Annotated in this window: 60 protein-coding genes and 1 riboswitch (2 of these 61 only partly in view); of the genes, 28 read left to right on the forward strand and 32 right to left on the reverse strand. The window is 60.7% G+C overall.

All coding sequences use genetic code 11. The features are described 5' to 3' along the window. The 6 genes from KCX70_RS18610 to KCX70_RS18630 form a co-directional block, all read left to right on the forward strand. Positions 1 to 20, forward strand: the end of a protein-coding gene (locus KCX70_RS18610) for a sulfite exporter TauE/SafE family protein (protein WP_212618408.1). The gene continues 751 nt to the left of window position 1, outside the view; only the last 20 of its 771 coding nucleotides appear in the window; its start codon lies off the left edge, out of view; it ends in the stop codon at positions 18 to 20. 92 nt (positions 21 to 112) lie between these two features. Next, positions 113 to 355 (forward strand): exodeoxyribonuclease VII small subunit, encoded by a 243-nt coding sequence (locus KCX70_RS18615; protein WP_021206714.1) that lies wholly within the window; start codon positions 113 to 115, stop codon positions 353 to 355. Continuing rightward, positions 352 to 1239 carry a polyprenyl synthetase family protein gene (locus KCX70_RS18620; protein ID WP_212618409.1) on the forward strand — a complete coding sequence of 296 codons (888 nt, stop codon included), beginning with the start codon at positions 352 to 354 and terminating at the stop codon, positions 1237 to 1239. The genes KCX70_RS18615 and KCX70_RS18620 overlap by 4 nt, the downstream gene beginning before the upstream one ends. 122 nt (positions 1240 to 1361) lie before the next feature. Continuing rightward, positions 1362 to 3266 (forward strand): 1-deoxy-D-xylulose-5-phosphate synthase, encoded by a 1905-nt coding sequence (dxs, locus tag KCX70_RS18625; RefSeq protein ID WP_212618410.1) that lies wholly within the window; start codon positions 1362 to 1364, stop codon positions 3264 to 3266. A 216-nt stretch (positions 3267 to 3482) separates the two neighbouring features. After that, a riboswitch (cobalamin riboswitch) is annotated at positions 3483 to 3698 on the forward strand. Then, a complete protein-coding gene (locus KCX70_RS23535) occupies positions 3654 to 3785 on the forward strand; it encodes a hypothetical protein (RefSeq protein WP_423836254.1) in 132 nt (43 codons plus the stop codon). It overlaps the preceding riboswitch by 45 nt. 12 nt (positions 3786 to 3797) lie before the next feature. Then, positions 3798 to 5672, forward strand: a complete 1875-nt coding sequence (locus KCX70_RS18630; protein WP_212618411.1) for a TonB-dependent receptor domain-containing protein — start codon at positions 3798 to 3800, stop codon at positions 5670 to 5672. A gap of 15 nt (positions 5673 to 5687) precedes the next feature. Here KCX70_RS18630 and KCX70_RS18635 read toward each other — a convergent pair whose 3' ends face one another. From KCX70_RS18635 to KCX70_RS18680, 10 genes are all read right to left on the reverse strand, one after another. Beyond that, positions 5688 to 6488 (reverse strand): cobalamin-binding protein, encoded by an 801-nt coding sequence (locus KCX70_RS18635; RefSeq protein ID WP_212618412.1) that lies wholly within the window; start codon positions 6486 to 6488, stop codon positions 5688 to 5690. Then, positions 6488 to 6907 carry a hypothetical protein gene (locus tag KCX70_RS18640; protein ID WP_212618413.1) on the reverse strand — a complete coding sequence of 140 codons (420 nt, stop codon included), beginning with the start codon at positions 6905 to 6907 and terminating at the stop codon, positions 6488 to 6490. The genes KCX70_RS18635 and KCX70_RS18640 overlap by 1 nt, the downstream gene beginning before the upstream one ends. Beyond that, a complete protein-coding gene (ribA, locus tag KCX70_RS18645; RefSeq protein ID WP_102853287.1) occupies positions 6904 to 7521 on the reverse strand; it encodes a GTP cyclohydrolase II in 618 nt (205 codons plus the stop codon). The genes KCX70_RS18640 and ribA overlap by 4 nt, the downstream gene beginning before the upstream one ends. Positions 7522 to 7631: 110 nt before the next feature. Then, positions 7632 to 8279, reverse strand: a complete 648-nt coding sequence (locus tag KCX70_RS18650) for a retropepsin-like aspartic protease family protein (protein ID WP_212618414.1) — start codon at positions 8277 to 8279, stop codon at positions 7632 to 7634. Positions 8280 to 8374: 95 nt separating this feature from the next. Beyond that, positions 8375 to 8875 (reverse strand): phosphatidylglycerophosphatase A family protein, encoded by a 501-nt coding sequence (locus tag KCX70_RS18655; protein ID WP_165788521.1) that lies wholly within the window; start codon positions 8873 to 8875, stop codon positions 8375 to 8377. A 39-nt stretch (positions 8876 to 8914) separates the two neighbouring features. Beyond that, complete coding sequence (thiL, locus tag KCX70_RS18660; protein WP_212618415.1) at positions 8915 to 9871, reverse strand: thiamine-phosphate kinase; 957 nt, start codon at positions 9869 to 9871, stop codon at positions 8915 to 8917. A 14-nt stretch (positions 9872 to 9885) separates the two neighbouring features. Continuing rightward, the gene (nusB, locus tag KCX70_RS18665; RefSeq protein ID WP_021206704.1) at positions 9886 to 10371 is read right to left on the reverse strand and encodes a transcription antitermination factor NusB; all 486 of its coding nucleotides are present in this window, start codon (positions 10369 to 10371) and stop codon (positions 9886 to 9888) included. After that, positions 10368 to 10844 (reverse strand): 6,7-dimethyl-8-ribityllumazine synthase, encoded by a 477-nt coding sequence (gene ribE / locus KCX70_RS18670; RefSeq protein ID WP_019340068.1) that lies wholly within the window; start codon positions 10842 to 10844, stop codon positions 10368 to 10370. Before ribE ends, nusB begins: the two co-directional genes overlap by 4 nt. Before the next feature lie 182 nt (positions 10845 to 11026). Further along, entirely contained in the window at positions 11027 to 12106 is a 1080-nt protein-coding gene (gene ribBA / locus KCX70_RS18675; RefSeq protein WP_212618416.1) for a bifunctional 3,4-dihydroxy-2-butanone-4-phosphate synthase/GTP cyclohydrolase II, read from the reverse strand. Positions 12107 to 12116: 10 nt separating this feature from the next. Further along, a complete protein-coding gene (locus KCX70_RS18680) occupies positions 12117 to 12779 on the reverse strand; it encodes a riboflavin synthase (RefSeq protein WP_212618417.1) in 663 nt (220 codons plus the stop codon). Between the two features lie 739 nt (positions 12780 to 13518). Between KCX70_RS18680 and KCX70_RS18685 the strand changes: the two genes are divergently transcribed. Then, positions 13519 to 14268 carry a hypothetical protein gene (locus tag KCX70_RS18685; RefSeq protein ID WP_212618418.1) on the forward strand — a complete coding sequence of 250 codons (750 nt, stop codon included), beginning with the start codon at positions 13519 to 13521 and terminating at the stop codon, positions 14266 to 14268. 11 nt (positions 14269 to 14279) lie between these two features. Here KCX70_RS18685 and ribD read toward each other — a convergent pair whose 3' ends face one another. Further along, positions 14280 to 15389: a bifunctional diaminohydroxyphosphoribosylaminopyrimidine deaminase/5-amino-6-(5-phosphoribosylamino)uracil reductase RibD gene (ribD, locus tag KCX70_RS18690; protein WP_212618419.1), complete on the reverse strand. Its 1110-nt coding sequence runs from the start codon at positions 15387 to 15389 to the stop codon at positions 14280 to 14282. Then, positions 15386 to 15853 carry a transcriptional regulator NrdR gene (nrdR, locus tag KCX70_RS18695; protein WP_021206698.1) on the reverse strand — a complete coding sequence of 156 codons (468 nt, stop codon included), beginning with the start codon at positions 15851 to 15853 and terminating at the stop codon, positions 15386 to 15388. The genes ribD and nrdR overlap by 4 nt, the downstream gene beginning before the upstream one ends. 114 nt (positions 15854 to 15967) lie before the next feature. Here nrdR and KCX70_RS18700 point away from each other — a divergent pair, with 114 nt between their 5' ends. From KCX70_RS18700 to thpR, 3 genes are read left to right on the forward strand one after another with little or no spacing between them, the layout of a single operon-like run. After that, complete coding sequence (locus KCX70_RS18700; protein ID WP_212618420.1) at positions 15968 to 16396, forward strand: YbaY family lipoprotein; 429 nt, start codon at positions 15968 to 15970, stop codon at positions 16394 to 16396. Beyond that, complete coding sequence (locus tag KCX70_RS18705; RefSeq protein ID WP_212618421.1) at positions 16393 to 17049, forward strand: class I SAM-dependent methyltransferase; 657 nt, start codon at positions 16393 to 16395, stop codon at positions 17047 to 17049. Before KCX70_RS18700 ends, KCX70_RS18705 begins: the two co-directional genes overlap by 4 nt. Before the next feature lie 23 nt (positions 17050 to 17072). Beyond that, positions 17073 to 17612, forward strand: a complete 540-nt coding sequence (gene thpR / locus KCX70_RS18710; RefSeq protein WP_212618422.1) for an RNA 2',3'-cyclic phosphodiesterase — start codon at positions 17073 to 17075, stop codon at positions 17610 to 17612. A 19-nt stretch (positions 17613 to 17631) separates the two neighbouring features. On the opposite strand, the gene yedF is transcribed toward thpR, so the two are convergent. Both yedF and yedE read right to left on the reverse strand, forming a co-directional pair. Next, entirely contained in the window at positions 17632 to 17868 is a 237-nt protein-coding gene (yedF, locus tag KCX70_RS18715; protein ID WP_102853278.1) for a sulfurtransferase-like selenium metabolism protein YedF, read from the reverse strand. Then, complete coding sequence (gene yedE, locus KCX70_RS18720) at positions 17837 to 19078, reverse strand: selenium metabolism membrane protein YedE/FdhT (RefSeq protein ID WP_212618423.1); 1242 nt, start codon at positions 19076 to 19078, stop codon at positions 17837 to 17839. Before yedE ends, yedF begins: the two co-directional genes overlap by 32 nt. Positions 19079 to 19279: 201 nt before the next feature. Between yedE and trxA the strand changes: the two genes are divergently transcribed. Then, complete coding sequence (gene trxA, locus KCX70_RS18725; RefSeq protein WP_212618424.1) at positions 19280 to 20149, forward strand: thioredoxin; 870 nt, start codon at positions 19280 to 19282, stop codon at positions 20147 to 20149. A gap of 630 nt (positions 20150 to 20779) precedes the next feature. Here trxA and KCX70_RS18730 read toward each other — a convergent pair. The 3 genes from KCX70_RS18730 to KCX70_RS18740 form a co-directional block, all read right to left on the reverse strand. After that, on the reverse strand, positions 20780 to 21337 hold the full coding sequence (locus tag KCX70_RS18730) for an HAD family hydrolase (protein WP_392604254.1): 558 nt from the start codon (positions 21335 to 21337) through the stop codon (positions 20780 to 20782). Between the two features lie 32 nt (positions 21338 to 21369). Next, positions 21370 to 22239: an acyl-CoA thioesterase II gene (gene tesB, locus KCX70_RS18735; protein WP_212618426.1), complete on the reverse strand. Its 870-nt coding sequence runs from the start codon at positions 22237 to 22239 to the stop codon at positions 21370 to 21372. A gap of 81 nt (positions 22240 to 22320) precedes the next feature. Then, entirely contained in the window at positions 22321 to 22884 is a 564-nt protein-coding gene (locus KCX70_RS18740; RefSeq protein ID WP_212618427.1) for a GNAT family N-acetyltransferase, read from the reverse strand. 78 nt (positions 22885 to 22962) lie between these two features. Here KCX70_RS18740 and KCX70_RS18745 point away from each other — a divergent pair, with 78 nt between their 5' ends. Together KCX70_RS18745 and KCX70_RS18750 are read left to right on the forward strand one after the other, a co-directional pair. Continuing rightward, complete coding sequence (locus KCX70_RS18745) at positions 22963 to 23883, forward strand: histone deacetylase family protein (protein ID WP_212618428.1); 921 nt, start codon at positions 22963 to 22965, stop codon at positions 23881 to 23883. A 154-nt stretch (positions 23884 to 24037) separates the two neighbouring features. After that, entirely contained in the window at positions 24038 to 25282 is a 1245-nt protein-coding gene (locus KCX70_RS18750) for a TIGR03862 family flavoprotein (RefSeq protein ID WP_212618429.1), read from the forward strand. Between the two features lie 24 nt (positions 25283 to 25306). On the opposite strand, the gene KCX70_RS18755 is transcribed toward KCX70_RS18750, so the two are convergent. The 4 genes from KCX70_RS18755 to KCX70_RS18770 form a co-directional block, all read right to left on the reverse strand. After that, positions 25307 to 25615, reverse strand: a complete 309-nt coding sequence (locus KCX70_RS18755) for an AzlD family protein (protein ID WP_212618430.1) — start codon at positions 25613 to 25615, stop codon at positions 25307 to 25309. Continuing rightward, a complete protein-coding gene (locus KCX70_RS18760; protein ID WP_212618431.1) occupies positions 25612 to 26322 on the reverse strand; it encodes an AzlC family ABC transporter permease in 711 nt (236 codons plus the stop codon). Before KCX70_RS18760 ends, KCX70_RS18755 begins: the two co-directional genes overlap by 4 nt. Positions 26323 to 26424: 102 nt before the next feature. Further along, complete coding sequence (locus KCX70_RS18765; RefSeq protein ID WP_212618432.1) at positions 26425 to 27750, reverse strand: DEAD/DEAH box helicase; 1326 nt, start codon at positions 27748 to 27750, stop codon at positions 26425 to 26427. A 183-nt stretch (positions 27751 to 27933) separates the two neighbouring features. Further along, a complete protein-coding gene (locus KCX70_RS18770) occupies positions 27934 to 28407 on the reverse strand; it encodes an NYN domain-containing protein (RefSeq protein ID WP_212618433.1) in 474 nt (157 codons plus the stop codon). A 116-nt stretch (positions 28408 to 28523) separates the two neighbouring features. On the opposite strand from KCX70_RS18770, the gene KCX70_RS18775 reads away from it, so the two are divergent. Both KCX70_RS18775 and KCX70_RS18780 read left to right on the forward strand, forming a co-directional pair. Further along, the gene (locus tag KCX70_RS18775; protein WP_212618434.1) at positions 28524 to 29204 is read left to right on the forward strand and encodes a YciC family protein; all 681 of its coding nucleotides are present in this window, start codon (positions 28524 to 28526) and stop codon (positions 29202 to 29204) included. A gap of 69 nt (positions 29205 to 29273) precedes the next feature. Beyond that, the gene (locus KCX70_RS18780; protein WP_212618435.1) at positions 29274 to 29708 is read left to right on the forward strand and encodes a VOC family protein; all 435 of its coding nucleotides are present in this window, start codon (positions 29274 to 29276) and stop codon (positions 29706 to 29708) included. Here KCX70_RS18780 and KCX70_RS18785 read toward each other — a convergent pair. Next, positions 29705 to 30547 (reverse strand): SDR family oxidoreductase, encoded by an 843-nt coding sequence (locus KCX70_RS18785; protein ID WP_212618436.1) that lies wholly within the window; start codon positions 30545 to 30547, stop codon positions 29705 to 29707. The two genes, KCX70_RS18780 and KCX70_RS18785, sit on opposite strands and share 4 nt — an antisense overlap. Before the next feature lie 201 nt (positions 30548 to 30748). Between KCX70_RS18785 and KCX70_RS18790 the strand changes: the two genes are divergently transcribed. The 6 genes from KCX70_RS18790 to KCX70_RS18810 all read left to right on the forward strand — a co-directional run bounded on the left by KCX70_RS18790 (position 30749) and on the right by KCX70_RS18810 (position 38218). Then, positions 30749 to 31465, forward strand: coding sequence for a substrate-binding periplasmic protein (locus KCX70_RS18790; RefSeq protein WP_021210279.1), 717 nt, complete (start codon positions 30749 to 30751; stop codon positions 31463 to 31465). A gap of 518 nt (positions 31466 to 31983) precedes the next feature. Further along, positions 31984 to 32910, forward strand: a complete 927-nt coding sequence (pycTIR, locus tag KCX70_RS18795; RefSeq protein WP_010562503.1) for a Pycsar phage resistance system effector protein PycTIR — start codon at positions 31984 to 31986, stop codon at positions 32908 to 32910. An 80-nt stretch (positions 32911 to 32990) separates the two neighbouring features. Continuing rightward, positions 32991 to 34535, forward strand: a complete 1545-nt coding sequence (gene pycC / locus KCX70_RS18800; RefSeq protein WP_003127475.1) for a Pycsar phage resistance system uridylate cyclase PycC — start codon at positions 32991 to 32993, stop codon at positions 34533 to 34535. A gap of 101 nt (positions 34536 to 34636) precedes the next feature. Next, positions 34637 to 35305 (forward strand): E2 domain-associated cysteine-rich protein, encoded by a 669-nt coding sequence (locus KCX70_RS23540; RefSeq protein WP_423836256.1) that lies wholly within the window; start codon positions 34637 to 34639, stop codon positions 35303 to 35305. A gap of 319 nt (positions 35306 to 35624) precedes the next feature. Then, entirely contained in the window at positions 35625 to 35798 is a 174-nt protein-coding gene (locus tag KCX70_RS18805) for a hypothetical protein (protein WP_212618437.1), read from the forward strand. A 23-nt stretch (positions 35799 to 35821) separates the two neighbouring features. Beyond that, positions 35822 to 38218 (forward strand): DUF499 domain-containing protein, encoded by a 2397-nt coding sequence (locus KCX70_RS18810; protein WP_249121665.1) that lies wholly within the window; start codon positions 35822 to 35824, stop codon positions 38216 to 38218. On the opposite strand, the gene KCX70_RS18815 is transcribed toward KCX70_RS18810, so the two are convergent. Continuing rightward, positions 38166 to 38846: a heavy metal response regulator transcription factor gene (locus tag KCX70_RS18815; RefSeq protein WP_003292635.1), complete on the reverse strand. Its 681-nt coding sequence runs from the start codon at positions 38844 to 38846 to the stop codon at positions 38166 to 38168. The two genes, KCX70_RS18810 and KCX70_RS18815, sit on opposite strands and share 53 nt — an antisense overlap. A 424-nt stretch (positions 38847 to 39270) precedes the next feature. On the opposite strand from KCX70_RS18815, the gene KCX70_RS18820 reads away from it, so the two are divergent. From KCX70_RS18820 to KCX70_RS18850, 7 genes are all read left to right on the forward strand, one after another. Next, positions 39271 to 39480, forward strand: coding sequence for a co-regulatory protein PtrA N-terminal domain-containing protein (locus tag KCX70_RS18820; protein ID WP_015275566.1), 210 nt, complete (start codon positions 39271 to 39273; stop codon positions 39478 to 39480). A gap of 548 nt (positions 39481 to 40028) precedes the next feature. Next, a complete protein-coding gene (locus KCX70_RS18825; protein ID WP_200629238.1) occupies positions 40029 to 41870 on the forward strand; it encodes a copper resistance system multicopper oxidase in 1842 nt (613 codons plus the stop codon). Positions 41871 to 41894: 24 nt separating this feature from the next. Further along, positions 41895 to 42185 (forward strand): hypothetical protein, encoded by a 291-nt coding sequence (locus KCX70_RS18830; protein ID WP_170934340.1) that lies wholly within the window; start codon positions 41895 to 41897, stop codon positions 42183 to 42185. Then, positions 42175 to 43173 (forward strand): copper resistance protein B, encoded by a 999-nt coding sequence (locus tag KCX70_RS18835; protein ID WP_212618438.1) that lies wholly within the window; start codon positions 42175 to 42177, stop codon positions 43171 to 43173. Before KCX70_RS18830 ends, KCX70_RS18835 begins: the two co-directional genes overlap by 11 nt. 9 nt (positions 43174 to 43182) lie before the next feature. Beyond that, positions 43183 to 43992, forward strand: a complete 810-nt coding sequence (locus tag KCX70_RS18840; protein WP_212618439.1) for a c-type cytochrome — start codon at positions 43183 to 43185, stop codon at positions 43990 to 43992. A 478-nt stretch (positions 43993 to 44470) separates the two neighbouring features. Then, on the forward strand, positions 44471 to 44800 hold the full coding sequence (locus tag KCX70_RS18845; protein WP_041754615.1) for a four-helix bundle copper-binding protein: 330 nt from the start codon (positions 44471 to 44473) through the stop codon (positions 44798 to 44800). A 414-nt stretch (positions 44801 to 45214) separates the two neighbouring features. Beyond that, on the forward strand, positions 45215 to 45904 hold the full coding sequence (locus tag KCX70_RS18850; RefSeq protein ID WP_231600321.1) for an SDR family NAD(P)-dependent oxidoreductase: 690 nt from the start codon (positions 45215 to 45217) through the stop codon (positions 45902 to 45904). Here KCX70_RS18850 and KCX70_RS18855 read toward each other — a convergent pair. The 9 genes from KCX70_RS18855 to KCX70_RS18895 all read right to left on the reverse strand — a co-directional run. Further along, a complete protein-coding gene (locus tag KCX70_RS18855; protein WP_003292642.1) occupies positions 45879 to 46334 on the reverse strand; it encodes a DUF305 domain-containing protein in 456 nt (151 codons plus the stop codon). The two genes, KCX70_RS18850 and KCX70_RS18855, sit on opposite strands and share 26 nt — an antisense overlap. Before the next feature lie 544 nt (positions 46335 to 46878). After that, on the reverse strand, positions 46879 to 48546 hold the full coding sequence (locus KCX70_RS18860; RefSeq protein WP_212618440.1) for a hypothetical protein: 1668 nt from the start codon (positions 48544 to 48546) through the stop codon (positions 46879 to 46881). A 105-nt stretch (positions 48547 to 48651) separates the two neighbouring features. Continuing rightward, positions 48652 to 50025, reverse strand: a complete 1374-nt coding sequence (locus KCX70_RS18865) for a heavy metal sensor histidine kinase (protein WP_003292645.1) — start codon at positions 50023 to 50025, stop codon at positions 48652 to 48654. 90 nt (positions 50026 to 50115) lie between these two features. Next, complete coding sequence (locus KCX70_RS18870) at positions 50116 to 50346, reverse strand: hypothetical protein (RefSeq protein WP_003292646.1); 231 nt, start codon at positions 50344 to 50346, stop codon at positions 50116 to 50118. A 23-nt stretch (positions 50347 to 50369) separates the two neighbouring features. Continuing rightward, positions 50370 to 50627, reverse strand: coding sequence for a DUF2933 domain-containing protein (locus tag KCX70_RS18875; RefSeq protein WP_003292647.1), 258 nt, complete (start codon positions 50625 to 50627; stop codon positions 50370 to 50372). A 32-nt stretch (positions 50628 to 50659) separates the two neighbouring features. Beyond that, positions 50660 to 50977 carry a co-regulatory protein PtrA N-terminal domain-containing protein gene (locus KCX70_RS18880; protein WP_003292648.1) on the reverse strand — a complete coding sequence of 106 codons (318 nt, stop codon included), beginning with the start codon at positions 50975 to 50977 and terminating at the stop codon, positions 50660 to 50662. A gap of 142 nt (positions 50978 to 51119) precedes the next feature. Then, the gene (locus tag KCX70_RS18885) at positions 51120 to 51476 is read right to left on the reverse strand and encodes a copper-binding protein (RefSeq protein WP_212618441.1); all 357 of its coding nucleotides are present in this window, start codon (positions 51474 to 51476) and stop codon (positions 51120 to 51122) included. After that, positions 51473 to 54631: an efflux RND transporter permease subunit gene (locus KCX70_RS18890; protein ID WP_212618442.1), complete on the reverse strand. Its 3159-nt coding sequence runs from the start codon at positions 54629 to 54631 to the stop codon at positions 51473 to 51475. Before KCX70_RS18890 ends, KCX70_RS18885 begins: the two co-directional genes overlap by 4 nt. Further along, positions 54628 to 55597 carry the 3' portion of an efflux RND transporter periplasmic adaptor subunit gene (locus KCX70_RS18895; RefSeq protein ID WP_014822247.1) on the reverse strand. Its footprint extends 482 nt past the window's final position, so 970 of the gene's 1452 nt are visible here — the last part of the coding sequence; its start codon lies off the right edge, out of view; the stop codon is at positions 54628 to 54630. The genes KCX70_RS18890 and KCX70_RS18895 overlap by 4 nt, the downstream gene beginning before the upstream one ends.

The raw sequence follows: 55597 nt of genomic DNA on the forward strand, positions 1-55597 counted from the left end.
AGCCCATATACTGGCGCTGAGCGGCGCTAGCCCGGACGGCTTATGGCTAATGCCTTCCAGCTCTGCTAGTGTCGCGCCCGTTTCAGAGCAGCCGCACAGAACAGGTTCCGCCATGGCCCGCAAGAAAGTCGCCCTCGATTTCGAACAATCCCTCGCCGAGTTGCAGCAACTGGTCGAGCGCCTGGAAAGTGGCGAGCTGTCGCTGGAGGATTCGCTGACCTGCTTCGAGCAGGGTATCGGCCTGACTCGCGACTGCCAGGCCGCACTCAGCCAGGCCGAACAGAAGGTGCAGATCCTGCTCGAGCGTGACGGCAAGCTGCAGGAAGCGCCCTTCGAGGTGGATCCCGACGCATGATTGGCGACTACCAGCAGCGTTGCCAGAAGCGCGTCGACCGCTGCCTCGATACGCTCTTCACCCCGCCCCGCCCGCAACTCGAACGCCTCTACCAGGCCATGCGCTACAGCGTCATGAATGGCGGCAAGCGCGTTCGCCCGCTGCTGGTCTACGCCGCCTGCGAGGCGCTCGAGGGCGACAGTGCTCAAGCCGATGGCGCGGCCTGCGCGGTCGAACTGATCCATGCCTATTCACTGGTGCACGACGATCTGCCGGCCATGGACGACGACGATCTGCGCCGCGGCCAGCCGACCACCCACAAGGCCTTCGACGAAGCCTGCGCGATCCTTGCCGGCGACGGCCTGCAAAGCCTCGCCTTCGAAGCGCTGGCCAGCGAGGCACTCAACCCTGCGGACCCGGCACTGCGCCTGGACATGCTTGTCAGTCTCGCGCGCGCCGCCGGTCCGGCCGGCATGGTTGGCGGGCAGGCCATCGACCTGGGCTCGGTAGGCGTGAAGCTCGACCGCAACGCGCTTGAGCTGATGCACCGGCACAAGACCGGCGCCCTGATCGAAGCCAGCGTGCGCCTCGGTGCCCTCGCCAGCGGGCGCGCCGAGGCCGACACGCTCGCCGCCCTGCAGTGCTATGCACAAGCCATCGGCCTGGCCTTCCAGGTACAGGACGACATCCTCGACGTGGAAAGCGACACCGCCACGCTGGGCAAGCATCAGGGTGCCGATATTGCCCGTGACAAGCCCACCTACCCGGCGTTGCTGGGCATGGACGCGGCCAAGGCCTACGCACTGGAGCTGCGCGATACGGCGCTTGAAGCCGTATCGCCCTTCGGCGAAGCCGCCCAACCGTTGCGCCAGTTGGCCCGCTTCATCGTCGAGCGCCGCAGCTGAATCCGGACCACCAGGTCAGCTCGCTTACCCGAACGAGGATGACCGTTGATGCCTGGATCATTCTTCTCGTAGTTACCATCAGGTAAACTGCGGCTCTTTTTTCAGCCAAAACGATTCGCCCGATGCCCAAGACGTTCCATGAGATTCCTCGGGTCCGCCCTGCGACGCCCGTTCTAGATCGCGCGGCCACTCCCGAGCAGCTGCGCCGGCTGGGCGAAGCGGAACTTGAAGAACTCGCCAACGAACTGCGGCAGGACCTGCTTTACAGCGTCGGCCGGACCGGTGGGCACTTCGGTGCCGGCCTCGGCGTGATCGAGCTGACCATCGCCCTGCATTACGTCTACGACACGCCGAAAGACCGGCTGGTGTGGGACGTGGGCCATCAGGCCTATCCGCACAAGATCCTCACCGGACGCCGCGAGCGCATGGCCAGCCTGCGCCAGAAGGACGGCCTCGCCGCCTTCCCGCGTCGCAGCGAGAGCGAATACGACACCTTTGGCGTCGGCCACTCCAGCACCTCGATCAGCGCTGCCCTGGGCATGGCCATCGCCGCGCGTCTGCAGGGCAAAAAGCGCAAATCCATCGCCGTGATCGGTGACGGCGCACTCACCGCCGGCATGGCGTTCGAGGCGCTGAACCACGCCCCCGAAGTCGGCGCCGACATGCTGGTGGTGCTCAACGATAACGACATGTCGATCTCGCGCAACGTCGGCGGCCTGTCCAACTACCTGGCCAAGATCCTTTCCAGTCGTACCTATTCGAGCATGCGCGAAGGCAGCAAGAAGGTCCTTTCGCGCCTGCCCGGCGCCTGGGAGATCGCCCGTCGCACCGAGGAATACGCCAAGGGCATGCTGGTTCCCGGCACCCTGTTCGAGGAGCTGGGCTGGAACTACATCGGCCCCATCGACGGCCACGACCTGCCGACCCTTATCGCCACGCTGCGCAACATGCGCGACCTGGCCGGCCCCCAATTCCTGCATGTGGTGACCAAGAAGGGCAAAGGCTTCGCCCCGGCTGAAGCCGACCCCATCACCTGGCATGCGATCAGCAAACTGGAGCCCGTCGGCGCGCCGGCCGCACCGAAGAAGCCCAGCGGCCCGAAGTACTCCAACGTGTTCGGCCAATGGCTGTGCGACATGGCCGCTGCCGACCCGCGCCTGACCGGCATCACGCCGGCGATGAAGGAAGGCTCTGACCTGATCGATTTCAGTGAGCGCTATCCGGACCGGTATTTCGACGTAGCCATCGCCGAGCAGCATGCGGTGACGCTGGCCGCCGGCATGGCCTGCGAAGGCGCCAAGCCGGTGGTGGCGATCTACTCGACATTCCTGCAACGTGCCTACGATCAACTGATCCATGACGTCGCGGTGCAGAACCTCGACGTGCTGTTCGCCATCGACCGTGCCGGCCTGGTCGGCGAAGACGGTCCGACCCATGCCGGCAGCTTCGACCTGTCTTATCTGCGCTGCATCCCCGGCATGCTGGTGATGACGCCAAGCGACGAGAACGAGATGCGCCGCATGCTCACCACCGGCTATCACTTCGAAGGCCCCGCGGCGGTGCGTTACCCGCGCGGCACGGGCCCGAATGCGACGCTCGAACCCGGGCTCGAGCCGCTGGAAATCGGCAAGGGCGTGGTGCGCCGCCAGGGCAGCGCCGCCGATGGTCAGCGGGTCGCCTTGCTGGTCTTCGGTGTGCAACTGGCCGAAGCGCTGCAAGTCGGTGAAGCGCTCGATGCCACCGTGGTCGACATGCGCTTCGTCAAGCCGCTGGATGAAGCACTGGTGCGCCAGATGGCAGACAGCCACGACCTGCTGGTGACCGTCGAGGAAAACAGCATCATGGGCGGGGCCGGCAGTGCCGTCGGCGAATTCCTCGCCGCTGAAAACCGCCAGGAGCCGATCCTTCACCTGGGCTTGCCGGATTACTACGTCGAGCACGCCAAGCCCGGCGAAATGCTGAAGGAGTGCGGCCTCGATGCCGCCGGTATCGAAGCGGCGATTCGCGCCAGACTGGCCCAGCTCTGACGGCGCTTGTCGCGGCGCAGATCTCCTTTCAGGCGCCGCGCTGGCATCCAAGCGTCGTACATAAGCGTCTCGATCAGTTGGCTGAGGTCGGGTGGCCCTCCTCGCCTCGCCAGCTCACACCCGACTGGACCACGGCGACCGTACTCCCGTCGCGCAGGCTGCGCTCGGCCATCAGTGCTTTGCTTGTAATTCTCAAGGGCAGCCCTTAAGGTTCCCGCGATTTCTTATCCGCCCGGTGTGCACGACCGCAAGGTCCGCATTAAACGGGAAGCCGGTGCGCTCGCAAGAGCAAGGCCGGCGCTGCCCCCGCAACGGTAATCTACCGTGATCCGCCGGATCACCGCCCCGCTCAACCGCCACTGTGCATCGCATGGGAAGGCGAGCCGGGTGCGCGTCGAAAGCCCGGAGACCGGCCTGGCGGATTCGACTGGTGTTGCGGAGGGCAGCACCGTCAAGCGCGGCTGGCTGTCTTTGTCCTCGCGCTTGTTCCTGCCCTCCTCAAAAGCGCTGTTCTTTTGAGGATTGATTCTGATGAAACTGACCCGTCTTGCCTTGGCTGTGGCGCTGCTGCCGGCCTCCCAGGCATTTGCCGATACGAACATGGATGACAGCTATCAGTTGCCGAACATGCTCGTCACCTCGGCGCGCCAAGCCGAACCGCGCGCGCAGGCCACTGCAGCCAACGCGGTATTCACCCGCGCCGACATTGAGCGTTTGCAGGCGCGGAGCCTGCCCGAGCTGCTTCGCCGAGTACCGGGCGTGCAGATCGGTAGCGCTGGTGGCCTGCCGTCACTGTCGCTGCGCGGTACCGGCACGGCGCAGACCTTGGTGTTGCTGGACGGCCAGCGAATCTCTTCGGCAACGAGTGGTTTCGCCCGCCTCGACTATCTGGCCATCGACAACATCGAGCGTGTCGAAGTCATTCGCGGCCCGCGCTCGTCGCTTTACGGCGCCGACGCCATTGGCGGCGTCATCCAGATTTTCACTCGCGGCGGTGAGCCGGGCCTGAACCCGGAAGTACGCCTGGCCGCGGGTAGCGACCACACCTACCAGCGCAGCCTGAATTTCTCTGGCGGTACCCAGCAAACCCGCTTCAACCTCGGAGCTAGCCTCGACGAGCGCGAGGGCTTCGATATCACCCGGGACGAGCGTGGCGCCGACCGCGACGACGACGGCCAGCGCACCAAAGCCCTGCACCTGAAGCTCGATCACCAGTTCGACGCCAGCTGGAAAGCTGGTCTGAGCCTTAACGATCAGCGCGGCGAGAACGAATACGACGACGCCAACGAATTCGCTCCGGGCCAACCCCAAGACGAGTTCCGGCTCAGCAGCTATAGCGGCTATCTGGACGGGCAGTTGAGCACAGTCTGGAACAGCCGGCTGGAGTTGGGGCGCAGTTTCGACCGAAACCGTGCGGTGGGCTCGGCCTTCAATGACGGCCTGCTGGAAACCACCCGTCACTCGGCCGCCTGGACCAACCGCCTGCGACTGAACGAAAACCATCAACTGAGCCTCGGCAGCGACTGGTACGAGGATCGCCTGGACGCCACCACGGCCTATCAGGAAGACAGCCGCAACAACCTGGCCTTCTTCGCCCAGCACAGCTATCAGGGCGACGACTTCGGCACGGAGCTGGGCCTGCGCCATGACGACAACGAGCAATTCGGCAGCCACAATAGCTGGAACGCAGCCTTCAGCCTGCCAACAGGCCAATCGCAGCGCTGGATACTCAGTTATGGTGAAGGCTTTCGCGCGCCGACGTTCACCGATCTCTACGCACCGCCGGCCTGGGGGCCCAATCCGGACCTGAAGCCGGAAACTTCGAAGACCTACGAGCTGCAATGGCGCGCCGATTTCAGCGGTACTCAACTCGAGGCGTCACTTTATCGCACCGATGTCGAAGACATGATCGCTTGGGGCGGTCGCCAGATGGAAAACGTAAACCACGCTCGCATCAACGGTTTCGAGACCAGCGTGGCCCGAGAGGTGCTGGGCTGGCAGACCCATCTCGGGCTGAGCATCATCGACCCTCGCGACCGGGACAGCGGTCGCGTGTTGCAACGCCGCGCCAAGCGCACGCTGAGCCTGGATCTGGATCGACAGTTCGGCGAATTTGGCGTTGGCGCGACCTGGCAGGCCTTTAGCCAACGCTTCGATGACGGCGGCTTCAATGCGAGCTTCCAATCCGAGCGAAGCACGATTCCGGGCTATGCGGTGCTCGACCTGCGCACCAACTGGCAAGCCAGTCCAGAACTACGTTGGGAAGCCAAGCTGGAAAACGTGCTAGACAAGGATTACCACCAGGCGCTGTACCAGCGCACCTTCGGCGACATGGATAGTGTCTACGGTTACCGCAATCAGGGCCGCACCGGACTGCTCGCGGTCATCTGGACGCCAGCGCTCTAACCGCGCGCAGCCATCTCAGGGAGTGGCCCGCCCCATCACCTCACAGAGCTTCCCGATCGCAGCCAGCATCTGGAAGCTCGGCCGCTCCAGCCCCTTGTCCGGCACTTCCCATAGCTGGCCCTTGTGCACCGCCGCCAGCTGCGGCCAGGCTTTCCATTCGGACAGCTGGGCGCCGCTGCCGGCGAGGATCACTTCGGGATTGCGCGACAGCACGGACTCGATGCTGACCTGAGGCGCGGGCAGTTGGAGATCCGCGAACACATTGCGACCGCCGCAGACTTCGATGGCCTCGCTGATGATCTGCCGACCGCCGAGGGTGTACAGCGGGCGATTCCAGATCTGATAGAACACCGTCAGCGGACGCTCGCGGTGGTAATGCCGACGCAGCCGATCCAGCCCCTGCTTGAACGCTCGTTCGAGCTCCCGCCCCTGCTCGCCCAGCCCAATCCGCTCGCCGATCAGCGCGAATTGCTCGGACAGCTGAGCCAGCGACCTCGGTTGTGCAACCAGCACCGGAATGCCGAACTGCGTCAGCTGTTCACGTTGCGCCTGGCTGATGCTGTCCGGCCAGAGCAATACCAGTGTCGGCTGCAACGCCAGAAGGCTTTCCATTTCCAGCTGACCGAGCCGTCCCACGGACGGCAAGCCAGCCAGCGCTTCCGGCCGCTCGCCGCCGTCGAGCACGCCGACCAGCAGATCGTCTGCATTCAGTTCCAGCATGATTTCGCTAAGCGAGGGCGCCAGGCTGACCACCCGCTCCGCCGCCGCCAGCAAAGGCGAGATCAATAGCGCGACGACCAGCAGCAGCGCACGCATCACTGCAGTTGGCGCGGAATGCGGTAGAGCAACAGCAGCACGAGGCTACCGGAGACCAGCAGCACCTGCGCGACAGGCTCGAGGCCCAGCGGCGCACCGAGTGCCGCAAGCCACGCCGGTAAAGCCGCGGTCCGCAAAGCCCGTAGCCGCACGGTGCGTAACGCCGCCCAAGAAGACGCTTCGGCAGCGGTGTCCAGGCCATTTTCAGTCGCGATCAACGCGTGCTTGTAGGCCGTGAAACGGGGCAGATTGAGAAACAGTGCGGCGAGCCCGACAAGGAATAACGGCAGGGCGAGCGGCTCACCGAAGCGGCCAGCCAGCTGGGGAAGCTGGCTGCTGACGAGCACGGGCGCGACGATGAACAGCAGGTAGTACCAGCCGTCGAGCTTCAACTGGCGACGGGCGGCCGTGCGGTTCACGACTGCTCGGCTTCACCCTGGTGAATTTCGCCGAGCATGTGGCCGAGCTTGCCGGCCTTTGTGGCGAGGTACTTGCGGTTGTGCGGGTTGTGCGCGATCTGCAGCGGCATGCGCTCGGCGACGCGGATACCGAAGCCTTGCAGGGCCTTCACCTTGCGCGGGTTGTTGGTCATCAGCTTGATCTCGGCGATGCCCAGGTGCTCTAGCATCGGCAGGCAGATCGCGTAGTCGCGCATATCCGGCGCGAAGCCGAGACGCTCGTTGGCCTCGACGGTATCGGCGCCGCCGTCCTGCAACTCATAGGCGCGGATCTTGTTCAGCAGACCGATACCGCGGCCTTCCTGGCGCAGATAGAGCAATGCGCCACGGCCTTCTTCGGCAATCGCGCGCAGTGCGGCCTCCAGCTGAAAACCGCAATCGCAGCGCAAGCTGAACAGGGCGTCACCGGTCAAGCACTCGGAATGCAGACGACCCAATACGGGCTTGCCGTCGGCAACATCGCCCAGCGTCAGTACGACATGTTCCTTGCCAGTGTCCTGATCGAGAAAACCATGCATGGTGAACACACCGAACGGCGTCGGCAGTTTGGAAGCGGCGACGAACACGACAGACACCGGAGAAACTCCAGAAGGCAGAAAAGCGGATATTGTAACAGCAGTCCCGCGACAAGCTGTATCGGAAGATGTCGCGCAGTGCCGCCAATCCATGCCGCGAACGGGCGGGTCTAGAACTTCGATTCCAGTTTCAGGACGCCCTGCTCCTCGCGCCAGCTGACGCGGCTGAGAAAGCTCATGCCAAGCAGCGCATCGGTAGGTGAGCCGCCTTCCACCACGACGGCTTCGACCCCGAGCACGTCGATCGCGCCGACTTTCACGCTATTGAGACTGACGCGCCAGGCCTTGGCTGTACCGCTTGCGGTGCTGACGACCATTTGCCGGCCATCGACCCGATAGTCGATGCCGAGGCGACGAGCCTGGATTTCGTTGATCGCGACCGACGTGGCGCCGGTATCGACAAGAAACTGCACAGGCTGCCCGTTGATGGAACCCGCTATCCAGTAGTGGCCGCCCTGCCCCTGGGCAATGCTTAGCTGCCGGCGCTCGGGCTCGGCAAAACCCGCGCTGAGCTCCCGGGAAAGCCCATAATTTCGCTCGACGCCATCCACCCGAAGCACCGCGCCTTTCGTGTCGGCACTGATCACTTCGACGCCTCCGGGGCCCGTCTGACCGACCCGTACCAGCTTGCGCTGACCATCGACATTCAACACGGCAGCACCGGGAAACAGGCCGACCACTTGCACACGCGGGGACGCCAGGGCGGTGAACGCCAGGATCGACAGGGTCGTGGCGAATAACAAGGCAACGGGGCGCATCAGCGGCGGCTCCTTAGCTCAGGGCGGATCGCATTTTTTCACGAGCCCCTGGATGTTGCAGCGATCCGGCGCACAGCACGAACCGACAAGACGGGTCAGCCGAGCAATCGCACCGCGATATGCATGACGCCGCAGGCGGCGACGCCGGCGAGGATGTCATCGAGCATGATGCCCAGGCCACCGTGAACATGCCGATCGACCCAGCTGATCGGCCACGGTTTGAGAATATCCAGCAGGCGGAACACGACGAATCCGAGCAGCAACCAATACCAGCCCGCCGGCACCAACCAGAAGGTGATCCAGATACCGGCGAACTCGTCCCAGACAATGCCCTCATGATCGTGCACGCCAAGATCCTGAGCGACCTTGCCGCACAGCCAGATGCCGAACAGCATGCTGGCGAGAATCAACGCGCCGTAGCCCCAGCCAGGCAGCAGCTGCCACAGCGGCACGAATGCCAGCGCCACCAGCGAGCCCCAGGTGCCGGGCGCCTTGGGCAATGTGCCGGAGCCGAAACCGAACGCAAGGTTGTGCCAGGGATTGCTCCAGACTGAATGCGGAATCGGTTCGGCGCCAGGCTGCAGGGAATCGGTCAAGCGGTGTTCCTCTTGTTCTTGGCGAGCGAAACGCGCCGCTCAGTTGCGGAAATGGTTATAACCCAGGTCACCGGTGGTCACGGCGTTGCCGCTCGCGTCGACCAGCTCGACCCCCTCGCCTGCGACGGCCCGGCCGATCACGTGAATCGGCCAGCCTTCTTCGAGCAGCTCTGACAGGTGCTCGGCAGGCAGCGTGAATGCCAGCAGATAGTCATCACCACCCGCCAGGGCGCACTGCAGCGCGCCTTCACCGGCGAAAGCCCGTAGCGCATCCGACAATGGCAGCCGAGCTTGCTCGATTTGCAGCGAGACGCCCGAGGCGCAGGCGATATGCCCGCAGTCAGCCAGCAGCCCATCGGATATATCCAGCGCCGCCGTGGCCCTGCCACGCAATGCCTGGCCGAGGGAGAGCTGCGGCTGTAGCGTCCAGTAGCGACGCAGCAGCGCCGCCCCTTCAGGCGAATCGCCCGGCCGCTCACCGAGCACAATCGGTAATGCACCGGCCGCATCGCCCAGCGCACCGCCCACACAAAGCAGGTCACCGGGTTGCGCGCCGCTGCGCAACAACGCCGCACCGGTCGGTACGTGGCCGAAGACCGTCAGCGTCATGCTCAACGGGCCGCGCGTGGTATCACCGCCGATCAGGCGCATGTCGCAGCCGGCCGCCATTGCATCGAGGCCACGAGCGAACTCGGCCAGCCAATCGGCGTCGACGCATGGAATGGTCAGCGCCAGGGTAAAACCGATGGGCGTCGCGCCCATCCCGGCGAGATCGCTGGTCGAGACGGCCAACGCACGCTGGCCAAGCAGATAGGGATCGCAAGGATCGGGGAAATGCACGCCGGCGACCAGCGTGTCTGTCGATATCGTCAGCTGCTCCCCGGCAGGAACGGATAGCAAGGCGCAATCATCGCCGATGCCCAACACGACTTCGCCGCCAGCCCTGGCACAAGCGGCGGCGGCGAAGTAGTGGCGGATCAGCTCGAACTCACCCATCAGGCAGACCAGGCTCAGCGCTTGTGCGCGCCGACCTCGGCACTGCGCAGGCTAGGTGCCAGCTTGTCGAGCACGCCGTTGACGAACTTGTGCCCGTCGGTGGCGCCGAACACCTTGGCCAGCTCGATACCTTCGTTGATCACCACCCGGTACGGTACGTCGATGCGGTGCATCAGCTCGTAGGTGGACAGGCGCAGCACGGCCAGTTCCACCGGGTCGAGTTCTTCGAGCGGACGATCGAGATGCGGCACGATGGCGCCGTCGACTTCGGTCTTGGCGCGAGCCACGCCGGTCAGCAGCTCATGGAAATAGCTGCCGTCGACCCCGGAAAAATCGTTGTCGACGCGAAACTGCGCCTCGATTTCGTTGAGGCTCTGGCCCGCCATGTGCCACTGATACAGCGCCTGCATCGCAAGGCTGCGCGCGACACGGCGCGTCGCGATCTTGCCCTTGGCCTTTGGCTGCGGGGCGTCCTGACTGTCGTCGTGATTAAGGCTCACTTGGCCTCCAGCTGCGCCAGCAGACTCACCATTTCCAGTGCGGAGAGTGCAGCTTCGGCGCCCTTGTTACCGGCTTTGGTGCCGGAGCGCTCGATGGCCTGTTCGATGGAGTCGACGGTCAATACGCCGAAGGCGACCGGTACGCCGAATTCCATGGATACCTGCGATAGGCCCTTGGTGCATTCGCCAGCTACGTATTCGAAATGCGGAGTGCCACCACGGATGACCGCGCCGAGGGCGATGATCGCGTCGTACTCGCCCTGCTGAGCGACTTTCTGCGCCACCAGCGGGATCTCGAAAGCACCCGGGGCACGGATGATGGTGATGGCGTCTTCCGCGATGCCGTGGCGCACCAGCGCATCGACGGCGCCGCTCACCAGGCTCTCGACAACGAAGCTGTTGAAGCGGCCAACGACAAGGGCGAACTTGCCCTGCGGGGCGATGAAGGTACCTTCGATGGTCTTCAGTGTCATGGAAACAATCTCATTTAGCGTTAAAGAGCTAGTGGGCTTTCAGGCAGCCCGGTGGAGCAGCGCGTAGCGAGCGCAGGACAGACAAGGCGAAAACAGGCGAGGCGGCGGAGTTTACTGTTGTAAATGAGCAAGCCGAGCCTGTTTTCAACGCAGTATGTCCAAGCGCAGTAGCGCGGCAGCCCTCACTCAGCGGGCAGGTATTCTACAACTTCCAGGTCAAAGCCGGATATCGCATTGAACTTCATCGGCGAACTCATCAGGCGCATCTTGCGCACACCGAGGTCGCGGAGAATCTGCGAACCGGCGCCTACCGTGCTGTAGGTCGCCGGGCTCGGCGAATGCTGGCGATTGAGCTGGGCCAGTAACTGCGGCCCGGTCAGCGGGTTGCCCAGCAGCAGCACCACGCCACTGCCGGCCTTGGCCACTTCGCTCATCGCCGCACGCAGGCTCCAGCGCCCCGGCACGGTGACCATCAGCAGGTCACGCAACGGCTCCATGTTGTGCACGCGCACCAGGGTCGGGTTTTCCGGCGATATCTCACCGCGAGTGAGCGCCATGTGCACGGTGTCTTCGACTTCGTCGCGGTAGGTCACCAGGGTGAACTGGCCCAGCTCGGTGTCCAGCGGCTGCTCGGAAACCCGCTCGACCGTGCGCTCGTGGATCATCCTGTAGTGGATCAGGTCGGCGATGGTGCCGATCTTCAACCCGTGCTGTTCGGCAAAGAGTTCGAGTTCGGGACGGCGCGCCATGGTGCCGTCATCGTTCATGATTTCGCAGATCACCCCGGACGGCTCGAAACCGGCCATGCGCGCCAGGTCGCAGGCCGCCTCGGTGTGACCGGCACGCGCCAGAACGCCGCCAGGCTGGGCCATCAGCGGGAAGATATGACCGGGGCTGACGATGTCTTCGGCTACTGCATTCCTGGCCACGGCAGCCTGCACGGTGCGCGCGCGGTCGGCCGCGGAGATGCCGGTGGTGACACCTTCGGCCGCCTCGATGGATACGGTGAACTTAGTGCCGAAGCCGGAGCCGTTGCGCGGCGCCATCAGTGGCAGCTGCAGGGTTTCGCAGCGCTCGCGGGTCATCGGCATGCAGATCAGGCCACGGGCGAAACGGGCCATGAAGTTGATGTGCTCGGCGGTCACGCATTCGGAGGCGACGATGATGTCGCCCTCGTTTTCGCGATCCTCGTCATCCATGAGGATGACCATCTTGCCGGCGCGGATGTCTTCGATCAGTTCTTCAGCGGTGTTCAGGGCCATGCTGGCAATCTCACTTGTTCAGGTAGCCGTGTTCGGCCAGGAAGCTTTCGGTCAGGCCCGAGGCATTGGGTTCGGCGGCCTTGTCACCCATCAGCAGGCGCTCGAGGTAACGCGCCAGCAGGTCCACTTCCAGATTTACCTGCCGCCCGGGGCGGTAGTCGACCATGATGGTTTCGGCCAGGGTGTGCGGAACGATGGTGAGTTCGAACTCGGCACCGTTGACCGAGTTGACCGTCAGGCTGGTGCCGTCGACGGTGATCGAGCCCTTGAGCGCGATGTACTTGGCCAGCTCGCGCGGGGCGCGGATACGGAACTGCACGGCGCGGGCGTTTTCCTCACGCGCCACCACATCGCCGATACCATCGACGTGACCACTGACCAGATGCCCGCCGAGGCGGCTGGTCGGCGTCAGCGCCTTCTCCAGATTGACCCGGCTGCCGGCCTTCAGGTCGACGAAGGCGGTGCGCGCCAGTGTCTCGCGGCTGACATCGGCCCAGAAGCCGTTGCCCGGCAGCTCGACAGCGGTCAGGCAAACGCCATTGACCGCGATGCTGTCGCCGAGCTTGACGTCTGACAGATCCAGCTTGCCGGTCTCGACCAGCACACGCACGTCGCCGCCTTTTGGCGTCATGGCGCGGATGGTACCGATGGACTCGATTATTCCTGTGAACATGCGGCCTCCCGTGGAAGGCTGTTGAAGCGGTGCATATGACGAACTCCTGTTTTGGATAAAACAGGGCGCTGCAGATCGATAGGGAGTGGACGCGCGCACGAAAGGCGCCCGTCGAGGCATCCCGCTCTCTCTCATCCGGACTATACCGTCGGCCCCGGAATCACACCGGGTCTGCTGACCTTGTCGAAGACAAGCGCTCGCGGGCTAGACGCGGTTGAAAGCGACTGTGCCCAGCGCAGGCTGCGTTGCGCGCCTCCTCGAAAGGCTCGTTTACCAGGGTAAACGTCGCTTTCTCGTCGTCACGCCTTGCCTGCACCGCGCTCGCTACGCTTTCAACATCAGCTGCGCCATTACCGCCGGTGGGGAATCGCACCCCGCCCTGAGAACGTGGGCCCTTTTCAGGCCCGGCGCAGTTTTTACCATAGATAAGGCCTTTCTGCAGCCTGGAAACGACCGCCTGGCTGCGCTTCGCGGCACAGAAACATTTTTTAACACTCACGCAACTCGCGTTGCGCTTGTTTGTCCATACCCATCGCATCGGCCTCCTTCGATGTTGGCCCGACGCAACGCAGGACGACCAGGAAGGAACGTCACTCCCGCATTTCTTCGTACCGACACGCCGAGCCAGGATCCACTCGTATTTGGCGATCCCCTCCCGCGCAGGCCTGGGCACGATCAGGACGAACGCTCCGAGCCTTCACATGTGCCACGAGGGACGGGTATGTCAGAGGTTACGGCTATGCAAGCATCGGCGGCCGAGCAGGCTGCCGAGATCGACCAACAGGGCTTCACGGTCATCGAGCAATACATCTCACCCGAGCAGCTCGAACTGGGCCGCGCCTTCGTCGCTCAGCAAGCCGCCATTCAGAGCGGCGAATACTTCGCCATACATGGAATCGAGGCGCTGGGCGGCAGCATGATCGCGGGGCTGGCGCTGTCTACCGCGCTCAAGGAGACGATGGCGGCACTGTATCGTCTCCAGACCGGACAGGAACCGGCTGCAGCCGAGCAGATCTTTCCAGTGCTTCGCTGTCTGCAGGGACGAAGCGGCCTCAAGCAGTCGCACTTCTATCATTTCGACGCGACGGCAGTGACTGCGCTGCTGCCGTTGTTCATCCCGACGGCGGGCACGCACTGTGGCGACCTGATCATCTTTCCCAATGTGCGGCGTGTCCGCTTCAATGCCCTGCGCAACGTGGTCGAAAAGGCCGTGCTGCATAACACCGCCAGCCAGAAGCTGGTCGCCTTCGCGGTGCGACGTGGCTGGCTCCGGCCGATCCGGCTGAAGCTGGTGCCGGGCAACCTGTACCTGTTTTGCGGCTACCGTAGCCTGCACGCCAACGATGAATGCGATCCGGCCATGCTACGTGCCACCGCACTGTTCCATTTCGGTAATCCGCACCATGAAAGCCTGCTGGCAAGATGGCTGCTAGGCGCCAACAAGCGGCGCGCCAAGCTCGATCACAATGGACTGCGGCCCGTGAACTAATGCAACCTCAGTTATGCGCGCGGTACGGCGACGATCTTCCAATCGTCGCCGACGGCCCGGATATCGGCGATGCGCAGTTCGCGCGCTTCGCTCATCCGCTCCAACGGCAGGTCGAGCAGCGGTCGCGCGGTCGAGCCGAGGAATTTGGCGGCGACGAAGATCTGATACTCGTCGATCAGACCGAGGGCGGCGAAGGCGCCAGCCAGACGTGGCCCTGCTTCGAGCAGCACCTCGTTGGTGCCGCGCGCGGCCAACTCGAGCAGCACGCTATGCAGATCGACCCGCTCTGCCGCCCCCGGGATCGCCAGCAGCTCGTGGCCCGCCGACCGATAACGCGCGGCCGTCCCGTCATCGTGGCCCACGACGAGTGCAGGCCCGGCCTGGAAAAAAGGCGCATCCAGCGGCACGCGCAGCCGCCCGTCGATCAATACGCGCAGCGGTTGGCGCTGCATCGCCAGTGCTGTCAGGTCGTCATCCAGACACAGCTCCGCGGCGCGCACGGTCAGCCGTGCATGGTCCATCAGCACCGTATCGGCACCCGTCAGCACCACGCTCGACTGCGCCCGCAGGCGCTGCACCTCGGCGCGCGAGGCCGGGCCGGTGATCCACTGACTCTCGCCGCTGGCCATCGCGGTACGCCCATCGAGGCTCATCGCCAGCTTGGCACGCAGATACGGCAACCCCGTTTCCATGCGCTTGATAAAGCCGCAGTTGAGCGTGCGAGCCTCGGACTCCAGCACGCCGCTGGCCACCTCGATCCCCACACTGCGCAACAGCGCGAGTCCGCGCCCAGCCACTTGTGGATTCGGATCCTGCATGGCCGCGACGACGCGGCCTACCCCAGCCTGGACCAGCGCCTCGGCACAGGGCGGCGTGCGCCCGTAGTGACTGCAGGGTTCAAGGGTGACGTAGGCGGTAGCACCACGAGCGCGCTCGCTAGCCTGACGCAAGGCATGCACCTCGGCATGCGGCTCTCCGGCACGCACGTGCCAGCCCTCACCGATCAATTCACCATCCTTGACGATGACGCAGCCGACACGCGGATTGGGGTGCGTCGAATACAGCCCCTTGCGCGCCAATCGAAGCGCCCGCGCCATCCAGGCGTGATCGTCGGCGCTCATTCGGTCTTGGCCGGCTCGCGGGACAGCCGTTCGATCTCTTCGCGGAACTCGTTGAGATCCTGGAAGCGGCGATAGACGGAAGCGAAACGGATATAGGCCACCTCGTCGAGCTTCTGCAGCTCGACCATCACCAGCTCGCCGAGCACACGCGATTTGATTTCCCGCTCGCCGGTGGCGCGCAGCTTGTGCTTGATGTGGGCGATGGCCTCTTCCAGACGCTCGACACTCACCGGACGCTTTTCCAGCGCGCGCTGCATGCCGGCACGCAGCTTTTCCTCGTCGAAGGGCTGGCGACTGCCGTCCTGCTTGATCAGCCGCGGCATCACCAGCTCGGCGGTCTCGAAGGTGGTGAAGCGCTCGCCGCAGGCGAGGCATTCACGGCGACGGCGCACCTGATCGCCTTCGGCCACCAGGCGCGAATCGATGACTTTGGTGTCGTGTGCACCACAGAAGGGACAATGCATGGGCTAGAGCTGTCAGACGTCGGGAGAGCCATGGTAGCGCATCCCGTCGGCAAGACAAATTGACGGCATTGCTGCTATACAGGCGCGCATTCACCGCCCTCGAGGAGGCCGTCCGTGCCGTTACGCCGCTTTGTCGTCCCCGCCCTTTTGTTGCTGCTGGCCGCCTGCTCGAGCCAGGAAACCCAGCGCCCCTCGGCACCGGTCACCTTCGAGGAGCCGCCACAGGCGACCAGCGTCCTGCATGAATTGCATGGCAGCCTCATCGGCGTGCCGGCCAACAGTGAAGTGGAGCTGGCGCTGCTGGAGGTCAATCGGCGCGACCAGCCGGACCGTTTGCTGAGCAGCCTGCAATTGCAGGGGCGTGGCAGCGAGTTGCCGTTCATTCTCAAATTCAACGCCGAGAAGTTTCCGGCCGACCAGCAGGTCGAGCTGCGTGGCCGCGTCACCCGCTCCGGTCAGCTGATCATGCGTTTGCCGGCGGTGCAGGTGAGCAGCCCGGCCAATCAGTCACTGGGCCCGCTGCGGCTGGTTCCGGCGCCATGACCGCGCCCGATGAACTGCAGGTGGGGCTGTCCCGGCTGCTCGGCGATGCGCAGCTCGGCATCGCCACCTTGCCAGGCACGGACATCCGCCTCTGGCTGATCGACCCGGACAACATGACGCGCGCCTTCAGCCCCGAAGAAACCCGCCGCATCCTCGATGAGCCACCCTATTGGTCGTTCTGCTGGGCCAGCGGCCTGGTCCTGGCGCGCTGGCTGGCCGAACGTCCGGAATGGGTGCGTGGCAAGCGGGTGCTGGACTTCGGCGCCGGCTCCGGCGTCGCGGCCATCGCCGCGGCCAAGGCGGGCGCCGCCGAGGTGGTGGCCTGCGACCTCGACCCGACCGCGCTGGCGTCCTGTCGGATCAACGCCGCCCTTAACGGGGTGCAGCTAGGCTACTCGCAAGACTTCTTCGCCAAGCCCGACCGCTACGATCTGATCATCGTCGCGGATGTGCTCTACGATCGCGCCAATCTGCCGTTGCTCGACCAGTTCCTCAGCCGTGGCAAGGCGGTGCTGGTGGCCGATTCGCGGGTGCGCGACTTCCAGCACCCGGCCTACGAACGGCTGGCGGTACTCGATGCCTGCACCTGGCCCGACCTGGCCGAACCCGCGGAGTTTCGCCGGGTCAGCCTGTACCACGCCACGCGGGCCTGAACCGACGACGCGGGAGGGATGCCATGCAGGCCCACGCCGATACGCTGCGACTGTTCTTCGCCTTGCCCTGCCCGCCCGAACAGGCTACCGCCATCGCACAGTGGCGCGACGGGCAGCTTCCGGGAGGGCGCAAGGTCGTACCGGATAACTTTCACCTGACCCTGGCCTTTCTCGGCGCGCAGCCGGCGACTCGCCTGGAGGCGCTGAAACATCTGGCCGCGGCCATCGAGGCACCGTCCTTCGAGCTGAAGCTCGACGGCCTGATCGCCCTCGGCAAGGGGTTCGTCTGCCTTCGGCCACAGTCTCCACCCGCCGCTCTGCTCCAGCTGGCGACGAGTCTCGGCCAGGCTCTCGGCGCGCAGGGCATCATGCTCGACAGCCGCCCCTTCCTGCCGCACCTGACCCTGGCCCGCCAGGCCGAACTGCCACCACGCTGCACGCCGCCGACGTTCAGCTGGGCAGCCGATCGCTTCGTGCTCTACCTGTCGGAGAACACGCGCGACGGGGTGCGATATCGCGAACTGGGCAGCTGGCCGTTGGCCGGTGCCGAGGCCGCCGGCTAGGCGCCCTCGGGGTGAACCACTAGGCGGGGATGCGGATCAGGAAGCGAAACAGCGAACCGTGCTGTTCGACCTGGCATTCGTAGCCCTTGGCCCGAGTGTCTTCCGGTATGCCATGCACCGACTGCGAACAGTCGGTCACCACTTCCAGCAGCTGGCCGGGTTGCATGGTCGCCAGGGTTTCCAGCGTGGCGATGGCGTTGTACGGGCAATGCTCGCCGCGCAGATCAAGCGATAGATTCGGTGTGGCCTGGCTCACGGGCAGTACTCCTGGTTGATTGGGAACGACGGGCTTGGAAACGACGGGCATTGAGGTGCACCAGCAGCATGGCGATGGCCAGCCCGACCAGGGTCAGCAGCAGACCGTTGGCGGGGCCGAACGTCTGCAGCAGGTTGACCTTCGGATAAGGCAACGCCAGCGAGTTGCCGAGCTCGTCCCAGTAGACCGCGACCAGCGTGCCGCCGATGACATTACCGATGCCGACCACCCAGAAATGCACCTGACCTTCCATGGCGCGGTACATCCAGCCCGTCTCGCAACCGCCAGCCACGACGATGCCGATGCCGAACAGCACACCACCGATGATAGCGTTGGGGCCCATCCAGAAGATCTTCGGGCTGGCGCCCAGGGCGATCGCGCCAAAGGTGCCGATGCAGGCGACCACCATGCCCAGCAGGATGCCGTAGGCGGCGCGGGTGCGACCGGTGGTCCAGAGATCACGCGCAGCACTGGTGAAACAGATCTGCGCACGTTCGATCAGCCCGCCGAAGACCAGCCCGAACAACACGGCCATGCCCAGCACCAGCGAGGTGTCGAAACGCCAGGCCATGAACACCAGCGCCAGCGCCGCGACCGCGACACCGATCCGTGCCTGCCGGGCGGCACGACGCTGGGTCGCCTGTGGGTCGCCGAACAGCGAACTGGCCTGGCTGCCCACCTTGAGCGGTGTGCGCAGAAACGGCAGCAGGCAGATCTTCACGCCGATCCAGGCACCGCCTACCGTGGCCAGCATGAACGCCCAGGCATGCAGCGAAAACATCGGGATACCGGTAAAGAACGCCGCCAGGTTGCAGCCCATGGCCAGGCGCGCGCCGAAGCCGGCGACGATGCCGCCCGCCAGGCCCTGCAACAGCCTGCGCTTGCTGGTCGGCCAGCGCAGGCTGACGTTGTTCGCCCACAACGCGGTGCACAGCGCGCCGAGCAGCATGCCGATGATCATCACCCCATCAACGCGGTCGAGCGGTGTGCCCGACAGGCCGAGGATCTTGAAGTAACTCCATTCCTGCGGCTGGTAGCCCAGCCAGGCGAGCACGTGGCCGCCCCACCGGGTGAACTCACCCGTGACGGCCCAGAAGGTGCCGGTGATCGCGAAGTAGTAGGCGGAAGCGACACCCAGGGCCACCAGGGCAGGCAAGGGTGACCAGAAGCGCACGAGGTAGCGCTCCCGGAAATCGGAGAGAAAGGACATCTGTGAAGCTCCATATGACGCGCGACTGCAAACGCCGCACCGGTCTAGGAAAGGGTTTTGCCTCGAACCGACAGCGCGCTGCGGCCCGGGCGGCGCAAACATAGACCAACCCGTGGCAGCGCGCGAGGACTTGCTTTCGCCTGGGCGCAGCCCCACTTAACATGCACGCCTGAATTCGCACGCCCCAACCTAGAGAACGCCATGAGCCAGACGCCTTATATCTTCGACGTCACCAGCGCCAACTTCGAGCAACTGGTGCTGGAAAACTCCTTTCACAAGCCGGTCCTGGTGGACTTCTGGGCCGAGTGGTGCGCACCGTGCAAGGCACTGATGCCGCTGCTGGCGAAAATCACCGAGGAGTATCAGGGCGAGCTCGTGCTGGCCAAGGTCAACTGCGACATCGAGCAGGAGGTGGTGGCACGCTTCGGCGTCCGCAGCCTGCCCACCGTGGTGCTGTTCAAGGACGGCCAGCCGGTCGACGGTTTCGCCGGCGCCCAGCCCGAGTCGGCCATTCGCGCCATGCTGCAACCCCACGTACAGGCCCCGCCGGCACCCGAAGCCGACCGGCTGGCAGCGGCCCAGGCGCTGTTCGCCGAGGGCCGTATCGGCGATGCGGAAGAGCAACTCAAGCAGTTGCTGGCCGAAGACAACGAAAACGCCGCCGCGCTGATCCTCTATGCCCGCTGCCTGGCCGAGCGCGGCGAACTGGGCGAGGCCGAAACGGTGCTCAATGCAGTCAAGGGAGACGAACACAAGCAGGCGCTGGCCGGCGCCCGCGCACAGCTGACCTTCCTGCGCCAGGCCAACGACCTGCCGGAAGTCGCCGACCTGAAGAGCCGCCTGGCGCAGAACTCCGAGGATGACGAAGCGGCCTACCAGTTGGCCGTGCAACAACTCGCTCGCCAGCAGCACGAAGCAGCACTCGATGGCCTGCTCAAGCTGTTCGTGCGCAACCGGAGCTACGCCGACGGGCTGCCACACAAGACGCTGTTGCAGGTGTTCGACCTGTTGGGCAGCGATCACCCGCTGGTCACGACCTACCGCCGCAAGCTTTACCAAGCGCTGTATTGAGCCGGGCAGACTGGACGAACCCGTCAGACGGCAAAAAACTAAAAGCTTCGCCCCGAGGGCGGGGCTCCTACGAAAGCAGTCGGTGCGTGGCGCCACTTTATGCAGGTGGCACGCTTTTCTTGTGGGAGGCGCGACCCGCGGCGAATACAGCTTGCCGGCCCGCTCAAAGCCAGAAGCTTCGCCCCGGGGTCGGGGCTCCCACAAGCAGCCCGTGCGTGGCGTCCCCTTATGCAGCTGGCCCGCTTTTCTTGTGGGAGGCGCGACCCGCGGCGAATACAGCTTGCCGGCCCGCTCAGAGCCAGAAGCTTCGCCCCGGGGTCGGGGCTCCCACGAAGCAGCCCGTGCGTGGCGTCCCCTTATGCAGCTGGCACGCTTTTCTTGTGGGGGGCGCGACCCGCGGCGAATACAGCTTGCCGGCCCGCCCAAAACCAGAAGCTTCGCCCCGAGGGCGGGGCTCCCACGAAAGCAGCCCGTGCGTGGCGTCACTTTATGCAGCTGGCACGCTTTTCTTGTGGGAGGCGCGACCCGCGGCGAATACAGCTTGCCGGCCCGCTCAAAGCCAAAAACTTCGCCCGAGGGCGGGCCTCCCACGAAGCAGCCCGTGCGTGGCGCCGTAATGCGCAGCCTGGGCTACCCCGCCAGCATGCCGCGCAGTTGCAGGCAATCGCGGGCATGCAGATCGGTCAGCTCCGGCCACAGATTTTCCGGCAGGTTTACCAGCACGCTTCGCGCGCCCGCCGCTTTGGCGCATTCCAGGTCGAAGCGGTAGTCGCCGACCATCACCAGTTCGCTCGGCGCCACGGACCAGCGGTCCGCCAGGTGTAGCAGGCCACCAGGGTCGGGCTTCGGCGGTGCTTCGTCGCGGCCGAGGATGTCGTCGCTAGCGAAGTAGTCGCCCATTCCCACCGCCTGCAACGTGACCAGTGCCAGCTCGTGGGCGTTGCGGGTCAGGACGCCGAGGCGGCAACCGCGCTCACGCAGCGCGTGCAGCAACTCACGGGCACCGGTTGCTGCCGTCGCGGCATAGGCCAGTTCACGCTCGTGCTCGAGCAGCCAGGCGCGCTTGCTGGCCGCTTCATCGGCAGGCAGCGCGGCGAGGTGATGGAGGATGTCGTCGTCCGGGGGAATGTCCAGGGCCCGCTTGATCGCCGGAAAATCGTGCACGGCGATGGTCAGGGTGCCGTCCATGTCGAACACCCAGTGCCGTGCATCGGCCAGGCTCACTTCCAGTCCTCACGTACACGAATCAGCCCTTCCTGGGCCACCGAGGCGACCAACTGACCGGCGCGATTGAAGATGCTGCCACGGGCGAAACCACGGGCGTTGCCGGCCCAGGGGCTGTCCATGGTGTAGAGCAGCCAGTCGTCGGCGCGCACTTCTCGGTGGAACCAGATGGAGTGGTCGAGGCTGGCCAGCTGGATGAACTTGCTCCACGAGCTCACCCCGTGCGGCTGCAATGCGGTGCCGATGAAGCTGAAGTCCGAAGCATAGGCCATCAGGTATTTGTGCAACGCCGGGTTGTCCGGCAGCGAACCATCGGCGCGGAACCAGATGTGGCGAATCGGCTCGATGGGCTGCGGATTGATCGGATCCTGCAGGGTCACCGGGCGGATCTCGATGGGCTTGGGCCGGCGCAGTTTTTCCGCTACGCGCGGTGGCACCAGCGGTGTCAGCTTGTGCAGCAGCTCCCACTCGCTGAGCAGATTCTCCGGGCCCTCGACATCCGGCATCGGCAACTGATGTTCGTAGCCGGTCTCGTCGGCCTGGAACGAGGCGCTGCAGGTGAAGATGGTCTGGCCCTTCTGGACGGCGCTGACCCGGCGGGTGGTGAAACTGCCGCCATCGCGGACCCGGTCGACGTCGTAGACCACCGGCTGGTGCGAATCGCCGGGACGGAGGAAATAGCCGTGCATGGAATGCACATGGCGCTCCGGCGCCACAGTCTGGCTGGCGGCGGACAGCGCCTGGCCGACCACCTGACCGCCGAACAGCTGTGGGAAACCCAGATCCTGGCTGGCGCCACGGAACAGGTTTTCCTCGATGCGTTCCAGCGACAGCAGGCTCACCAGCGTGTCTAGGGTGTCGGTCATGGTGCAATTCCTTTATTCATGCGGGCACGGGGCAGGCATGCAATGGTACGGATTCCGCAGTATCCGCTCCACTGATTGCGCCTAACGTCGGGTATCGAACCAATCGTCGCGCGTCATCCGGTACAGGACGTGAGTGCGCAACGCGTGCCCGCCGGGCAGGTCCGGATGCTCGAAGTCGCCTCCGTGGTCGTGGCGCATTCCCAGAGCGCGCATTAGCTGTCTGGATGGATCGTTGACCGCAGCCGTGTAGGCCACGACTTCCGGCAGTTGCAGGCGCTCGAAGGCGCAGGCCAGGGACGCCTGCGCGGCTTCCCGGGCCAACCCCTGGCGCCAGTGCTCGCGAGCCAGCCGCCAGCCGATCTCGACGGCTGGGCAGAACGGTTGTTGCAACCGGCTCCAGGCCAGCCCGGTGAAGCCGATGAAGCAACCGTCGTCCTTGCGCTCCAGCGCCCAGAAGCCGAAGCCATGGCGGACGAAGTGAATCCGACAACGCGCCATCGCCACCGCGCACTCGTCACGCGACAGCGGTGCCGGGAAATAACGCATCACCTGTGGGTCGGCGCACATGTCAGCCAATGGGTCCAGGTCGGTGTCGTGCCAGCCGCGCAACCGCAGCCGCGGCGTATCCAGTTCGATGCGTTCCATCGGTTGCTCCATGTCGTTTCCTTGTGGCGGCTGCTGCCGGCTCTGCATACTCGCGACTGACCATCCAGGCGCCGACCGATGCCGCTACCGCTGATATTTCATGACGACTACAGCCCGCCGCTGCCACCGGGACACCGCTTCCCGATGGAGAAGTTCCGGTTGCTGCGCGATCACCTGGTCGCCAGCGGTTTGACCACCGACCAGGCCCTGTTGCGCCCCGAACCCTGTCCACGCGAGCTGCTCGCGCTCGCCCATGACCGCACCTATGTCGAGCGCTACTGCAGCGGCGACATGAGCCGCGAAGAGCTGCGTCGGCTAGGCCTGCCCTGGAGCCCGCAACTGGCCCAGCGCACCGTGCGCGCCGTCGGCGGTTCGCTGCTGGCCGCCGATCTGGCGCTGCGACACGGGTTGGCTTGTCATCTGGCCGGTGGCACCCATCACGCCCATCATGATCATGCCTCGGGATTCTGTATTTTCAATGACCTGGCGGTCATCGCGCTTTCGCTGCTGGAAAGCGGCCGTGTCGGCCGGGTCCTGATCTTCGATTGCGACGTGCATCAGGGCGACGGCACGGCGCGCATCCTCGAACAGGTGCCAGATGCGGTGACCGTGTCGCTGCATTGCGAAAAGAACTTCCCGGTGCGCAAGGCACGCAGCGACTGGGATATCGGGCTCACGCCCGGCCTTGGCGACGCCGACTACCTGAAGGTGGTCGACGACACGCTGAACTACCTGCTGCCGCTGTACCAGCCGGACCTGGTGATCTACGACGCCGGCGTGGATGTTCATCGTGACGATGCGCTGGGCTTGCTGAACCTCAGCGATGATGGCCTGGCGATGCGCGATAGCGCAGTCATCGAGCATTGCCTTGGGCGGGACATCCCGGTGGTCGGAGTGATCGGCGGCGGCTACGACAAGGACCGCGCCCTGCTCGCCCGGCGCCATGCCCAGCTGCATTTCAGCGCCGCCGAGGCGTGGCGGCGCCACGGACTGCACTGAACGACCTCAACCTGCGTGCGCATCTATGGACGCCACGGCTTATGCCGGCGAAGGCGCTGCATGGCTGCGACTCGCCCGTACCCGTGCGCCGCATGATCGATGTTTGCAAACGGCATTCGCTACAATGCCGGCCTCGCACCGCCAGGCCTGACCCATGCTTCCGAACCCTATGCCTTCCCGCATCGCCATCATCGGTGGCGGCCCCGCCGGGCTGATGGCTGCCGACGTGCTGAGCCAGGCCGGTGTTGCGGTCGACCTCTACGACGCCATGCCCTCGGTTGGCCGCAAGTTTCTGCTGGCCGGCGTCGGCGGGATGAACATCACCCATTCCGAAGCGTTCGATCCGTTCGTGGCGCGCTACCGCGAACGCGCCCAGGCGTTGCGTCCGTTGCTCGAGGCGTTCGGCCCCGAACAGCTGCGTGAGTGGATACATGGGCTGGGCATCGCTACCTTCGTCGGCAGCTCCGGCCGTGTGTTTCCCGCCGACATGAAGGCCGCCCCGCTGCTGCGGGCCTGGCTGAGACGGCTACGCGATGCCGGCGTGCAGATTCATACACGCCACCGTTGGCTGGGCTGGGACGACGACAGCCGCCTGCGCCTGCAAGGGCCGGATGGCGAGCTGTCCGTCAGCGCCGATGCCATCTTGCTCGCTCTGGGCGGCGGCAGCTGGGCGCGCCTGGGCTCCGACGGCGCCTGGGTCGCGCTGCTGGCCGAGCACGGCATTGCCCTCTCGCCATTGCGACCGGCCAATTGCGGCTTCGAGGTGGACGGCTGGAGCGAGCATTTGCAGGAAAGATTCGCCGGCGCGCCGCTGAAAACCGTCAGCCTCGCGCTCGCCGGCAGTGCACCCCGCAAGGGCGAATTCGTCATCACCGCCAGCGGCATCGAAGGCAGCCTGGTCTACGCGCTGTCGGCCGAGATCCGCCAGGCGATCGAGCAAAATGGCAGCGCGACGGTCCAGCTGGACCTGCTCCCCGACCATTCGCTGGAAAAGATCGGTCGTGCGCTGGCCAAGCCCCGTGGTTCGCAATCGATGGCCAAGCACCTCAAGCGCCAGCTCGGCCTCGACGGCGTCAAAGCCGCGTTGCTCCGGGAGCTGGCGCCGGCGGACGCCTTCGATGACGCGCCGCGTCTGGCCAACCTGATCAAGGCGCTGCCGATCGTTCTGCGGCGCGCACGACCGCTGGACGAAGCAATCAGCAGCGCCGGAGGGGTGCCGTTCGAAGAACTGGATCACGGATTGATGCTGCATCGGCTACCCGGCGTGTTCTGTGCCGGAGAAATGCTCGATTGGGAAGCACCCACGGGCGGCTATCTGCTCACCGCCTGTTTTGCCAGCGGACGTGCGGCAGCAGCCGGCATGCTGCGCTGGCTAGCGGATCGCCCGTCGCGCGGCTGAGGCGCACTCACTGCGAAAGCACGCTCAAAGCTGCCGGAACAGCGCTACGGCGATGATCCCGGCAGCAATCGCCGGCAGCGGCTTCTTGAGCAGCAGCATGGTCACCGCTGTCACCAGAAACGCCAGGCGCGCACCGTTATCCCCATTCACCGCCATCGGCGTCAGCAAGGCCACCAGCACCGAACCGGACATCGCACTGATGAATTGCTCGGTCCGGCGGTTGATGGGTACGAACGACATGACGAACACCCCACCCCAGCGCGTCACCAGAGTGACCACGGCCATGATCAGGATGATGACCAGCGCACCGGAACCCGCGGTTTCCAACGTCACTTCGACTCCGCCATCCACAGCGCCCCGAGCAGGCCGCCGGCAAGCGCACCGACCACCACATGGCTGTTGGCCGGCAGGTACCAGTACGCCAGCATCGACGCGCAGCCCGCGACGATCCAGACGACCAGCATCCGCAGGTTCTTCTTGCCGCCCACGACCATGGCCAGGAGGAAACAGCCCATGACCATGTCCAGCCCCAAACTGACCGGGTCATGAATGGCACTGCCGAAATACAGCCCCAGCCAGGTGCCTAATACCCAGAAGGACCAGAGCGCCAACCCGCCGCCGAACAGGATGCCCAACCCCGGCTTGCCCTGACCGAACGCCTGCATGGACATGGCCCAATTGGCATCCGAAACGACGAACATGACCGCATAGCGCTTGGCCGGGGGCAAATGCCGCAGATAGGGGTACAGCGTAGCCCCCATCAGTAGGTGTCGGGCATTGACGGCAAACACGGTGACCACCAGCGGCAACACCGGAACCTGCGCGCCCCATAGTTCGAGCGATGCGAACTGCGAAGCGCCGGCGAAGACCAGTGCGCTCATCAGCAAGCTGGAGTCGTTGCCCAACCCCGCCTGCGTCGCCGCGAGGCCGAACGCCAGGCCAAAAACGATGACGAACAGCGATATGGGTGTCAGCTGTTTGAAACCGGCCCAGATGCTTTTGCCGCTGAGTTCGTGCAGCTCGGTATCGGTATTCGACAAAACCACCTCTCTTGCCTCTGTGCGGGTTGCTGTGGAAGGCGCTGCTTTCGGCGCGCCTCGGCCCTAGCGCAAGCCCCAGCCGACCGGCGAACGCCGTTTCAGCTAGCGCTTTTTCGCCGGCTTCCCTCCGCCCAGGCTCGGCACCTTGCGGATCGGTTTGGCGTTGGGCTTCTCGCTTTCATCGAACCAGTTGCCCAGGTGAACGCGGCCCTTAGCGGCGCCGGCCTTGGGCTGCTTCGGTTTTTTCGGTTTCTTGATGATCTGCCCGCCGGGCTGCGTGGTCGGCACGCGGTGGTCGGGAACGAACCCCGGCTCGTCGTGACGTGGCAGAACCTGGCCGATCAGGGTTTCGATGGCCGCCAACTGATCCACTTCATCGGCGGCCACCAGCGAAACCGCCTCGCCAGAGGCGCCGGCGCGGCCCGTACGACCGATGCGATGCACGTAGTCCTCGGCGACGATCGGCAGGTCGAAGTTGACCACCTGCGGCAGGTCGTGGATATCCAACCCGCGCGCCGCCACATCGGTGGCCACCAGAACCTGCACTTCGCCGGCCTTGAAGCGTTCCAGCGCGCGCAGCCGTGAGGCCTGTGGCTTGTCACCGTGAATCGCATCGCTGGCTATGCCGGCAGCTTGCAACTCATCCACCAGCTGATCGACCCCCTTGCGCGTCTTGACGAACACCAGCACCTGACCCCAGCGCGTGTCGGCCAGCAGATGCATGAACAGTTCGGACTTGCGCTTCTTGTCCACCGGCACCAGCCATTGTTTTACGGTCTTGGCGGCGGCGTTGCGCGGGCTGACTTCGATGGACAGCGGATCGCGCAGCAGCTTCTGCGCCATCTGCCGGATCGCGTCGGAGAAGGTGGCGGAGAACAACAACGTCTGGCGCTTTTTCGGCAGAGCACTGAACAGCGCGTCCAGCTCTTCGGAAAAGCCCAGGTCGAGCATGCGGTCGGCCTCGTCCAGCACCAGCGTCTGTACCTGAGCGAGCTTCACGGCGTTCTGCCGGTAAAGATCCAGCAGCCGGCCAGGTGTGGCCACCAGCACGTCGACGCCCTTGCGCAGGGCCATCATCTGCGGATTGAGGCTGACCCCGCCGTAGACCGCATAGCTGCGCAGCGGCAGATGCTGCCCGTAGGTGCGAAAGCTCTCGTGCACCTGCTCGGCCAGTTCACGGGTCGGCACCAGCACCAGCGCGCGGGTCGAGTTGCTGGTTACCTGCGGACCTTCCTGGAGCAGGCGCTGCAGCAGCGGCAAGGCGAAACCGGCGGTCTTGCCGGTGCCAGTCTGCGCCGCAGCCATCAGGTCGCGACCCTTGAGCACAGCGGGGATGGCCTTGGCCTGGACCGGCGTCGGCTTGGTGTAATCGAGCGATTCGAGGGTGCGCAGCAGCGGATCGATCAGGCCCAGGGAGGCGAAGGTCATGGCGAAAACCGGGAGTACGAAAACGAGGTGCGCAGTTTACTCGGAAAGGACGCTGGGCGCTGGAGGCTGGAGGCTGGAGGCTGGAGGCTGGAGGCCAAGCGTAGGGGGTCATGTCGTTTTCACTGCAGCCGAAAAGCCATGACAGTCCAAAGTCCATCGCTTCAAGCCTGAAGCCGCTTAGCGCTAGCGCAGCAGCAATGCGCCTTCGATCGGCACGTAACGGCTGGCGGCGCGAACCAGCGAGTTGGCAGTCAGGCCGGGCGCGCCATAGACCGTCGCCTCGGCGCCGCCGGCGCGCACGCGGTCGAGCAGCAGGTCGAAGTCACCGTCGCCCGACGCCAGCACCACCTCGTCGACACGCGGTGCGGCATCCAGCACATCGATGGTGATGCCAACATCCCAGTCGCCCTTGGCGGAACCATCGCTGCGCTGGATATAAGGTTTGAGCTTCACCGTGAAGCCCAGGTTGCGCAGGATCTGCTGGAATTGCTGCTGCTTGGGGTCACCCCGGTCGATGGCGTAGGCATACGCCTCGACAATCTCGCCACGGGCGCTCACCTCGGCCCACAGCGCGGCATAGTTGAAGTGGCAGCCGTGGGCCTGGCGCACCGTGTAATAGAGGTTCTGCACATCGGCAAACAGGGCGATCTTCTTCACGCGGCGACCCGAGCGGTGAAAGGGCGATCAGTATGGACGGCAATGTCACGCATGTCGCCGATCGGTTGCTTGGGCTAAAGTGCCTGCCCTGTTCTTCGAGAGTTGTTCCGCCTGCGATGAATGTCCTGTCCATCCTCCGTGACGCCTGGTTCTTCTATTCCCGCAACCTGCTGTCGATCGCACGGCTCTGCCTGCCATTGATCGTGCTGGAAAGCTGTACCCGCCTGGCCGTCAGCCGGCTGTTCGGCGAGGATGCGCCAGCGGCGCAGGACCTGCTGATCGGCATGGTGTTCTACCCGCTCTACATCGGCGCGCTGATCCTGTATCTGGACGCCCGCAGCCGTGGATATTCGCCGCCGCCACGTGAAGTGCTGAAACGCGCCGTGCCGCTATGGCCGAGGATGGCTGTACTGGCTGGGCTGGGCACGCTGCTGATCATGCTCGGCGCTTCGCTGTTCGTGCTGCCGGGCCTGTGGGTGATGGTCAAGATTGCCTTCGCCGAGTACCTGTTGGTGCTGCGCGGCATGACGCCGTTGGAGGCTTTGAAGCAGAGCTTCCTGCAGACACGCGGGCATTTCCTCCTGCTGCTCGGCTGCATCCTCGCGGTGCTGTTGCCGTTGTGGCTGCTCGAAGCCTGGCTCGCGGCGCAATTCTGGGCCGAGCCCGCGTCTCCCGGGCCGTTGAGCGTGCTGGTCGACAGCGCCGTCGGGCTGCTGCAACTGCTGGCGACCGTGGTGCTGTTCCGCTGCTTCATGCTCTGCAGCGAGCCGGCCATCGACCTCGACGAAAGAAGTTGACTGCCGGGGCGGCGCATCGCGATCCGCCCGGCTAGGCTTGGTGGCTCCATCCATCCGGAGCGCGTCGCCATGGCCGATCAGAACCCCAGCATCCTGTCCCACGTATCCCTCGGCAGTAACCGTTTCGAGCAAGCCGCAGGTTTCTATGACCAGGTCCTCGCGACCCTGGGCTGCAAGCGCATCATGGCCCACCCGGGAGCGATTGCCTGGGGCCGCGAATATCCCGAGTTCTGGCTGCAGACGCCGATAGACGGCCAGCCGGCCTCGGTCGGCAACGGCACGCATATCGGCTTCTTCGCCGCCGACAAGACATCGGTCGACGCCTTCCATCGTGCCGCCCTGGACGCCGGTGCAACGGATGAAGGCGCACCGGGCCCCCGCGAAGAATACGGCGCGCCCTACTACGGCTGCTTCGTGCGCGACCTCGACGGTCACAAGATCGAAGCCGCCTACTGGGACCTGGAGTTGATGGAGAAACTCTACGGCAGCGCCTCGACCACTTAACCGGCGCCGGTTGACGCGCGAGCGCCGGCCAGCCGTGGCAACAGCAGGTGTTCGAACAATCGCGGGAAGCAGCGCGCCACCAGCCGCGCGCGCCAGTCGAGATTGGACAGCACCAGTAGCCGGCGCCGCTTCAGGGCGCCCTGGTAGATCGACTCGGCGACGTCCTGCGGCGACGCCACGCGGCCCACGGTCAGCACCGGTTGCGGTGCGGTGGAGCCGTCGCCAACCAGTACGTTCTTGCGCAGATCGGTCGCGGTGTAACCGGGACAGACCAGCATGACGTTGACATCGGTGTCGGCAAGCTCGCTGCGCAGGGTTTCGAACAGCCCATGCAGCGCATGCTTGCTGGCGTTGTAGGCGCCACGATCGGGAACCGGGGCATATTGCGACAGCGAGCTGAGCACGATGATCTGCCCGCCGCGTGCGATCAGGCTCGGCAGGGCAGCCTGGGTGCAATGCAGCGCGCCGTAGAAGTTGACCGCCATGATCCGCTCGAACACCCCCAGGCGGGTTTCGGCGACGCGACTGCGGTGGGTGATACCCGCATTGTTGATCAGTACGTCGATGCCGCCGAATCGCTCGATCACCAGCGCAACGGCCCGCCGCACCGCCTCCGCATCCGAGACATCGCAGCGCAGGCCCAGCGCATCCGCGTTGTGATGGTCGACCAGGTGCTGCACCAGCCCATCGAGGGCGTTCTGCTCGAGGTCGAGGATCACAACGCGCGCACCGGCCTGGGCCATGCGTTCAGCCAGCGCGCGTCCGATGCCGGCACAACCTCCGGTAATCAGCACTACCTTGCGATCGAACACCTTGCTGGCGAATACCTTGCGATACATGCACTGCTCCATCCGAATTGAAAAAGGCATCGCCTGCCACGACCGACGCGCCCCGACTTCAGCATAGTCAGCTTGTCGGCAAGCCGCCCCGATCCGAGACGGCAGCCATATGGACAGTCCCGCCCGTGGCGGCCATGCTTGGGCGTGCCTAACCACAAGGGGCAGAGAATTACCTTGAAGCCTTTACTCTGGATACCGCTCATGGCGGCCCTGGCAGGGCCTTGCTGGGCTGCGACCGGCGCTGAGCCGCCACGTACGCTGACCGTTGGCTACTATGACTTTCCCCCGGCCATCTACAGCGACTCGCAAGGACGGCCGAAGGGACCGGTGGTGGACCTTACCCGCCGTGTCCTCGAACATGCCGGCTATCAGGCACGGTTTCGCGGGCTGCCCAGCGCGCGCCTGTACGCCGCCCTGAAGGACGGAACAATCGACCTGTGGCCCGGCGCACCGGGCAAACCGGAGCTACAGGCCGATACCCTCGAAGGCCGTGAAACCCTCGCGCAGATCAGTCTCAACCTTTACTACCGGGCCGACACGCCAACGCCCAAGGTGCCGGAAAGCCTGCGCAAGCGGGGCGTGATCGTCATCGGCGGCTACAACTACTGGCCACAGGTGAACCGGATGCTGTCGGACCCGAAACTGGAGATCCGTCTGCATCGCACCAGCAACCACGCCTCGGCGCTGGAAATGCTCAAGCATCGCCGCGCCGACTATCTGCTCGACTACGCCGTGCCGATCAACCAGGCCGTGCAGCGTCTGGCGATGCCCGAACTGCAGCACGTCGAGCTACAGAAGCTCGCCGTTCGTTTCATCGTCTCGCGTCATGCCGATGGCAGCAGAACCATCATCGATGCACTGGATCGCGCCTATGCCGAGCTGGTGGCAGCGGGTGAAGACGTGAGCCTGCCGGAATAAGGCAGGCAGGTGCATGCCACCATGGGATCGATGCACGGAGGCTACCGAGGCAAGATTCACGTCCCGCGCGGCTCATGTCCCGCGAGGCTCATGTTCCGCGAGGCTTGGCGCGCGCCGTCGGTTCGGCGATCAGTGGATCGTCTGGCCAGTAATCGGCCATATCAAATTACGTTCCTTCGATTGACACCGCCAAATCGCCCGTAATCCCTACCTATGATGCTATTTCGGCGACTCCCCATTGACCGTCAAACTCACCCCCATTGATTGACAAAAACTGACGCCAATCAAGAGAAGGTTTGACAGGTGTACCAGAGCACGTCAGGTCTTACAGCACAAAATGTTTGACACTGAACATTCGGCCCACTACTCCCGAATGCAATCAAACAGAGTTTGAACCTGCGTCCCTGAGCGCCCGCCATGCCCAGATCTTTTCTTCAGCGCCCCTTGAAAGGGTGACGCACGTCCCCATTTCTCTGTGAACGCCCCCGCAACCTCTTCGCAAGGGAATGCTCACCATCATGACTACTGGGAAGTTGATCGATCGCTTTGAAGGGCCGTCAGGCCGCGCCGTTCTTGAGGAAGTACTGCTTGAGCAGAAGCTGGTACTCGGAAATCAAGACCTAGCACGCCGCCTCGCAGAGGTAGGAACGCTGGAGGAGATCGCTAAGGATGCTGTGCTCATTACCGAGGACGCGGAGGACTCCGAGGTTTATTTCATCATCACAGGGCATTTCCAGGTGAAGGTCCATGATCGTGAAGTCGCAACACGAGGGGGCGGCGATCACGTCGGAGAAATGGCTGCTCTGGTCCCAACAGCGAAGCGCTCTGCTACTGTACTGGCCACCGAGCCCTCGATTGTCTTGAAGGTCAGCGCGGCAGACTTCAAGTCCATTGCGGACGCGTATCCCTCGGTTTGGCGACAGGTCACTCGGCAACTGGTCGATCGACTACACCAGCGAAACGACATGGTGCTTCCTGCCCATCAGTCATCCCACGTATTCATCATTTGCTCGGTCGAGGCACTCCCTATTGCCCGGGCAATCGAGAATAACCTTGAGCACGACAAGTTCTTCGTAAAGACCTGGACACAAGGCGTTTTCCGCGCATCGCAGTACGCCCTTGAAAGCCTCGAAGAGCAACTGGACGAGTGCGATTTTGCCATCGCAATCGCACAGCCGGACGACTCCGTCACAATGCGCGAGGAAACCAAGAATACGCCGCGCGACAACGTCATTTTCGAGCTTGGCCTGTTCGTAGGACGACTTGGCAGGGCACGAACCTTCCTTCTTGAGCCTAGGGGTGACGAGGTACATCTGCCGTCAGATCTGAAAGGGCTGACAACCATCGGATATCGCCTAACGAAAAGTGAAGACCAGCTGCCCTCCAGCCTATCTCCAGCCTGCAATCAGCTACGCACCATTTTCAACAAGCTAGGACCGAAGTAACGGATATCTGTCAACAAGCAAATTTGGCATGCGCTTGCCTACCGCATTGCAGCGCGCCCAATCACCCGAAGGAGTGATCGATGAGCAAGAGCTGGAACCATGATCGCGCTGCAAAACACATAGACCAGAAGATCGCTGATGTTGAGGAAATCACCATCAAGGATTACGTGCGCGACATGTCGTTGGAATCGATTCCTACCAGTACCGCGTACCGCGTGGATGGGGTCCACATGTATGCGGACATCATGAATCTCGAGGACATGCTGAACATCACTGCAGTCGAGGGCACAGAGTGTCACAAGCGCACGCTGCGCTTTCTTGACCAGCACTACCGGGCAGTCAAGCGAATTCTCAACAAGGTTGATGCGCGCCGCGTCGACTTCCACAGTCAGCGGCTGCACTCCCTTTTCACTAAGCCGTACAACACTGAGTCCGGCGCTGAGACCAAGCGTGTTCAACGCGCCGTTGCGACTGCGCAATTGATCATTGACGTGCTTGCAGAGACGGGCGACGACGATGAGCAAATCCCAGCAGCCAAGGTTCGAATTGGCATCGATACCGGCCTAGCTCTTGCTGTAAACAATGGCCGCAGCGGGTACCGCGAACCCTTGTTCCTGGGCGATCCAGCGAACCATGCCGCGAAACTGGCCAGTAATAACAAGGCCAGGGGTATCTATCTGACCAACAATGCTCGTAAGGCCATCGGCCTTGCGGAAAGCGATGAGCCGGAAAAATCTGCCCTAACCGCGATAGAGATCAAGGCATGTCAGGATGCGGCCAAGCTGGATGTCACGTCCGACGAGATCGTCGAGGAGTGGCGTGAGGATCTGAAAAAGAACCCCATTGGCGGTTACCAGTTTTCCCGCCAAACCCCACCCCTGCGTGATATGGACATTTACTCGCTGACTCCGGCCAACTCGAAGCGACAGGAGATGGTGAGCCTCTACGCCGATATTGATGGCTTCACAGCCTACGTGGCCGATCACATCAACGAGAAGACCGACGATGTCGTGCGGACTTTGCATGTCATCCGCTCCGAGCTGGAGCGGGTCGTGACTTCCGACTTCGAAGGGCGCCGGGTGCGCTTCATCGGAGACTGCGTGCAAGCCCTATCCTGTGACGGCACCGCGCATACTACTGACGAAGAGAAGTCAGTATCCGAGGCCACACGGCTAGCAGGTGCACTGCGCAGCAGCTTCAATCTCGCAATTGAGCGGCTGAACGCCGAAGGTATTGAAACCGGCGACCTCGGCCTCGCGATTGGCTTCGATCTGGGCCCAATAGCCGTCACGCGCCTGGGCGCCAAGGGTAATAGAGTTAGGTGCGCTATCGGGCGTAGCGTGATCGAGTCTGAGAAACGCCAATGCGCGTGTTCGGGGGTGGAAACCGCGATCGGGCAAGTAGCTTACGACGCAGCATCGAAAGCTGTGCAGAACCTGTTTGGGAAGAGTCGTAAGACATCACACCTGGACTACAACGAAGCTACCGAAGCCCTGGCAGATGATGGGGACGCATCTGCGAAGCAAGCTCGCTCGGAAGCCTACGCGGGTTCCGCCGCCATCATTCGCGCAGATGAGCGTCAGGTGCAGCCCCACTCCCGCCAGAAAGTAGACGGAAGCCGTTGAGCACAGCGCTCGACCTGATTGCACAGGTCGCCCCAGATTTCGGGGGTACCTGTGTAACATCCGTTCCGCAGACAGCAACGCTTGATCTTCCGATTCGGCTGGTGGACGGGAGAACGCTCCTCTACAAGCTGCATTTACGCCAAGACGGTGAATGGATAGAAGCACGCGAAAGCACACCACATCACTTGCCAGGCTTTTGCCCGGAACGGCACATCAATTATGACGGTACGTTCTGTCTGTTTTACGCGGGCGCCAATCCGCTTCCTGTCTCAGACGAGCCGTCCGCTCGTGCCTGGCTTGAGACAATCTACAAATACCTAAAGCTTCAAGAGCGCGCTCGCACTCTGCGCAGATGGCCGAATGGTTCCGCGTGGGCACACGGCGACGCAGCTCGACATCAACTGCGAGCGCAGAAGGCTGCGAGCGCAATCAGCGGCAAAATCGCTAACGATCTTGCGGTAAATCAGCTAGGGCTCAAGCGCAGAAAGTCCAAAGAGCGACCTATCTTGGATGTGATCTCCGGAACAGTGCCTTTGTTTAGCGTGTGGGAAAAGCCCCAGCGGGTAATCAACCAAAAAAGGCGCTGCTTCTGCGGCCTGTATGGACGCCGCCGTCCTAAACGAATTCGACGCTGCCATGACCATGCAAAGCAGGCTACCGAACTGGCTTTCGCATTGCGGGACTGGGAAGAGGCTGAGCGGCAATATTGGGACTCCATGCACGGCAAGCCTTGCTGTGGTTCCTGCGATAGCTGCCCACTCAGCCCATAGGTCCCGGTGTAATTCGGGCTGGTCCCCAGGCGAGTCGGCATCTGGACTGGCAGCCCGCCGCTTATACCGGGGACGTTTCGTCTGATCAGGCAACTGGCAGGAGCAACAACAGGGTCTTAACCCTGAGCAGTCGAAGGCCATGATGATCGGCCGGTAACCCCATTTTCAGTACTTGGCAGAAGCAACGGCCGGCCACGGGGGCCGACCTCAAGATGCTCCTGAAAGAGAAAATAAATTAATGTACGCCAGGGCTTCCAGCCCCTCCACTTCGAACATAACATCACGTCACGTTACAAACCAAAGCCAGGTACCCATGCTGATGAAAACTAGCAATCGCGTTGTGATCGAGGTTGATCCTGCCCAAAAGCAGCAGATCTACGCCGCACTCAAGGCGCGTGGGTTGACCATGCGCGAGTGGTTTCTGCAGCAGGTGAGCCAGGAACTTTCCATTCCCAAGCCCGCCACCCCCTCCAGTCAGTCGAGCAACGATTAAGTAATTCTCAGGGAGTCGAGCAGATGCTCAAGACAGTCAAGCAGGCATGCACATTCAACCCAATCATTCGCGACTACCGGATGAGCGAAGGGATCGAGAACCTTTCTGCGCTTATCTCTGATGAGGGCGATGGGCGTGAGTTCTTTGCACGAAACTACATCACCTCGGGCATGGAGCAGCTCTTTCGCGAGGGGATGCTGCGGCTGGATGGCAAATCAGATCAGGCAGTTTTCGAGCTGACCCAGGCAATGGGTGGCGGTAAAACCCACATGATGATCGCTCTCGGCCTGCTGGCAAAACACCCGCATCTGCGCAGCGAAGTGCTGTCGCCCGATCTTGCTAAGCGGATCGAAATCGGTGAGGTGCGAGTAGCTGCATTTAATGGCCGTAACAACCCTGAGAATTACATCTGGGGCGAGATCGCTACCCAACTAGGCGAAGAGGAAGCCATCAAGCCCTACTGGGTCAATGGCCCTCGCGCGGTCGACCAGGCTGGCTGGAAGAAAATTATCGGGGACAAACCGACCCTGATCATGCTCGATGAGTTGCCGCCCTACCTTGAAAACGCGAGCACTACTGTCATCGGTGGCGGTACGCTGGCTACCGTGAGCACCTACACACTCAGCTGCCTGATGAGCGCCGCTCTGGAGTTACCGCGTTGCTGCATTGTGATTGCCAATCTATCCGGCAGCTATGTGGCTCAGACCAAGGCAATTGCCGAAGCAATCTCCAACCTCCAGCAAGAAGCCAGTCGCCAAGCCAGCACCATCACCCCCGTCCAGTTGGCGGGCAACGAGATCTACGAGATCCTGAAGAAGCGACTGATCCTGGAGCTACCCGACGAGTCCGTCATTAACGATGTCGCCGAGGAATATGCCCAGCGCATCAAGGCAGCAGCCGATGGTGGATACATTGTCGCGACCAGTCTGGAGCAGGTCGCCCAGCAGATCAGGGAAACCTACCCCTTCCACCCCTCCTTCAAGCATCTGGTTGCCTTGTTCAAGGAGAATGAGGGCTTTCGGCAGACACGAGGCTTGATGCAGTTCGCTGCGCGTTTGCTCAAGAGCGTCGATGATCGCGAAACTGATGATGTCTTCCTGGTTGGGTCACAGCACCTGCGCCTGAACGACGATGCCGTACGCGAGGAGGTCGGCCGTATCGCCAACTCGCTTCGCCCGGCCATGGCCCACGATATTGCCGACAATGGTCAATCCATCGCAGAAGAAATCGATGCCAACCTGGGCAGCGATGCCGCCCAGCAGGTAGGTGCCCTGCTGCTAGCATCCTCATTCTCTCGGGCGGTTGGTGGTCGAATCGGCCTTACTGAGGCAGAGATCATTGAGTTCTTGGCTGCACCTAATCGTAAGTCCGATGAGTTCAAGACAGCTCTGGAGAAACTGCGTGAGCAGGCCTGGTATCTGCATCGCGAAGAGGAGAGTTTCTTTATTAAAGAAACAGAAAACCTCTCTCGCCAGATTGAGCGAAATGCTCGCGACATCCCTCAGCCTAAGATCGACCAGGCCCTGATCAACAAGCTTACGGCGGTATTGCAGCCGGTTAGCAAGGCTGCCTACCAGGATGTCCAGGTGCTGCCTCGACTGGACGATCTGAAGCTAAGCGGACCTCGCGTCCTCATCGTAGTGCGCCCGGACGGCAAGCTACCGCCGAGCGAGCTGGTTAATTTCTTCGAGTATCAGCAAGAGAAGAACAATTTCATGGTGCTGTCCGGTCAGGACAGCTACCTCGCCGATACCGTTGAAGATCGTCTGCGCGACCTGTATGCAATTGAGTCCATCTGCAAGCGTTTGAAGGACGGTGACAGCCTCTTCGAAGAAGCGCGTGATCGCCTGGAGGATGCCCAGCAGCGCTTTAACAAAGCACTTTCTGGCACCTACAACCGGATCTACTTCCCAGCCATCGACGAGATGACCGGCAATGCCCAACTCATGCAAGCCACAATTGATAATGGCCTGAACATGGGGCAAGACACTAACTCTGCCGAGCACCAGATTGAGCAGCTCCTGGCCAGCCCTCGTGCCAATTACAAACTGATTCTCAATCTACTGGATGAGCCGGGTACCTACTGGGCGATGGCAGAAGAGGATCTTTGGCCGGCGAATGACCGCAGAACGCCATGGAAAGACGTGCTGATGCGCGCCAAAAGCAATCCAATCTGGGCTTGGATGCCCGGCACCGGTGGCATGGAGACCCTCAAGACAGAAGCCCTGAAGCAAGGTCGCTGGCGACAAGGGACTGACGGCTACATCGAGAAAGGGCCGTTCCCGGCAGAAAAAACTGCAGTGAACGTGACAGTGCATGCCGCAAATGAAGCGACAGGCGAAACCACTTTGGCCCTGATCCCCCGCTCTAGGGGTCTGGCGCGTCGATCAAATAGCCCATCCCACGCGCGGTTTGTATGAGCTTAGGTTCGAACTCATCATCGATTTTTGCTCTCAGCCGTCGTACCGCCACCTCAATCACATTGGTATCGCTGTCGAAATTCATGTCCCATACTTGGGAGGCGATAAGTGACTTTGAGAGCACTTCCCCGCGACGCCGAAGTAATAGCTCAAGAAGTGCGAATTCCTTTGCAGTTAGGTCTATTCGTTTCCCCGATCGCGTAACTCGACGCCTGAGCAGATCGACCTCAAGGTCGAGGAGTTTGAGTATTGTTTGGTTGGGGACATTATTGCCGCGGCGAAGCAACGTACGGATCCTGGCTAGCAATTCGGAGAAGGCAAACGGCTTGATGAGATAATCATCAGCGCCCAACTCCAATCCCTTTACTCGATCCTGAACCCCGTCTCGGGCGGTGAGAAAGAGCACGGGAACCTCATTACCAGCAGCGCGGACTTTCTGTAAAACCTGCCACCCATCCAGGCCAGGCATCATCACGTCTAAGATGAGCAAGTCGTATGTGGTATGAAGCGCGTGCTGAGCAGCATCGGTCCCGTTTTCAACTCTATCGACTGTGAAGCCTGCCTCTGAAAGCCCCTGCTGTAGGTAGGTGCCTGTTTTCGGCTCGTCTTCAGCAACAAGAAGCTTCATGAAAGTATTCCCTCCGGCATTTGGAGCAGTGTGCCGATTGTCAGGGCGTGCAGCCAGTACCTTACAGAAACGTAATGCTCGCATCATCTGTCTGACAGCTTGTAGCGTTAACGTCTACATCAGCAGTTGCTCCCACACTCTGCTTTTTGGCCTTTTCCATGCTCCTTTGGCCTATCGGCGCCTAGATGGCGCCCTTTTTTTGCCCGCTGGAAACAAGACCTATTTGCCTGAACGAAAAGGCACCATGCACGCTACCTGCGCTTTCGCTTGGGCTCACTGCTTTTATGCATTACTGACGAAACCGTAATGTCTAAATCAGGGTTCTGACAGGAACGCTCGGTTAGCTTAGACACAAGACCAAGCCAAAGCCCCTATTTATGGAGCTGCGCTGGGTCTCCCATGTCTTCGAACGAGGTAACAAGTAATGAAATTCTTCAGATCCGTTTCTGTACTGCTCGCCATCGCAGCAAGCTCTTCCTATGCAATGGCAGAAGGTGGTGGTGATCGTACCTTTGCTCGTATGGAGCAGGCTCGCCAAATAGCGATCGCTAGTTATCAGGCTGACCAGAAGGACCAAGCCCAGGAGGTAGCCTCAAAAGCAACTTCAGCGAAGCACGCCCACGCTAATTGCTGAAGCGAAACCTTACGCAACTGTGACCATGCACCTCTCGGAACTGTGGCAGCTTTCTCGGCTGTTGTAGTTGCCACGGTGTTGGTAGTTGCAACATTCGTTGGAAGAACCGGCGATATCAGTATTAACAGCTCACATTATTTTAAGCGATTATTATCAAAGCTGCAGCCTAGATTAAACTATTAAGATGATCGGAATATAATAATGTGAAGGCAGCGGTTAGAGGCTGCTGGTATTAGCCGTACATTGAGCAATCTTTGACTTCAATGAGTATCGTTGCAACCGGATCCTTGCACGGAAATCAAAAGCCATTGCGCAGCTTCCACCTGGAGATTGACATGCTCACAGGCGATTTTTTGGGCGATTTCTGAAGCGCTTTAAGCTTACAAAAATGTAATCCCGCGTCTTTCTTAGGCATGCCATATTTACGATTAAAGGCGAGTCGCTTGATAAGACAGACCGTGCGCGAGTTTCTAAGATCAATTAACGCTGGCAACACCAACCTTACGGCTGGTTTCGGCTTGGCTCCTTAGTTTGATTGGAACCTACACATGCAACGTAAAACCTCTAGGCGAACCTTTGTTAAAGGCTTGACTGCCGCAGGCATCCTTGGCGGTCTTGGCTTGTGGCGAGCTCCGGTCTGGGCAGTGACTAGCCCAGGCCAGCCCAGCGTACTAAGTGGCACGGAGTTCGATCTGCTGATTGGGGAGACGCCGGTCAATATCACCGGCGCGGCCCGGACAGCGATGACTATCAATGGGACCATCCCAGGGCCGCTTCTACGTTGGCGTGAAGGGGATACCGTCACGCTGCGAGTCAGAAATAAGTTGAGCGAAGATACATCGATTCACTGGCACGGCATGATCCTGCCGGCCAACATGGATGGCGTGCCTGGATTGAGCTTCCACGGCATCGCTCCCGATGGCATGTATGTCTACAAGTTTCAGGTTAAACAGAACGGTACCTATTGGTACCACAGTCATTCAGGCCTACAAGAGCAGCTTGGTGTCTATGGTCCCTTGGTCATCGATGCGAAGGATCCCGAACCGTTCAGCTATGACCGCGACTATGTGGTGATGTTGACTGATTGGTCCGATGAGGATCCCGCTCGAATCCTTTCTAAGCTCAAGAAGCAGTCCGATTATTACAACTTCCACAAGCGCACTGTCGGAGACTTCATTAACGACGTGAGCGAAGACGGCTGGGCCGCTACGATTGCGAATCGGAAAATGTGGGCTCAGATGAAAATGAGTCCTACCGACCTCGCCGACGTAAGCGGCTACACCTATACCTATCTAATGAACGGCCAAGCACCCGACGGGAACTGGACCGGCATCTTTAAGCCCGGCGAGAAGCTTCGTCTGCGGTTCATCAACGGCTCGGCCATGAGCTATTTCGATGTCCGCATTCCAGGGCTGAAGATGACTGTAGTCGCAGCCGATGGCCAATACGTCAACCCAGTTAGCGTCGACGAATTCCGCATTGCCGTGGCAGAAACCTACGATGTGATTGTCGAGCCTGCGACCGAGGAGGCTTACACGATCTTCGCCCAATCGATGGATCGCACAGGATACGCCCGTGGCACGCTAGCGGTTGCCGAAGGGCTGAGCGCTCCTGTTCCAGAAACCGATCCTCGACCACTAATCACCATGGACGACATGGGGATGGATCACGGCAGCATGGGCGGTATGGCGGGCATGGACCATGGCGGCGACATGGGCGCGATGGACCATAGCAACATGTCCGGCATGAACCACGGTGACATGCAAGGGATGGGCGACATGGGCGCAATGGCCGGCATGGATCACAGCAAAATGGGTGGGATGTCCGGGATGGACCACTCTGGAATGGCTGGAATGAGCGCAGATATGCAATCGCACCCGCCCTCAGAGTCCAATAACCCACTGGTGGACATGCAGACCATGAGCCCAACTCACAGGCTGAACGATCCCGGTATTGGCTTACGAGACAACGGCCGCCGAGTCCTGACCTATGGCGACTTGAGAAGCACTTTCCCCGATCCGGACGGCCGTGAGCCCAGTCGGACGATCGAACTCCATCTCACCGGCCACATGGAGAAGTTCTCCTGGTCATTTGACGGCATAGAGTTCTCTGATTCAGAGCCCCTGCGGCTCAAATATGGCGAGCGGGTACGCATCACTTTGGTCAACGACACCATGATGACCCATCCGATTCATCTGCATGGTATGTGGAGCGATCTTGAGGATGACAATGGAAAGTTCATGGTTCGCAAGCACACGATCGACATGCCTCCAGGTTCGAAGCGCAGCTACCGCGTGACAGCCGATGCACTCGGGCGTTGGGCTTATCACTGTCACCTACTGCTTCACATGGAAATGGGCATGTTTCGTGAAGTCCGAGTGGACGAGTAAGAGGAACTTTATATGGGAAATTTTATGAAGCGTAAAACTCTTATCGGCAGCGCGTTAATGTTCAGTCTGCTGGGCGTAATGAATATATCAGCTGCGTTTGCAGAGCAAACGCATGATCAGCACAAGCAACCATCGGCTTCGTCGCAAAATTCAGGCAACAAGCCGGCATCTCAGACACAAGGCTCCTCTAACTCAGAAATGGACCACGGCGACATGGGTCATGGCTCGATGGACCATGGTGAAATGGACCATGGCAAGATGGATCATGACCCGAAGGCTACTGGTACTGAGGTGGATTCGCACCATGACCACTAGATCTTCTCGCTTTGCTCTTATTGCGCTCGGAGTTTCGTTGAGCGCAGCGGCTGGACGGATAGCCAACGCCGCCGAGATGATGGATCACTCGATGCATCAAACCCCTCCTATTCCGGCAGCTCAAGCCCCTGCATCTTCTGCCAAGCCCGCGGCAATGAATCATGGCTCCGGTGGGCAAATGGACCATTCTGCAATGGGTCATGGTGCGATGGACCATAGCAAGATGAACCATGGCCAAATGAAGCATGACGATACGCTCGAAATGCCCGGCATGGTTCATCCCTCGTTCATTCCAGTATTGACCGATGCGGATAGAGAAGCGGCTTTCCCTGGTCTTCAAGGTCATACGGTCCATGACAAGTATCTGGCCTGGTTCCTTCTGCTAGATCAACTTGAGTACCAGGACGCAAATGAAGGTAGCACCCTCAGTTGGGAAGCTACTGCCTGGATTGGTGGCGATATCAATCGGTTCTGGTTTCGCTCGGAAGGTGAGCGAACGAATGGCGTTACTGAAGACGCGGAAATTCAGGCGCTTTACGGGCGTGCAATCAGTCCCTGGTGGGATGTAGTAGCAGGTGTTCGCCAGGACTTTAAGCCCGAGTCGCCGCAGACGTGGGCGGCTTTAGGCGTCCAGGGGATGGCGCTGTATGGGTTTGAGGCGGAAGCCACCGCCTTCGTCGGTGAAGGTGGGCAGACAGCAGCACGTTTTGAAGGCGAGTACGACATTCTCCTAACTAACCGGCTCATCCTCCAACCGACTGCCGAGCTCAATTTCTATGGCAAGGACGATCCTGCACGCGGAGTGGGCGCTGGTCTAGCAAATACAGAGGTGGGGCTCCGCCTCCGATACGAAATCGTTCGTGAGTTCGCACCGTACATCGGCGTCACGTGGAGCCGGGCATACGGTAATACCGCTGATATGGCGAGAGATGAGGGCGAAGACCTAGATGAGGCGCGGTTCGTTGCTGGCATCAGGCTTTGGTTTTAAGGACCTTCGATGAAAAGAATAATTATTAGCTTCGCTGCCTTCTGTGCTCTGGGCCTGTTGGTAGTGGCCGGAGTTGTTTTCTCAGGACTGATTAGCGTTGCCGCGGATGATCCTCATACGGGAGTCGTGCACGCATTCCTGGAAACTGCTCGCAATCGCTCGATTGAGGTTCGTTCCGAAGACATAGTCGTGCCATCTCTCGACGATGAAGACCAAATCCGCGCCGGGGCGGGGAACTACGACTCGATGTGTGTGGGTTGTCATTTGGCGCCAGGCATGGCTGAGACCGAGCTAAGCAATGGCCTTTATCCCGCTCCACCCAGCCTGGCTGAAGCGGGGCTATACGGTGACCCAGCAAAAACATTTTGGGTCATCAAGCATGGCATCAAGGCCACTGGGATGCCCGCGTGGGGTAAAAGCATGGCTGACCCGTACATCTGGGGAATGGTGGCTTTTCTGCAGAAGCTTCCTGAGTTAGATGAAGGAGCGTATCGAGCACTCGTTGCGTCTAGCGGTGGTCACCAGCATGGTGGTGGGGAGACCCCAGCTGGGCATAGTGAGCAACACGGCGAGATGGCCTCGGGCGACCACCATCAGGGCGACAGTGGCGGCTCGGATCACCATGGCTCCAGCAGCACAGGTGGAGCATCCGGCCAATCAGGCTCCGGTCATCATGGTAATAACGAAAGCGATGACCATCATGCGTCCGAGGAGCCCCAGGCGGTTGAGCACAGCAATGGCAGTGACAGTGCCGATGCGGAAGGCAAATCCCCTTCAAAAAACCATGTGCACGCAGACGGGAAGCAACACGAGCACTAACATCCGGTATATGTGTGCCTATGCGGTTCTGATCGAGGCTCTAAGAAAGGCGGTTCAGCAAGCAGAGGATCGGCCCTAGGCCATCCTAGTCGACGCAACGGTACCGGAGGGCTTTGCAATTGCTTCCTTCCTAAAAGTTAGGCCGCAAGGCCAGTAACTTACCTAGTTAAGCGGCTTGCGCTCCGGCCGTTCCCCAACGAATGCTCCCAGTCGTGGCGACAGGGAGCTCCCTCATTTTCAACTCAATCATCTCGAACAGACTAGCGAAGCCGTACAGGCAATCTGACGGCCACATCGCCACCAACTGCGCCCGCAGATCCCCGGTGCGGTTGGACTTACCTTACAACATTGTAATGAGGTTTTTCGAAACGGGCTCGGTAGGAGCGTGTCGTAATTCAGTGTCTGCTAACAGGCTGATGAGCCATATCGGCCAGTAACCAAACGACGAAATACAACTATCGAACCCTGGAGAACGTAAATGACAAACTCAATGTTCGCATCCTGTATCCAAGCTTGTTCGAACTGTGCCCTAGTGTGCGAAATGTGCGCCTCTGCTTGCCTACGCGAGGATGATGTAAAAATGATGGCTCGCTGCATCGAGCTTGACCGCGACTGCGCGGACATTTGCAGGTTGGCTGCCACACTGATGAGCCGCGAAAGTGAATATGCTAAGGAGTTCTGCGCCCTTTGCGCCAAGATCTGCCGTGCATGCGGAGAGGAATGCGCGAAGCATGAAATGGATCATTGCCAAGAGTGTGCGAAGGCGTGCATGAACTGCGCTGAGGAATGTGAGCGTATGGCAGGATAACATCCGTAACTCACTGCTCTGGCACTACTAAATTGGGAGTGTCAGAGCCCCTCGAAGAATAAGAAAAGCCATGGTGCGCTTAATGTTCGCGCCTCCATGACATATCGAAAAAGTGCGTACGATACCCGCAACTGCCAAGAGCGAATCAATCCCTGTCCAGCAGCATTTCATTCCAAAGCGAAATACGATAGTTACGCGCTAGCAACTCTTACTTAGCCACCGATGATCGCCACCGTAACGGTCTATTCTCTTGCCACTGTCTCCCGATTGAGCGCTGAAAACTAATTGAGTGAATTAGCATGAAAGCTCCTGGCAAAAAGGCGGTCCAACAACAACCAAGCGGGCCATGCGACCTTATTTTGCTGGGAGAAAACGAAAATGGTTTTGCGAATATTCCCATCGCAGCGATTGGCTTTGCTGCTAGTACTGCTCGCCGTTCTGCAACTCAGTGGCTGCGCCGTTTCCCCGCGCCTGAAACCAAGCGACCAGCCAAGCGTTGCTCGCAAAACCTTTGTCATCACTGGTGCCTCCAGTGGCTTCGGCCGCGGCGTGGCGCTCAAGCTTGCCGCTCTGCAAGGCGACGTGGTGCTAGCGGCCCGCCGGACCGACGTGCTCGAAGAACTGGCCGCGCAGATACGCATGGCTGGAGGATCGGCACTGGTGGTGACCACCGACGTGAGCAACCCGAACGAGATGCAGGACTTGGCACGAGCCGCCATCGAGCGTTTCGGCAGGATCGACGTTTGGATTAACAACGCTGCGGTCGGAGCGCTGGGTCGTTTCGAGGACGTTCCCGTCGAGGACCATGCGCGGATCGTGGATGTCAATCTTAAGGGCATGATCTATGGCAGCCACGCAGCCATGCGCCAGTTCAGAGCTCAAGGCTTCGGCACGCTTGTCAACGTGGGCTCAGTCGAGAGCGAGATACCGCTGGCTTATCATGCCTCCTCCGCAGCGACCAAAGGTGGCGTCATAAATCTCGGCGCGGCAATCGCTGAGGAGATTCGCCTGAGCGGTAGCGAGACCATCAATGTCGCCACCGTCATGCCCTGGGCTGTGGACACACCGTTTCTGGGAATCAATTTGCCCTTTCTAGTTCATTGATCAGGGACTTCATTTCTGCGATTTCTCGGCGCTGAGCGTCGATGATTTCGTCAGCTAACTTGCGGACGCGAGGATCTGAAATCTGAGCTCGTTCACTTGTTAGGATTGCTATGGAATGGTGGGGGATCATGGCCTTCATGTAGTCCGTGTCGTCTACCGTCGCTTGCCCACGTACAAGCCATAGTGCAATGGTAAAAGCTACTGCACTTCCTGCCAATATCGCTAGGTTTACTGACTTACGCTTATACATGTTGAGCATGAATGCGAGCATGACTACTGCCATTACCGCGCCCATCACTAATGCCATCCAAGCGCGAGTCTCGCTCCAAAAAACATGCTCGAACGAGTAAGTATTTAAGTACATCACGCCATACATAATGATCGTAGACGTGGCTACCATCGCTGCAAAGCGCCAGTAAGACATTTGCATAGTTAGACCTCTTTAATGATTGCTGCTGGATCGGCGACTCAACGTGTTCGCGCAGCCCTGCTTAGAAGTGGCTTTCGAATGCTCTCCTAAAAACGGACAAGCCGAAGATGATGAGGTTTCGATTTTTTGAGAAGCTTACAAAAATGTAATCATCGACCGCTTTAAGACCGGCTTAAAGCGCTGCCAGCGCTGTACTACGCGTAATGTTCCCCTGAACTAATCAATCGCTAATAGCTTATAAGCAGACAATACCAACGTCGCGCTATGGACCACTGCGCGAAAGAGCGGGCCCACTAAGATGGCCTTCAAGCCTTGAGACCCGACTACTCGGCTTAGCAAGCCCAAAGAGTTATCGTGAGCAATAGAACACTCGGAGAGAACAATTCAGCACCCAGCATATGCCACGTTCTTGTCGAGTGTGACCGCAGGGTTAGTATTCGCACATTAGATGTGTGGCGGCTAAGACGGCTGGGTGTAGCTGGCTCCAAAACTGAGCGGCGAGGTTATTCTGTCCCAAGCCGCGCCTTTCGTGGCGCGCGGGACCTCACTCACTTTGAAACAACAGACCTTCGATTCGATCATGTTCTTCCGGTGTTGGCAGGGCAGATGAGTCAACATTGCCAATACTATTTGGCTGACCATTTTCTGGTGGGCCAACTTCAGGGTGGTAGGCGCCATCTGCGTCGAAAGCAACCCAGCCGTACAATTCTCGGATGACTTCGGAAGGATGGCCATCTTCCATTGCCACATACCAGTCCGCCAATCGGAAACGCTTACCGGCAAGCTTAGAAGTAGCCATTTCGGCTCGAACCAGCGCCAGATATAGCGGGTGCGGCAGTTCCTCTACGGCGCCGGTTTCGTCGAGCAAGAACGTGAACGAGGCGTGCGACCGTTGCTCTGTAGAACCGGCTCGCTCCTCTTCCTCGCCTAAGGTAAAAACGGGAGCAAAACCGCCCCCCTCTGTTCTGAAGTTGGTCGTCTGGCCTTGGTAGACCCTGGCAGCGTTCCACTGCACCTCGCCAGCATAAGCGTAAGCGCGCAGATCAAACTTCATCGATCGTACCTGAGGGTCGGCGACGATTCTACGCTCGCCAGGAGCTACAAGGGACTGGGCCACGTAGTTTCCGCCAACGATTTCTTCCCAAACGCGCTTGGTGAGCTTGTCTCCTCGGTATGCACCGCGACTACCATACCCGCTGACAGGCTTGAAAAAGAGGCTACGGCGGTTTTGCCACAGGTGCTCTGCATTACCATGCCCGACAGGAACGGTAAGCGGGACGTATTGGGCCAATACGGTTCGGATTTGCTGATCAACGCCAATCTCTTCCAAAAAACGTGCGTTGGTTAGGTCAACCAACCTGCGTTTGTCGGCGTAAAGGGCATAGGCCTGAGGGTGTGGCGTTACCGTCACGACATCAGCCAAATAAGCGCTGCGCAGCGCGCTGCAATTGTCGCCTTCCAGATAGAAATCGGTGAATCGGTTGTAGACGAGATCCACAGGCTTTCCGTCGACCAAGAGGGACTCGTTGTGAAAGGCCAGATCGGCTGGGTCTGCGATTAGGCAGTCGATTCCTGCTGACTCGAATAACCGCTGAAAAAGAAGGAACTCCGGATACAGATATTGGGCTTGTGGGCTTTCATCCAAGATCACCACGCGCGTGAGCGGACGTTGCTCGCCGCTCGTAGACCATTCCTGGGCGAACATATCCAGAATCGAACGCTCGAAGCCGCCGGGTCCTTCCTGACCTGGCGAAAGCCCGACTACGCCGCTGCAACAACTACGCTGCGCGCGGGCGAGCAATACGTTTAGCATCGCTCCGCCCGCATTTGTGTTTATTTCGATGAGCCCAAGCTTGTCATCATCCAGATGGAAGTCGTAGCCAAAGAAGACGCCGCGCGCGCCCCGAGGATCGTGTCGGGCAATAGGAGGTGCAGAATCCAGAGCATGCTCACGCCAACCCGGCGAGCTCACGGTCTGCTCGATGGCCTGAATAACCTCATTAACCTGGCGCAGCCGCAAGGATGAAACAAAGACCGGTCGTGCTGCAAACACATGAGGGCAACGTGACTTCAATAGCTCCGACAGCTCTGAATTCCCAAGCTGTTCGGTCAATGAGTTTACGAGCGCAGCTTGATCTAGGCTTACGCAGAAGCACGCTTCGTTGAGCGCTGCGGCTGTCGTACCGCATTTTCTCGATGAGGACGCTTGCACGGGAACCTCCAGAACCAAACATACAGCTTCGAAAGTCTCGGCCTCTTTCGGTTCAGCCTGGCGTTTCTATGAGCGTAGGTCAGGGTCGTTGCTGGCACTCTGCCATTAACTAGACATAAGCTTTGGAAGCGTCATTGTGAAAGTCGTATGCCCCTCAGCTGATTCGCAAGCGATGCGCCCTTTGTGCGCTTCGACTATCGAACGAGTGATAGCCATGCCGAGGCCCGCATTCATGGTGGTTCCTTCGCGCCTTGCGGTGTCGACCCTATAGAATCGATCAAACACTCGGGCCTGAAGCTCGGCTGGAATCGTTGTGCCTCGGTTGGATATGGCTGTGCAAACCGAGCCACCGCTCTCGCTTATTTCAACGCTGATGGTGCTGCCTTCCTCTGCATATCGAACTGCGTTAGAGACTATGTTTGAGACGGCCCGTCTCAGCATCGATTTATCGCCATGTACCGATCCATCGCCTGAAAGCGCGATTTCTACCTTTTTGTCCTCGGCTGCAAGCTCGTAATATTCGATAACGCTCGCGGTAATCTCAGCCATGCTGGCATCTTCGGCATTGGGCGTAATCTTCCCGTTGTCCGCCTTGGCGAGGAATAGCATGTCATCGACCATCTTTGACATGCGCCTAAGTTCTTCGAGGGCGGAATACAAAATGTCTTTGTAGTCGGTATTCTCGCGGTCGCGCAAGAGCGCGACCTCCATTTGGGTAAGCATGCTGTTCAGCGGCGTTCTTAGCTCATGCGCGATATCCGCTGAGAAACCTGACAATCTGAGAAAAGAGTCGTCCAAGCGCGAAAGCATTTCGTTGAAGTTGTCTACGAGTTCATGCAGCTCGCCTGGCACCGACTCGGTTGGAATTCTGGTATCTAAGCAGTGGGCGGTTACCGTAGAAGAAGTCTTGGACAGTTCGTCTATTGGTTTTAAGCCTTTCCTGATCAGAACAACACCTAACGCGCCACTCAGAAGTGCACTAACGACAAGCGTATAAGCAAACCACTGCTGAATCATATCGAAGAAGTGGATTCGGTGCGTTACATCCAAAGCCAAATAGATAACAGTGTCCTGCCCTTCTACCCACCGATTTACTTTTCTGGTAATTCCGCTGTACTGGTGGCCACCGAAACTTACCGTCCAGCGTTCCTCTTGGATGTCTGTGACAAGAGGTAGCAAGCTCTCAGACAGATTGTGATGGGAGTAAACCGTCTTACCGTCTACTACAACCGCAGTCGCGAAGCCAAAGGAGTGCTCAATAACGGCATCGATCCTTGAAGCGGTCTCAGGCCCGAATGCTGAGCTGTTGAGTAGCGTACGCTCTACTGCAGCGGCCTTTTCATTAAGCACTTGTGCATCTTTGCGTTCGAAATGGAGCTGACAAAAATAATTAAAGCTGATTGCGGCCGCCAGCAGCACAACCGTAACCACGAGCATGAAAGCTATCGCCATTCTGCTCGTCAGTGACACTTTTCCCATCAGTACGGTCCTGGTTAGGCCATCAAGCACAAAAAAGCAGGTGGGGCACCCCCCACCTGCTTCGATCATTGTTACTCACACCCTCATATCCTATGCTGCGTCTGGATTTTCGCCATTTTGCGAGTGGTCGGCTTTGGCGGCCCCCATCATCTCACGACACTCTTTCATCATTCCACGCATGTCACCCATCATTTCCATATGCTTGTCGCCGCTCATCATGCCGGTTTCTGAATGGCTTTGGTCCGCTTTATCTGCCGCTGCGAAACTCAGTCCGCTCGCCAAGGTGATTGCGATTGCTGTAACGGTGATGGCCTTTCGCATGTTAAATCTCCAAGTTCAGTGGGTTATTCGCTTTTGCTTAACAAGGTGTTTTCGCCAACGTTGGGCTCCTTGGGCTTGTCGCACTTACCGCTAGACATATGCTTCATGCATACGACCATCATCAACAAGCAGGGCAAGAGAAAGAGCAGGCTTGGCAGCGTTGTTGCCAACGCCGCAGTGCTTTGGTTCAGTAGCATGTAGCCAACCACAGCTGCGGTTAACCCCGTTACGACCGGATTGCGCTGCAGTACGCTTTTAATCTTGGATATTATGCTGCTCATCTAACTATCCCTCGGATATTAAGCTTGGCAGATTAGCCATTGTTCACGCCAACTGGGGTGCTCAGGAACTCTACCGTATGGATCTTCCCGTCGGGGGTCTTGACCTTCATCTCATACGTCTGGACTTGGGCACTAGTTCTATAGTTTTGAATCATTCGAGTCGTGCCGGTCGCCCCTGCAGGTGCGATGCTCAGCACTTGACCCTCTTTGACAAGCTCCTTAAGGGTGGGCTTTGCTCCTGCCGAGTCATTTAAGCGATTCAGCGTACGTTCGCTTCCGCCTTCGGCCATTGCAAGCGAGGAAGCAACGGTCAGAATAAAAGGAACGATTACTTTGGTTATGCGGTTCATGGTTTGCACCTCTTGGTTAGTTGATGCCTGTAGATTAAAGGCTTGCTACTTACAAGAAGCTGTTGCCAAGGTTACAAAGCGGTAATCGCTTCATTCTCGTGTTGGTACGACCGCCGCGCCTGCGGCGGTCGCTTTCTGCTCTTTACTGCTTTTCGATGCGCGTAATGGTGGAATTCATACCTTTCGAGGAGAACTCGAATTCGACCTGGTCCCCTTCTTTCAGCGTTTGGAGCTGATCAGGCTTTGCTTTGAAGCCCATCGTCATCGACGGCCAGCCCAACGCTTCGACCGGGCCGTGGGCAATGGTGACGGTTCCGCTCTCGGTGTTTACTTTCTTGACCGTACCTGTGGCTGTAGCGGTCTGTCCCGCCGACTTCTGGTCCATTGGCATGTTCATGCCTTTGTGATCCATCGGCATGCCGTCCATTGGCTCCTTGTCGGCGGCATAGGCGACTGGTACTAGGAAGAGTGAGGCAAGGGTGATGTGCTTGATGTTCATAGATGTTCTCCAGGGGAGTTGGTTGCGTGCTGGGCCTGCAATTGCCGGCGGCGCATCAGCAGGTAGGCTGCCGGCAGAACGAACAGGGAGAGCAACGGCGCGGTGATCATCCCGCCCACCATGGGCGCGGCAATACGGCTCATGATTTCGCTGCCGGTCCCGCTGCCCCAAAGGATGGGCAGCAGGCCAGCGATGATCACGGCGACGGTCATGGCCTTGGGGCGCACTCGCTGGACAGCACCTTCACGAATGGCGTCGAGCAGGACGCCTTCGCCATGGGCTCCAGCGTTAACCCGATCCGTCCAGGCGTTCTTCAAATACAGCAGCATAATGACGCCGAACTCAGCAGAAACGCCTGCCAGTGCGATGAATCCGATTCCTGTCGCTACGGATAGGTTGTACCCGAGCAGATATAGGAACCAGACGCCCCCGGTCAGAGCGAATGGCAGCGTAGCCATGATGAGCAGCGCCTCGCCAAAGCGGGCAAACGTTAGGTAGAGCAATACAAAAATGATCAGCAAGGTAGCCGGAACGACGAGCTTCAGCTTCGCGTTAGCGCGCTCCATGAATTCGAATTGGCCGGAATAGCTGATGCTCATGCCGGATTCGAGCTGGACCCCTTTGCTGATCTTTTCCCTCAGATCGCCCACCACAGCCGCCATGTCGCGGCCACGAACATCGACGTAAACCCAGCCCGACAGCCTTGCGTTTTCGCTTTTAAGCATGGGCGGTCCGTCTGTCACCTGTACTTTGGCCACGGTCCCCAACGTGATCTGGCTGCCTTGCGGCGTGTAGATCGGTAGGTTGCGCAGATCGGATATCGAGTCGCGCCACTCGCGGCCATAGCGGAGGTTGATCGGATACCTGGCGAGCCCTTCCACGGTTTCACCAATGGTTTGACCACCGATGGCACCGGCCACGATCGATTGCACGTCCGCGATATTCAGGCCGTAGCGTGCGGCGGCGACACGATCGATATCCACATCGATATACCTGCCGCCGGTCAGTCTCTCAGCAAGCGCCGAACTGACCCCAGGCACCGTTTTGGCGATTGTTTCCACTGCCTGGGTGGCTTTGTCGATCTGTGCCAAGTCAGTGCCATACACTTTCACCCCGATCGGGCTCTTGATACCCGTCGCCAGCATATCGATACGGTTTCGAATCGGCGGGATCCACAGATTGGCTAATCCAGGTACCTGTACGGTGCGATCCAACTCCTCAACCAGCTTGTCAGGCGTCATCCCAGGGCGCCATTGATCCTTCGGCTTGAACTGAATGGTCGTCTCGAACATTTCCAGCGGGGCGGGATCTGTAGCGGTGTCGGCTCGACCAGCCTTACCGAACACGTGTGCAACTTCTGGAACCGTTTTTATGAGCCGGTTCGTCTGCTGCAGTAGCTCAGAAGCCTTCTGAGCGGAGAGGCCTGGAAGCGCAGTGGGCATATAAAGGAGGTCACCTTCATCCAGCGGGGGCAAGAACTCCCCACCAAGGCGAGAGGCCGGCCACAAGCCTGTCAGGAAGACCAGAACAGCCACCAGCAGAGTCATCTTGGGCCAGCGCAGTACCGCGTCCAGGGCCGGCTTGTAGATCCAGATGAGGCCACGGTTGAGTGGATTACGGTGTTCGTCAGGGATTTTGCCCCTGATCCAATACCCCATGAGCACCGGAACCAGCGTGACAGACAGGCCCGCGGCGGCTGCCATTGCATAGGTTTTGGTGAACGCCAGTGGACCGAACAGCCGGCCTTCCTGCGCCTCCAGGGTGAACACTGGAATGAACGACAGCGTGATGATCAGCAGGCTGAAGAACAATGCCGGCCCCACTTCAACAGCCGCGTCAGTAATGACCTTCCAGTGCTCCTGGCCCTTCAAGGTGGAGTCAGGATGCCGCTTGTGCCAGGCCTCAATGTGCTTGTGGCCGTTTTCGATCATGACGATTGCTGCATCGACCATCGCTCCGATGGCGATCGCGATGCCACCCAACGACATGATGTTGGCGTTGATGCCTTGCCGCTGCATGATCACAAAAGCAATCAGGATGCCGATCGGCAACGACACGATGGCGACCAACGACGAGCGCAGATGCCACAGAAAAATCGCGCAAACCAACGCAACGACAATGAACTCCTCGATGAGCTTGTGCGTGAGGTTTTCAACGGCACTGTCGATCAGCTTGCTACGGTCGTACGTCGTGACGATTTCGACGCCTTGGGGCAGGCTCGCTTTCAGCTCATCCAGTTTGGTCTGAACGGCAGCGATGGTTTCCCGAGCGTTCTTGCCGCTCCGCAGGATCACCACGCCGCCGACTACCTCACCTTCACCGTCAAGCTCGCTGATGCCCCGGCGCATTTCCGGGCCGAGCTGGATATGCGCAACGTCCCCTAGCGTCACTGGCACGCCGCCGTCGAGACGCAAAGGAATGGCTCGAAAGTCTTTGAGTGTCTTGAGATACCCGGTCGCACGGACCATGAACTCGGTTTCTGCGAGTTCCAGAACACTCCCGCCGGTTTCACGGTTGGCTTCATCGATCGCCTTTGCAATCTGCTGCTGCGTCACGCCCCTGCTTGCCATGCGCACGGGATCCAGTACGACCTGATACTGCTTGACCATCCCGCCTATGGGCGCGACTTCCGCCACGTTGGGCAGTGTCTTGAGCTCATAGCGCAGGAACCAATCTTGCAAAGAGCGCAGCTGCGAGAGGTCATGTTTGCCCGTTCGGTCTACCAAAGCATATTGGTAGATCCAGCCGACACCTGTGGCGTCAGGGCCCAAAGCGGGTTTGGCGGCGGCGGGAAGCCGACTCTGCACCTGACTCAGGTACTCCAGCACCCGAGAACGGGCCCAATAGAGGTCGGTGCCGTCCTCAAACAGGACGTACACGTAGCTATCCCCGAAGAAGGAGTAGCCGCGGACCGTCTTTGCGCCGGGGACAGACAGCATGGTCGTCGTCAGTGGGTAGGTGACCTGATTCTCAACGATCTGGGGCGCCTGCCCGGGGTATGGCGTGCGGATGATGACCTGAACGTCGGAAAGGTCTGGCAATGCATCAACAGCGGTGTTTTTGACCGACCAGACACCCCAAGCCACCGCGAACACAGTAGCCAGCAGGATCAGAAAGCGGTTGGCCACTGACCAGCGAATTATGGCTGCGATCATGGCTGGCCCCCCAGCTTCTCGATGTGCTCAATGACCAGGCCCTCTTCGCTTTCACGCGCGCCGACACGGACGTGATCGCCGGTCTGCAACTTTGTTAGGAGCGATTGATCTGCAACCGGAAAGGACATTGTCATCCCAGGCATGTTCAGCGTCTTGAACGGCCCATGCGACAGGCCAACCATGCCATCTTCCAGGCTGACGATCGTACCTTCAGCCTCGTGCAGCGCAGGTTCTGTAGAAGTTGCAGGCTCCTCCAAACCCTGAGCGGTCAGCCCGCGTAGGCTCGCCTCTGAATCCAGGAGAAACTGACCGGACGCCACGACCTTCTGACCGGCTTCCAGCCCTTCAAGCACCTCTGTCTGGTCATCGAATTCCCGGCCTGTGCGAACCTCAATCGGGCGGTAACGGCCTTGATCCTCGGCCAGCATCACCAATGCGCGCCGACCGGTGCGAATGACCGCCTCGGACGGGATGACCAAGACATCTTCGACGTTGCGACTCAACGTCACCTCGGCCGTCATGCCGGGACGAAGCCGTTGTTGCGGGTTAGGTAGCTCGACCCGGACACGCACAGTGCGGCTATCCAGGTTGGCCTGCGATAGTACCGTCTGGATCGTTCCTTCCAGCGTTTCACCCGCAAAAGCGGGCAGGCGCGTTGTTACTGATTGCCCTGGCGCTAAATTTGCGATCCGCGCCTCTGGTACTGCAACTTCTAGCCAAACCGTGTCCAGCCCGTTGACGCGCGCAAGAGTAGCGCCGGCGGGTACGGTCATGCCCTCGCGAACGTCGAGGCTGTTCAGCACGCCGCCTATTGGACTCGTCACTGTCCAAACGGGGCGCGCTTTACCAGTTCGTTCTAGCTGCACTATGACTTCTGGCGGCATGCCAGCAAGGCGCAACCGCTGGCGAGCCGCTGCGAGCAGCTGGGGTTGGCCGACCCCTTTGAGCGCCAGGTACTCTTCCTGT

Origin of the sequence: Stutzerimonas stutzeri, assembly GCF_018138085.1 — a bacterium.
GTDB lineage: Bacteria > Pseudomonadota > Gammaproteobacteria > Pseudomonadales > Pseudomonadaceae > Stutzerimonas > Stutzerimonas stutzeri_AI.

Bases quoted from the DNA above. Each gene is read 5' to 3' on its own strand.
- yedE (WP_212618423.1), bottom strand. From the start codon at position 19,078: ATGTCCTTTCTCTCCGATTTCCGGGAGCGCTACCTCGTGCGCTTCTGG.
- KCX70_RS18630 (WP_212618411.1), top strand. From the start codon at position 3,798: ATGAAACTGACCCGTCTTGCCTTGGCTGTGGCGCTGCTGCCGGCCTCC.
- KCX70_RS18740 (WP_212618427.1), bottom strand. From the start codon at position 22,884: ATGGAACGCATCGAACTGGATACGCCGCGGCTGCGGTTGCGCGGCTGG.
- KCX70_RS18745 (WP_212618428.1), top strand. From the start codon at position 22,963: ATGCCGCTACCGCTGATATTTCATGACGACTACAGCCCGCCGCTGCCA.
- KCX70_RS18890 (WP_212618442.1), bottom strand. From the start codon at position 54,631: ATGATCGCAGCCATAATTCGCTGGTCAGTGGCCAACCGCTTTCTGATC.
- KCX70_RS18815 (WP_003292635.1), bottom strand. From the start codon at position 38,846: ATGAAGCTTCTTGTTGCTGAAGACGAGCCGAAAACAGGCACCTACCTA.
- KCX70_RS18865 (WP_003292645.1), bottom strand. From the start codon at position 50,025: ATGGGAAAAGTGTCACTGACGAGCAGAATGGCGATAGCTTTCATGCTC.
- ribBA (WP_212618416.1), bottom strand. From the start codon at position 12,106: ATGGCCCTGAACACCGCTGAAGAACTGATCGAAGACATCCGCGCCGGC.
- KCX70_RS18855 (WP_003292642.1), bottom strand. From the start codon at position 46,334: ATGCAAATGTCTTACTGGCGCTTTGCAGCGATGGTAGCCACGTCTACG.
- tesB (WP_212618426.1), bottom strand. From the start codon at position 22,239: ATGACCGACACCCTAGACACGCTGGTGAGCCTGCTGTCGCTGGAACGC.
- KCX70_RS18830 (WP_170934340.1), top strand. From the start codon at position 41,895: ATGAAGCGTAAAACTCTTATCGGCAGCGCGTTAATGTTCAGTCTGCTG.
- KCX70_RS18785 (WP_212618436.1), bottom strand. From the start codon at position 30,547: ATGTATCGCAAGGTATTCGCCAGCAAGGTGTTCGATCGCAAGGTAGTG.
- thpR (WP_212618422.1), top strand. From the start codon at position 17,073: ATGCAGGCCCACGCCGATACGCTGCGACTGTTCTTCGCCTTGCCCTGC.
- KCX70_RS18680 (WP_212618417.1), bottom strand. From the start codon at position 12,779: ATGTTCACAGGAATAATCGAGTCCATCGGTACCATCCGCGCCATGACG.
- KCX70_RS18875 (WP_003292647.1), bottom strand. From the start codon at position 50,627: ATGAGCAGCATAATATCCAAGATTAAAAGCGTACTGCAGCGCAATCCG.
- dxs (WP_212618410.1), top strand. From the start codon at position 1,362: ATGCCCAAGACGTTCCATGAGATTCCTCGGGTCCGCCCTGCGACGCCC.
- KCX70_RS18885 (WP_212618441.1), bottom strand. From the start codon at position 51,476: ATGAACATCAAGCACATCACCCTTGCCTCACTCTTCCTAGTACCAGTC.
- trxA (WP_212618424.1), top strand. From the start codon at position 19,280: ATGAGCCAGACGCCTTATATCTTCGACGTCACCAGCGCCAACTTCGAG.
- KCX70_RS18870 (WP_003292646.1), bottom strand. From the start codon at position 50,346: ATGCGAAAGGCCATCACCGTTACAGCAATCGCAATCACCTTGGCGAGC.
- KCX70_RS18685 (WP_212618418.1), top strand. From the start codon at position 13,519: ATGCAAGCATCGGCGGCCGAGCAGGCTGCCGAGATCGACCAACAGGGC.
- thiL (WP_212618415.1), bottom strand. From the start codon at position 9,871: ATGGGTGAGTTCGAGCTGATCCGCCACTACTTCGCCGCCGCCGCTTGT.
- KCX70_RS18835 (WP_212618438.1), top strand. From the start codon at position 42,175: ATGACCACTAGATCTTCTCGCTTTGCTCTTATTGCGCTCGGAGTTTCG.
- KCX70_RS18805 (WP_212618437.1), top strand. From the start codon at position 35,625: ATGAAAACTAGCAATCGCGTTGTGATCGAGGTTGATCCTGCCCAAAAG.
- KCX70_RS18635 (WP_212618412.1), bottom strand. From the start codon at position 6,488: ATGCGTGCGCTGCTGCTGGTCGTCGCGCTATTGATCTCGCCTTTGCTG.
- KCX70_RS18845 (WP_041754615.1), top strand. From the start codon at position 44,471: ATGACAAACTCAATGTTCGCATCCTGTATCCAAGCTTGTTCGAACTGT.
- KCX70_RS18775 (WP_212618434.1), top strand. From the start codon at position 28,524: ATGAATGTCCTGTCCATCCTCCGTGACGCCTGGTTCTTCTATTCCCGC.
- KCX70_RS18730 (WP_392604254.1), bottom strand. From the start codon at position 21,337: ATGGACGGCACCCTGACCATCGCCGTGCACGATTTTCCGGCGATCAAG.
- KCX70_RS18750 (WP_212618429.1), top strand. From the start codon at position 24,038: ATGCTTCCGAACCCTATGCCTTCCCGCATCGCCATCATCGGTGGCGGC.
- KCX70_RS18790 (WP_021210279.1), top strand. From the start codon at position 30,749: ATGGCGGCCCTGGCAGGGCCTTGCTGGGCTGCGACCGGCGCTGAGCCG.
- KCX70_RS18825 (WP_200629238.1), top strand. From the start codon at position 40,029: ATGCAACGTAAAACCTCTAGGCGAACCTTTGTTAAAGGCTTGACTGCC.
- KCX70_RS18880 (WP_003292648.1), bottom strand. From the start codon at position 50,977: ATGAACCGCATAACCAAAGTAATCGTTCCTTTTATTCTGACCGTTGCT.
- nrdR (WP_021206698.1), bottom strand. From the start codon at position 15,853: ATGCATTGTCCCTTCTGTGGTGCACACGACACCAAAGTCATCGATTCG.
- KCX70_RS18615 (WP_021206714.1), top strand. From the start codon at position 113: ATGGCCCGCAAGAAAGTCGCCCTCGATTTCGAACAATCCCTCGCCGAG.
- ribE (WP_019340068.1), bottom strand. From the start codon at position 10,844: ATGACACTGAAGACCATCGAAGGTACCTTCATCGCCCCGCAGGGCAAG.
- KCX70_RS18705 (WP_212618421.1), top strand. From the start codon at position 16,393: ATGACCGCGCCCGATGAACTGCAGGTGGGGCTGTCCCGGCTGCTCGGC.
- KCX70_RS18840 (WP_212618439.1), top strand. From the start codon at position 43,183: ATGAAAAGAATAATTATTAGCTTCGCTGCCTTCTGTGCTCTGGGCCTG.
- ribD (WP_212618419.1), bottom strand. From the start codon at position 15,389: ATGAGCGCCGACGATCACGCCTGGATGGCGCGGGCGCTTCGATTGGCG.
- KCX70_RS18780 (WP_212618435.1), top strand. From the start codon at position 29,274: ATGGCCGATCAGAACCCCAGCATCCTGTCCCACGTATCCCTCGGCAGT.
- KCX70_RS18650 (WP_212618414.1), bottom strand. From the start codon at position 8,279: ATGCGCCCCGTTGCCTTGTTATTCGCCACGACCCTGTCGATCCTGGCG.
- KCX70_RS18765 (WP_212618432.1), bottom strand. From the start codon at position 27,750: ATGACCTTCGCCTCCCTGGGCCTGATCGATCCGCTGCTGCGCACCCTC.
- pycTIR (WP_010562503.1), top strand. From the start codon at position 31,984: ATGACTACTGGGAAGTTGATCGATCGCTTTGAAGGGCCGTCAGGCCGC.
- KCX70_RS18810 (WP_249121665.1), top strand. From the start codon at position 35,822: ATGCTCAAGACAGTCAAGCAGGCATGCACATTCAACCCAATCATTCGC.
- KCX70_RS18820 (WP_015275566.1), top strand. From the start codon at position 39,271: ATGAAATTCTTCAGATCCGTTTCTGTACTGCTCGCCATCGCAGCAAGC.
- pycC (WP_003127475.1), top strand. From the start codon at position 32,991: ATGAGCAAGAGCTGGAACCATGATCGCGCTGCAAAACACATAGACCAG.
- KCX70_RS18620 (WP_212618409.1), top strand. From the start codon at position 352: ATGATTGGCGACTACCAGCAGCGTTGCCAGAAGCGCGTCGACCGCTGC.